Source organism: Bacillus sp. ISL-34, from assembly GCF_018613325.1.
Classification (GTDB): Bacteria; Bacillota; Bacilli; order Bacillales; family DSM-1321; genus Peribacillus.
Genome location: NZ_JAGGQJ010000011.1, coordinates 57,672 through 115,342, shown reverse-complemented (window position 1 = coordinate 115,342; position 57,671 = coordinate 57,672). Strand labels below are relative to the sequence as shown.

The 57,671-nt window shown below is 40.1% G+C and carries 57 protein-coding genes, 1 pseudogene, 1 riboswitch and 1 other annotated feature (2 of these 60 cut by a window edge); of the genes and pseudogenes, 14 read left to right on the top strand and 44 right to left on the bottom strand.

Annotation, left to right across the window (positions count from 1 at the left end; genetic code table 11):
• Both J7E52_RS10505 and J7E52_RS10500 read left to right on the top strand, forming a co-directional pair.
• A protein-coding gene (locus tag J7E52_RS10505) for a DMT family transporter (RefSeq protein ID WP_286197645.1) crosses the window boundary here: on the top strand, positions 1–160 show its final stretch. The gene continues 698 nt to the left of window position 1, outside the view; the window shows 160 of its 858 coding nt (coding positions 699–858); its start codon lies beyond the left edge, outside the window; it ends in the stop codon at positions 158–160.
• A 247-nt stretch (positions 161–407) separates the two neighbouring features.
• A complete protein-coding gene (locus J7E52_RS10500) occupies positions 408–542 on the top strand; it encodes a BA3454 family stress response protein (protein ID WP_095390432.1) in 135 nt (44 codons plus the stop codon).
• A 312-nt stretch (positions 543–854) separates the two neighbouring features.
• Here the strand turns inward: J7E52_RS10500 and J7E52_RS10495 are convergent, their stop codons facing one another.
• The 8 genes from J7E52_RS10495 to J7E52_RS10460 form a co-directional block, all read right to left on the bottom strand.
• The gene (locus J7E52_RS10495; RefSeq protein ID WP_214745720.1) at positions 855–1,304 is read right to left on the bottom strand and encodes a YfmQ family protein; all 450 of its coding nucleotides are present in this window, start codon (positions 1,302–1,304) and stop codon (positions 855–857) included.
• Positions 1,305–1,556: 252 nt separating this feature from the next.
• Positions 1,557–1,841, bottom strand: coding sequence for a cytochrome aa3 quinol oxidase subunit IV (qoxD, locus tag J7E52_RS10490; protein WP_048684982.1), 285 nt, complete (start codon positions 1,839–1,841; stop codon positions 1,557–1,559).
• Position 1,842: 1 nt separating this feature from the next.
• Positions 1,843–2,439 carry a cytochrome aa3 quinol oxidase subunit III gene (gene qoxC / locus J7E52_RS10485; RefSeq protein ID WP_214745717.1) on the bottom strand — a complete coding sequence of 199 codons (597 nt, stop codon included), beginning with the start codon at positions 2,437–2,439 and terminating at the stop codon, positions 1,843–1,845.
• Entirely contained in the window at positions 2,439–4,385 is a 1,947-nt protein-coding gene (gene qoxB / locus J7E52_RS10480) for a cytochrome aa3 quinol oxidase subunit I (protein ID WP_214745713.1), read from the bottom strand. The genes qoxC and qoxB overlap by 1 nt, the downstream gene beginning before the upstream one ends.
• 73 nt (positions 4,386–4,458) lie before the next feature.
• Entirely contained in the window at positions 4,459–5,388 is a 930-nt protein-coding gene (gene qoxA, locus J7E52_RS10475; protein WP_214745710.1) for a cytochrome aa3 quinol oxidase subunit II, read from the bottom strand.
• Positions 5,389–6,551: 1,163 nt separating this feature from the next.
• Positions 6,552–6,866: a hypothetical protein gene (locus tag J7E52_RS10470; RefSeq protein ID WP_214745707.1), complete on the bottom strand. Its 315-nt coding sequence runs from the start codon at positions 6,864–6,866 to the stop codon at positions 6,552–6,554.
• Between the two features lie 254 nt (positions 6,867–7,120).
• Positions 7,121–8,356: a S1C family serine protease gene (locus J7E52_RS10465; protein ID WP_214745704.1), complete on the bottom strand. Its 1,236-nt coding sequence runs from the start codon at positions 8,354–8,356 to the stop codon at positions 7,121–7,123.
• 176 nt (positions 8,357–8,532) lie between these two features.
• Positions 8,533–9,222: a hypothetical protein gene (locus J7E52_RS10460; RefSeq protein ID WP_214745701.1), complete on the bottom strand. Its 690-nt coding sequence runs from the start codon at positions 9,220–9,222 to the stop codon at positions 8,533–8,535.
• 189 nt (positions 9,223–9,411) lie between these two features.
• Between J7E52_RS10460 and J7E52_RS10455 the strand changes: the two genes are divergently transcribed.
• Positions 9,412–9,768 (top strand): hydrolase, encoded by a 357-nt coding sequence (locus J7E52_RS10455; protein WP_214745698.1) that lies wholly within the window; start codon positions 9,412–9,414, stop codon positions 9,766–9,768.
• A gap of 143 nt (positions 9,769–9,911) precedes the next feature.
• On the opposite strand, the gene J7E52_RS10450 is transcribed toward J7E52_RS10455, so the two are convergent.
• The 10 genes from J7E52_RS10450 to J7E52_RS10405 all read right to left on the bottom strand — a co-directional run bounded on the left by J7E52_RS10450 (position 9,912) and on the right by J7E52_RS10405 (position 18,534).
• Positions 9,912–10,364: a helix-turn-helix domain-containing protein gene (locus tag J7E52_RS10450; protein ID WP_214745695.1), complete on the bottom strand. Its 453-nt coding sequence runs from the start codon at positions 10,362–10,364 to the stop codon at positions 9,912–9,914.
• A gap of 677 nt (positions 10,365–11,041) precedes the next feature.
• The gene (locus J7E52_RS10445; RefSeq protein ID WP_214745693.1) at positions 11,042–11,296 is read right to left on the bottom strand and encodes a YciI family protein; all 255 of its coding nucleotides are present in this window, start codon (positions 11,294–11,296) and stop codon (positions 11,042–11,044) included.
• 13 nt (positions 11,297–11,309) lie between these two features.
• On the bottom strand, positions 11,310–12,752 hold the full coding sequence (locus J7E52_RS10440) for an aldehyde dehydrogenase family protein (protein ID WP_214745691.1): 1,443 nt from the start codon (positions 12,750–12,752) through the stop codon (positions 11,310–11,312).
• 37 nt (positions 12,753–12,789) lie between these two features.
• Positions 12,790–13,095 (bottom strand): hypothetical protein, encoded by a 306-nt coding sequence (locus J7E52_RS10435; RefSeq protein WP_214745688.1) that lies wholly within the window; start codon positions 13,093–13,095, stop codon positions 12,790–12,792.
• Between the two features lie 75 nt (positions 13,096–13,170).
• Positions 13,171–13,731 carry an NADPH-dependent FMN reductase gene (locus J7E52_RS10430; RefSeq protein ID WP_214745685.1) on the bottom strand — a complete coding sequence of 187 codons (561 nt, stop codon included), beginning with the start codon at positions 13,729–13,731 and terminating at the stop codon, positions 13,171–13,173.
• 59 nt (positions 13,732–13,790) lie between these two features.
• Positions 13,791–15,275, bottom strand: a complete 1,485-nt coding sequence (locus J7E52_RS10425) for an aldehyde dehydrogenase (RefSeq protein ID WP_309476879.1) — start codon at positions 15,273–15,275, stop codon at positions 13,791–13,793.
• Positions 15,276–15,281: 6 nt separating this feature from the next.
• On the bottom strand, positions 15,282–16,082 hold the full coding sequence (locus J7E52_RS10420) for an alpha/beta fold hydrolase (protein ID WP_214745682.1): 801 nt from the start codon (positions 16,080–16,082) through the stop codon (positions 15,282–15,284).
• Positions 16,082–16,660: an amino acid synthesis family protein gene (locus J7E52_RS10415; protein WP_214745680.1), complete on the bottom strand. Its 579-nt coding sequence runs from the start codon at positions 16,658–16,660 to the stop codon at positions 16,082–16,084. The genes J7E52_RS10420 and J7E52_RS10415 overlap by 1 nt, the downstream gene beginning before the upstream one ends.
• A complete protein-coding gene (locus J7E52_RS10410; RefSeq protein WP_214745677.1) occupies positions 16,661–17,806 on the bottom strand; it encodes an LLM class flavin-dependent oxidoreductase in 1,146 nt (381 codons plus the stop codon). It lies immediately after the preceding gene.
• A 20-nt stretch (positions 17,807–17,826) separates the two neighbouring features.
• Positions 17,827–18,534 carry a GntR family transcriptional regulator gene (locus J7E52_RS10405; protein ID WP_286197640.1) on the bottom strand — a complete coding sequence of 236 codons (708 nt, stop codon included), beginning with the start codon at positions 18,532–18,534 and terminating at the stop codon, positions 17,827–17,829.
• 326 nt (positions 18,535–18,860) lie between these two features.
• Here J7E52_RS10405 and J7E52_RS10400 point away from each other — a divergent pair, with 326 nt between their 5' ends.
• Entirely contained in the window at positions 18,861–20,273 is a 1,413-nt protein-coding gene (locus tag J7E52_RS10400) for a purine-cytosine permease family protein (RefSeq protein WP_214745671.1), read from the top strand.
• A gap of 243 nt (positions 20,274–20,516) precedes the next feature.
• Here the strand turns inward: J7E52_RS10400 and J7E52_RS10395 are convergent, their stop codons facing one another.
• Complete coding sequence (locus J7E52_RS10395) at positions 20,517–21,500, bottom strand: ketoacyl-ACP synthase III (RefSeq protein WP_214745668.1); 984 nt, start codon at positions 21,498–21,500, stop codon at positions 20,517–20,519.
• Positions 21,501–21,829: 329 nt separating this feature from the next.
• Positions 21,830–22,180 (bottom strand): winged helix-turn-helix transcriptional regulator, encoded by a 351-nt coding sequence (locus tag J7E52_RS10390; RefSeq protein ID WP_089362563.1) that lies wholly within the window; start codon positions 22,178–22,180, stop codon positions 21,830–21,832.
• Between the two features lie 125 nt (positions 22,181–22,305).
• Here J7E52_RS10390 and J7E52_RS10385 point away from each other — a divergent pair, with 125 nt between their 5' ends.
• Positions 22,306–22,929 carry a nitroreductase family protein gene (locus tag J7E52_RS10385; protein WP_214745665.1) on the top strand — a complete coding sequence of 208 codons (624 nt, stop codon included), beginning with the start codon at positions 22,306–22,308 and terminating at the stop codon, positions 22,927–22,929.
• 162 nt (positions 22,930–23,091) lie between these two features.
• Here the strand turns inward: J7E52_RS10385 and J7E52_RS10380 are convergent, their stop codons facing one another.
• The 5 genes from J7E52_RS10380 to J7E52_RS10360 all read right to left on the bottom strand — a co-directional run bounded on the left by J7E52_RS10380 (position 23,092) and on the right by J7E52_RS10360 (position 30,447).
• On the bottom strand, positions 23,092–24,093 hold the full coding sequence (locus J7E52_RS10380; protein ID WP_214745662.1) for an ABC transporter permease: 1,002 nt from the start codon (positions 24,091–24,093) through the stop codon (positions 23,092–23,094).
• Between the two features lies 1 nt (position 24,094).
• A complete protein-coding gene (locus tag J7E52_RS10375; RefSeq protein ID WP_214745659.1) occupies positions 24,095–25,597 on the bottom strand; it encodes a sugar ABC transporter ATP-binding protein in 1,503 nt (500 codons plus the stop codon).
• Between the two features lie 56 nt (positions 25,598–25,653).
• Complete coding sequence (locus J7E52_RS10370; RefSeq protein ID WP_214745656.1) at positions 25,654–26,766, bottom strand: sugar ABC transporter substrate-binding protein; 1,113 nt, start codon at positions 26,764–26,766, stop codon at positions 25,654–25,656.
• A 115-nt stretch (positions 26,767–26,881) separates the two neighbouring features.
• Positions 26,882–26,987: riboswitch (SAM riboswitch) on the bottom strand.
• A gap of 94 nt (positions 26,988–27,081) precedes the next feature.
• Positions 27,082–29,823: a GTPase domain-containing protein gene (locus J7E52_RS10365; RefSeq protein WP_286197638.1), complete on the bottom strand. Its 2,742-nt coding sequence runs from the start codon at positions 29,821–29,823 to the stop codon at positions 27,082–27,084.
• Between the two features lie 450 nt (positions 29,824–30,273).
• Positions 30,274–30,447, bottom strand: a complete 174-nt coding sequence (locus J7E52_RS10360) for a hypothetical protein (RefSeq protein WP_164468807.1) — start codon at positions 30,445–30,447, stop codon at positions 30,274–30,276.
• A 207-nt stretch (positions 30,448–30,654) separates the two neighbouring features.
• Positions 30,655–30,901 (top strand) — a binding site (T-box leader).
• Positions 30,902–30,998: 97 nt separating this feature from the next.
• Between J7E52_RS10360 and brnQ the strand changes: the two genes are divergently transcribed.
• The 4 genes from brnQ to rluF all read left to right on the top strand — a co-directional run bounded on the left by brnQ (position 30,999) and on the right by rluF (position 35,272).
• Positions 30,999–32,330: a branched-chain amino acid transport system II carrier protein gene (brnQ, locus tag J7E52_RS10355; protein WP_214745653.1), complete on the top strand. Its 1,332-nt coding sequence runs from the start codon at positions 30,999–31,001 to the stop codon at positions 32,328–32,330.
• A gap of 122 nt (positions 32,331–32,452) precedes the next feature.
• Positions 32,453–33,385 (top strand): aldo/keto reductase, encoded by a 933-nt coding sequence (locus tag J7E52_RS10350; protein WP_214745650.1) that lies wholly within the window; start codon positions 32,453–32,455, stop codon positions 33,383–33,385.
• A gap of 161 nt (positions 33,386–33,546) precedes the next feature.
• The gene (locus J7E52_RS10345; RefSeq protein WP_214745647.1) at positions 33,547–34,446 is read left to right on the top strand and encodes a DMT family transporter; all 900 of its coding nucleotides are present in this window, start codon (positions 33,547–33,549) and stop codon (positions 34,444–34,446) included.
• A gap of 115 nt (positions 34,447–34,561) precedes the next feature.
• Positions 34,562–35,272, top strand: coding sequence for a 23S rRNA pseudouridine(2604) synthase RluF (gene rluF, locus J7E52_RS10340; RefSeq protein WP_214745643.1), 711 nt, complete (start codon positions 34,562–34,564; stop codon positions 35,270–35,272).
• 228 nt (positions 35,273–35,500) lie between these two features.
• On the opposite strand, the gene J7E52_RS10335 is transcribed toward rluF, so the two are convergent.
• The 10 genes from J7E52_RS10335 to J7E52_RS10290 all read right to left on the bottom strand — a co-directional run bounded on the left by J7E52_RS10335 (position 35,501) and on the right by J7E52_RS10290 (position 45,301).
• Complete coding sequence (locus tag J7E52_RS10335; RefSeq protein ID WP_214745641.1) at positions 35,501–36,469, bottom strand: sugar phosphate isomerase/epimerase family protein; 969 nt, start codon at positions 36,467–36,469, stop codon at positions 35,501–35,503.
• Positions 36,470–36,490: 21 nt separating this feature from the next.
• Entirely contained in the window at positions 36,491–37,531 is a 1,041-nt protein-coding gene (locus tag J7E52_RS10330) for a Gfo/Idh/MocA family protein (RefSeq protein ID WP_034305944.1), read from the bottom strand.
• A 17-nt stretch (positions 37,532–37,548) separates the two neighbouring features.
• Complete coding sequence (locus J7E52_RS10325; RefSeq protein WP_214745638.1) at positions 37,549–38,571, bottom strand: Gfo/Idh/MocA family protein; 1,023 nt, start codon at positions 38,569–38,571, stop codon at positions 37,549–37,551.
• A 13-nt stretch (positions 38,572–38,584) separates the two neighbouring features.
• Positions 38,585–39,313, bottom strand: coding sequence for a ThuA domain-containing protein (locus J7E52_RS10320; RefSeq protein ID WP_214745635.1), 729 nt, complete (start codon positions 39,311–39,313; stop codon positions 38,585–38,587).
• 230 nt (positions 39,314–39,543) lie between these two features.
• Positions 39,544–40,578: a LacI family DNA-binding transcriptional regulator gene (locus J7E52_RS10315; protein WP_214745632.1), complete on the bottom strand. Its 1,035-nt coding sequence runs from the start codon at positions 40,576–40,578 to the stop codon at positions 39,544–39,546.
• A gap of 57 nt (positions 40,579–40,635) precedes the next feature.
• Positions 40,636–41,454, bottom strand: a complete 819-nt coding sequence (locus tag J7E52_RS10310) for a carbohydrate ABC transporter permease (protein WP_214745629.1) — start codon at positions 41,452–41,454, stop codon at positions 40,636–40,638.
• On the bottom strand, positions 41,454–42,314 hold the full coding sequence (locus tag J7E52_RS10305) for a carbohydrate ABC transporter permease (protein WP_214745626.1): 861 nt from the start codon (positions 42,312–42,314) through the stop codon (positions 41,454–41,456). Before J7E52_RS10305 ends, J7E52_RS10310 begins: the two co-directional genes overlap by 1 nt.
• A 161-nt stretch (positions 42,315–42,475) precedes the next feature.
• Positions 42,476–43,765: an ABC transporter substrate-binding protein gene (locus J7E52_RS10300; protein WP_214745623.1), complete on the bottom strand. Its 1,290-nt coding sequence runs from the start codon at positions 43,763–43,765 to the stop codon at positions 42,476–42,478.
• A 357-nt stretch (positions 43,766–44,122) separates the two neighbouring features.
• Complete coding sequence (locus J7E52_RS10295) at positions 44,123–44,308, bottom strand: hypothetical protein (RefSeq protein WP_034305959.1); 186 nt, start codon at positions 44,306–44,308, stop codon at positions 44,123–44,125.
• 153 nt (positions 44,309–44,461) lie between these two features.
• Positions 44,462–45,301, bottom strand: a complete 840-nt coding sequence (locus J7E52_RS10290) for a YitT family protein (RefSeq protein WP_214745620.1) — start codon at positions 45,299–45,301, stop codon at positions 44,462–44,464.
• 421 nt (positions 45,302–45,722) lie between these two features.
• Here J7E52_RS10290 and bioF point away from each other — a divergent pair, with 421 nt between their 5' ends.
• The 5 genes and pseudogenes from bioF (at position 45,723) to J7E52_RS10265 (ending at position 51,341) form a co-directional block, all read left to right on the top strand.
• The gene (bioF, locus tag J7E52_RS10285; protein WP_214745617.1) at positions 45,723–46,922 is read left to right on the top strand and encodes an 8-amino-7-oxononanoate synthase; all 1,200 of its coding nucleotides are present in this window, start codon (positions 45,723–45,725) and stop codon (positions 46,920–46,922) included.
• Positions 46,919–47,665 carry an alpha/beta fold hydrolase gene (locus J7E52_RS10280; protein ID WP_214745614.1) on the top strand — a complete coding sequence of 249 codons (747 nt, stop codon included), beginning with the start codon at positions 46,919–46,921 and terminating at the stop codon, positions 47,663–47,665. Before bioF ends, J7E52_RS10280 begins: the two co-directional genes overlap by 4 nt.
• Positions 47,658–48,485, top strand: coding sequence for a malonyl-ACP O-methyltransferase BioC (gene bioC, locus J7E52_RS10275; protein ID WP_214745611.1), 828 nt, complete (start codon positions 47,658–47,660; stop codon positions 48,483–48,485). Before J7E52_RS10280 ends, bioC begins: the two co-directional genes overlap by 8 nt.
• A gap of 395 nt (positions 48,486–48,880) precedes the next feature.
• A pseudogene (locus tag J7E52_RS10270) lies at positions 48,881–49,850 on the top strand (bile acid:sodium symporter family protein).
• A gap of 234 nt (positions 49,851–50,084) precedes the next feature.
• Positions 50,085–51,341 carry a DUF445 domain-containing protein gene (locus J7E52_RS10265; RefSeq protein ID WP_286197637.1) on the top strand — a complete coding sequence of 419 codons (1,257 nt, stop codon included), beginning with the start codon at positions 50,085–50,087 and terminating at the stop codon, positions 51,339–51,341.
• A gap of 135 nt (positions 51,342–51,476) precedes the next feature.
• On the opposite strand, the gene J7E52_RS10260 is transcribed toward J7E52_RS10265, so the two are convergent.
• The 9 genes from J7E52_RS10260 to J7E52_RS10220 all read right to left on the bottom strand — a co-directional run.
• Positions 51,477–51,863 carry a hypothetical protein gene (locus J7E52_RS10260; RefSeq protein ID WP_214745605.1) on the bottom strand — a complete coding sequence of 129 codons (387 nt, stop codon included), beginning with the start codon at positions 51,861–51,863 and terminating at the stop codon, positions 51,477–51,479.
• Positions 51,864–51,887: 24 nt separating this feature from the next.
• Positions 51,888–52,166: a hypothetical protein gene (locus J7E52_RS10255; RefSeq protein ID WP_214745602.1), complete on the bottom strand. Its 279-nt coding sequence runs from the start codon at positions 52,164–52,166 to the stop codon at positions 51,888–51,890.
• A gap of 118 nt (positions 52,167–52,284) precedes the next feature.
• Positions 52,285–52,653: a hypothetical protein gene (locus J7E52_RS10250; RefSeq protein ID WP_214745599.1), complete on the bottom strand. Its 369-nt coding sequence runs from the start codon at positions 52,651–52,653 to the stop codon at positions 52,285–52,287.
• A 107-nt stretch (positions 52,654–52,760) separates the two neighbouring features.
• A complete protein-coding gene (locus J7E52_RS10245; protein ID WP_214745596.1) occupies positions 52,761–53,783 on the bottom strand; it encodes an ADP-ribosylglycohydrolase family protein in 1,023 nt (340 codons plus the stop codon).
• Positions 53,784–54,105: 322 nt separating this feature from the next.
• Entirely contained in the window at positions 54,106–54,345 is a 240-nt protein-coding gene (locus J7E52_RS10240; protein ID WP_214745593.1) for a hypothetical protein, read from the bottom strand.
• 144 nt (positions 54,346–54,489) lie between these two features.
• On the bottom strand, positions 54,490–54,780 hold the full coding sequence (locus J7E52_RS10235; protein ID WP_214745591.1) for a hypothetical protein: 291 nt from the start codon (positions 54,778–54,780) through the stop codon (positions 54,490–54,492).
• Between the two features lie 504 nt (positions 54,781–55,284).
• Complete coding sequence (locus J7E52_RS10230; RefSeq protein WP_214745588.1) at positions 55,285–55,512, bottom strand: hypothetical protein; 228 nt, start codon at positions 55,510–55,512, stop codon at positions 55,285–55,287.
• A 1-nt stretch (position 55,513) separates the two neighbouring features.
• The gene (locus J7E52_RS10225; protein WP_214745585.1) at positions 55,514–57,535 is read right to left on the bottom strand and encodes a T7SS effector LXG polymorphic toxin; all 2,022 of its coding nucleotides are present in this window, start codon (positions 57,533–57,535) and stop codon (positions 55,514–55,516) included.
• On the bottom strand, positions 57,532–57,671 hold the 3' portion of the coding sequence (locus tag J7E52_RS10220; RefSeq protein WP_214745582.1) for a YwqI/YxiC family protein. It continues 148 nt past the right edge of the window; only the last 140 of its 288 coding nucleotides appear in the window; the start codon falls outside the window, past its right edge; the stop codon is at positions 57,532–57,534. Before J7E52_RS10220 ends, J7E52_RS10225 begins: the two co-directional genes overlap by 4 nt.

Sequence of the window (57,671 nt, the reverse complement as noted above, 5' to 3'; positions counted from 1 at the left end):
GTTGAACACCGGCATCGCAAGCATCATCTTCCCTGTAGTCAGCCTGAACTGTTTAGTTGTCGTATTCGCAGGATGTTATTTATTCAAGGAAAAACTAAAAACCTATCAAATTGCTGGCGTACTTGCAGCATTAATCGGCATTATCTTAACTAAAATATGAATATAGTCCATTTACAAAAACACCTGGCTGTCATGTGCACACAAGCCAGGTCATTTTTTTATTTAGCCGGGAAATAGGGTTGGTTCAAAAAAAGTGTTGACACTTCCCGAAAAATATCAGATAATTTTGAATATTAATTCTTTCGATTTTGCTGCTTTTGAAATGTTTGAATATTCCTCTGCCACGGGTATAAAAGAAGTAGTACAACCACCTCATTTAATTCTGAATTAGGAAGGAAAGATGCATAATGGTAAAAGTTACAGTAACAGTTGATTTCCAAGGAAAATCTTATCAAACTAACGTCCTAACTAAACCGGGTACAGATCATGAAGTAATTTTGCAACAAGCCCTTCATCAAGTTGAAAAACAATGGAAAGCGTAAAAAGGCAGGCATTGCAATAGATACCTGCTTTTTTATTACCATTTTAATAATTTCCAAAATACTTTTCATATGCACTATGCACTATTAAAGAACCTCTTGCAGCAATTCCCTCCCACTTAAAACGCTTTTAATTGTTTTTTCCTAAAGACACTAAAATCAAGACTTCAGTTTGTGTACGTAAACCTCTCAATCTGAATAACAAGTAATTTAGAATTTTATATAAAGAAAAAAGCACCTGAATGAAATGGAATTACACAATAAAAGACTTATAAAAAAAGACGGTCTTTTAAGGACCGTCTTTTTAATGTTCTTTTAAACTAAATTTCTTATTAATGGCATGGAACGTTCTTGGAGGCTATCGGAAAGCAGACTATAAGAAATGATTTTCTTCTTGTATTGTTTAACGACATCCACGTGGTCGTTGTAAATATATACAAATAACCTAACATCCTTTTTGCCTTTTTTAGTATCAATGACTAATGTAGTCCCACTGTTCTCTGGATGTAAAAACAATTGCTCGTTCCCTGGGAATATATGATTTTTTTTCAAAAATTTAGCGTTATTAAAATAATTGATAACCTGAATTTTTTCTTCACCTTCCAAACGTTTTCCGTCCAAGGTTACGATCGCATTCCCGTCACAAATTTCTGAGTGTATTTTAAATTTGCTGATAATCCAATTAACTGCATCGGTTGGAAGACAGGAAACCAATATTTTTATCAGACTTAATATAATTGTCAAAATCAAAACCGGCAATGTCAATTCATCATCTCCGCTATGTTTATAAATTAATTCTTATATGGCTTATTATATCAAAATGACTGACAGTTTTTTCTTAGAAGATGTGTCAGTTCTATTAATGTTTTACTTTGGAAAACATTGTAATTACACGCACAGGCACGCTTCGAAAGTGAAAATTTGCCCTTTATAAATATATTGTTCCTAAATGGTAATACTAAAAAATATGGTTAAAAAAACTGGGCGTCATCAAGACGCCCAGCTTTTCCGAATGGATTATTGATATCCCCAAATCATTGTTAGCATTGTACCGAAAATTGTAACCAATGCAACGAACAATCCGTAATAAACGTTTGTGTAAATCGATGCTTTATCTTCTGACTCTCCTGCGTGCATGAACATAACCAATTGCAGTGCAGCTTGCATGAAAGCTGTAACAAGCAGGATGATCATAGCCATTTTTAGTGAGAGATCAAACATAATAACTGATAGTGCGACCAAAGTCAGGACTAGCGAAAAGGCAAATCCCATAACTTGGCCCCGTGGGAATAATTCTTTCATATTACATCATTCCTTTCAGGTAGACGAAACTGAAGATGAAAATCCAGACAACGTCCAAGAAATGCCAGTAAAGTGAAAAGATGAAAGCCTTGTTTGTTGTTTCTGGAGTCATACCGCGCTTTTTAATCTGCATGATGATGAAGGTTCCCCAGAATAAACCAAGTGTAACGTGAGCTCCATGCGTACCTAGTAATGTGAACAAACTAGATAAGAAAGCACTTGTTTGAATGGTTGCTCCTTCATGTACATACTCCACGAATTCATAAATTTCGACTCCTAAGAAGCCTAAACCAAGAATAAGGGTGATAATGAAGAAACCAAGCGTTGCCTTCTGTCTTCCAAGTCTCATTGCATTGATTCCAAGACCTATGGTGAAACTACTAGTTAAAAGAAAGATTGTTTGAAACATCAGGGTTGGTAGTTTAAAAAGATGTTCCCCTGTTGGACCATTTCCAGTTCCATCAACTAGAACAAAATAAGTGGCGAACAGTGTAGCGAAAAGAGCTATTTCTGCTCCTAGGAAAATCCAGAATCCAAAAATCTTTAAGCGATTTTCTTCCGTGCTATATTCTAGTGGCAGCGAGTTATCTATTTTCATTACTTAGCACCTCGCAATTTATTTTCAGTTTCTTCGATCTCTTCAACAGAGATATAACGTCCGTGATCTTTTTCGAATGAACGGTGAATCATACAAGCAAAGATACCGATCGTTGCAATGATTGCAATGATCCACATGCTGAATACCAATGCAAAGCCCCAAACGAAGAAGATACAGCTCATGATAAACGGCACGCCACTGTTATTTGGCATATGAATCTTTTCTACTTTACCGCCAAATAATTTAAAGCCTTTTTTCTTTGAATCCCAGAATGCTTCTGTAGAATCAACTGTTGGTACAATTGCAAAGTTATATTCAGGGATTGGTGTATGTGTAGCCCACTCGAGAGAACGTGCATCCCATGGATCGTTCGAGATATTTCTTGACGCATAACGAGTGCTCCAATAGATATTGTACACGATAAGTGCAAAACCTATTGCCAAGCCAATCGCTCCAACGAAAGAGAGCATATTCAATGGACCATACCCTGTTGATTCAGAGTACGTATACATACGACGTGCCTGCCCATCTAAACCAGTGATGAACATCGGGAAGAATGTTACATTAAAGCCGATTGTAATGAACCAGAACGACCATTTCCCAATTTTTTCGCTCAACATGAAACCGAACATTTTTGGCCACCAGTACGTGAAACCAGCAAGTACGGCAAATACAGTACCAGGGATTAAAACGTAGTGGAAGTGAGCTACTAAGAACATTGTATTATGGTATTGGTAGTCAGCACTTGCCATGGCAAGCATTACCCCTGTTACCCCACCGAGCGTGAAAATCGGAATGAAAGCTAAAGAGTATAGCATTGGAACGGTAAATACGATTTTACCTTTCCAAAGTGTGAACAACCAGTTGAAAATCTTAACACCAGTCGGGACGGCAATTGCCATCGTGGTAATCGAGAAGATACCATTAACCATTGCACCGTGACCCATTGTATAGAAATGGTGAGCCCATACAATGAAAGATAGAGTAGAAATAGCTACCATGGAGATAACCATCGAATTATACCCGTACAGGTTACGACGTGCAAATGTCGAAATAATTTCACTGTAAATACCGAAAGCTGGAAGAATTACTATATAAACTTCAGGATGTCCCCAAACCCAGAACAAGTTCGCCCAAAGCATATCGCTACCGCCATTGGCCATCGTAAAGAATTGAGTTCCGAATAGACGATCCATTGTCATCAACGCAAGTGCCACTGTCAATACAGGGAAAGCGAAAACGATAATGAAGTTTGTGATCAAGATAGACCATGTGAACATTGGCATTTTCATTAAGTTCATGCCAGGTGCTCTCATTTTCAAGATGGTTACGATAAAGTTGATACCAGTCAGTAATGTACCGATACCAGCTATTTGAATGGCAATCGCGTAATAGTTCGAACCTACTGATTCACTGAAATCATTACTTGCCAGCGGGAAGTAAGATGTCCAACCCGCATCAGGAGAACCACCGACTACGAAAGAGATGTTAAATAGCATTGCCCCCATGAAGAATAACCAGAAGCTTACTGCGTTCAGACGTGGGAATGCTACGTCACGCGCTCCAATTTGTAATGGTGTAACAATGTTCATTAACCCAATGATAAATGGCATAGCCATGAAAAGGATCATGACGACCCCGTGTGTTGTAAATACCTCATTATAATGCTGTCCATCCAAAAGACCGTTATCTGGAATAGCCGTTTGAGCACGCATCATAAGTGCATCGACGCCACCACGGAAGAGCATAAGCAGTGCTGCCAAGATGTACATGATACCAATACGTTTATGGTCAACCGTTGTTAACCACTCACGCCATAAGTAACCCCATTTTTTAAAATAGGTAATTCCGGCAACAACCGCGATCATGGTTAAACCAATGGCAACCATGGATGCATAAATCGCAGGACTTGGATGAGGTACGGCAAATCGATCAAAGTAATCCATACTTTTGTGACTCCTTTCAGGAAAATATTCCTTATCTTGTAAACCTAGTTGTTTTATCGAACGAAATTAATTCTTAGTGATCATGATTCATGTTGCTGTGTTCTGAATGTTCCTCGTGTGAATCCTTGGAATCATTTTCTTCAGTATCAGAAGATCCGTGGTCATGACCAGCATTTTCCCCTTCAGGAGCTGGTGAAAACTCTAAGTGAGTTCCAGTGTAAGTGGATTGTCCCACATGACCAGGTTTTAATAATTCATTGAATTTTTCCTCAGTAATCGGTTTAGCAGTAGCTTTAATTTCATCTACCCACTTATCGTATTCTTCTGCAGACAGTGCATTAACGTTGAACGTTTGCTGAGCAAAACCTGAACCACTGAAGTTTGAATTTCGACCCATATACTCACCTGGTACATCAGCTGCTAAGTGCAACGTATTAACCATGTCCGACATCGCGTATTTTTGTCCTCCAAGTTGCGGAATCCAGAAACTTGAGATTGGACCGAATGAGTAAAGTTTAAATTCGATTGGTCGGTTAGTCGGTATAAACAGATAGTTGACTGTTTCGATATCTTCTTCCGGATAACTAAAATGCCACTTCCAGTTGGAAGATGAAGCGTAAATGACTAAAGGTTCTTGATCTCCGTACCCTTTAGGTGTTGCCTCAACTTCATTTGTTGTTTTAACAGTAACAACGGATAGGAAAGCGACGATTAAAATTGGGATCGCAACCCAAATTATTTCAAGAACCTTACTTCCTTCAATATGAGGCGGTTCATAATCATCACGCTGTTTGGAAGCACGATATTTCATTATCATGAAGATATACAGTACCATAACGACAAGGACGACAAAGGCCATTGTCCATATCGAAATCATAATAACATCTGCTTGTGTTGCAGCTACTGGCCCTTTAGGGTCCAAGACCATTAATGGGTTATCGCAACCGGTTAGCACAGTGGCAATTGTAAAAAGTATAGTTAATAGAGCCCATTTTATTTTCATAGTACTACCCCTTTCTTACATAATAAAATTCCAATTGGTAATTATTCGGACAAAGTGTTACCATGTTCACAAACCCCGACATACCAATATTAATCCCAAGTCTAAAAAAAGACAATACAAAGTGACATCTGTCACATAAAGTTCAATAAAGTGCAGTAAGAAGATGGTAAATGAACAGAAATATTCGAAAATCTTCAGCAAATGAAATATAATAAATGTTTAATAACTTGCCTATGGAAACTTCACTTATCAGTACAGGATTGCGGATAGTACCAATCCACTTTCCGTTTAATATTACTCTAATATAATGAAATAAAATTTTCACATTATATTCACCGCGTTTATTGCCTTAAGACTTATATAGATTATGCATTAAATTACCTATCCTGTTAATTAGGTATCTATCGATGGAAAACATGACTTAAAGCGGATTTTTTTCACTCGGCCATGAAAGTTGGTAAATGGCAGCCGCTTAGTGAACGATGTTGTAACCATGCTTCAACACCCTTATGATCCAACACAGGTCAATATTATATATATATAAGGAAACAACGAGTGTGAAATGTAATTGGGTTCCCTCTCCCCGAAATACTTATTGCCCTGTCAGCCATTCCTGAACAGCCGTTTAGCAGTAGTCGTGGGATGAAGTAATTCCAGGGTCAATCAACTTGTTGCAACTAGTCAAGTTTATCATTCAGTAGGACAGGACAAAAAAGTACATTTGGTGGTTAATCAACTCCATCTTTTGGAAACCCTCTACACATTACCCCCATATTGAAACGTGCTTCCCTTTTGTATCTTCAGGTAAAAGTACATAAAAAAAAAGCCACGAAAAAAGGACTTTTTAAAAGTGTCCTTTTCTCGTGGATATAGTTCAAGGTGAGAACTTCCAGGCGTTCAGGCTTTTGGTTTGAATGTCCAAGCACATCGTATGTAATCCGTTTAATACAAAGAGTTGCTTGAAATATTTTTTGTTACATAACGAGTGCATACTGTTTTGAAATAAAATTCATCAAATCCAAGCATTACAAGAAATGAGAGCGCATTCAATGATTGGAATTGAATTGGTTCAAATTCTGCAAGCAAACGAACAACTAATTTTGTTCATCCATGTTAGTGAATCTGATGATAGATAGCCGGTTCATTATGCTATATTCCTTGTTTTAATTACTGAATTCTGTACTTCTTTTTGTTGGAGCTTTAGCATTTGTTTTCATTTTTATGATTTTAGTCGTTTCCGTTTCAATTCTTTTGCCTTTATGTGTATTCATTACCATTTCTTCTGTCAGGACAAAAAATATACCAACTAGAAAAATGGCAGCTGCACTTAGTGTGATGGCGATTCCAACAGCGGTAAATATATAATCCTTATTGTAATCGCTTACAAAGAAACTTAAAGCAAAAATAATAATTCCGATTACACAACCTGTGCCCGATACCCATTTCACTGCATCTAACATCTTCTGATTAGCTTCCATAATTTCATCCCCTTTCTTTCTATTTTATGACATTTCACAAATTTGTCAAATCTTTTCTATTTTTTAACATATCCACGATGAAAACCTTGACAAATAGAAGACGCCACCATTCACTTTTAGGTATTCAAGACTATATGAACAAACTGCAAAACAGTGCAAATACACTATCTATTTTTCCGGTATTAATCTTTTGTATACTATTAAAAACTTATATTAAAAGACCCCTGATGAATGAACAGGGGCCATACCTCTTTCTATGGTTTTTGCAAGGTTAACGTTACCGTTTTCTCTTCAGTGCCCCGATATACTTTAACCTTTACTTTATCGCCGATTTTCTTATCTGTATATAAGTACTTCCTTAATGCAGCGGCAGTATTTATTTTCGTTCCATCAATCTCAACGATGATATCCTGTTGCTTAAGCCCTCCATTCGCCGCAGCCGATCCCGCTTCTATACTCGTCACCATTACGCCGGACTTTACGGCTTCTGGAACATTTTGAATGTAATATTGCGGCAGTTCTTCCATATTGGCCAAGCTGACTCCTAAATATGGGCGCGTGATTTTTCCATTTTCAATCAGCTCCGTAACAATCGGAATCACATCATTACTTGGTATGGCAAACCCTAAGCCTTCCACACCGTTTTCGGAAATCTTCAAACTGTTTATGCCGATCACTTCCCCAGCGGTGTTGATCAATGCACCCCCGCTATTGCCGGGGTTGATCGCTGCATCTGTTTGAAGGACATCAAGTTCCCACTCCCCGTCCGAGGTATCGACTGAAATGGAGCGTCCGGTCGCACTGACGATCCCTTGTGTAACCGATCGTGAAAAATCAAGTCCAAGTGGGTTGCCAATTGCCAATACTTCTTCACCTGGACGCATGCTATCGGAATTCCCGAATTTAATTCCATCCGGTGCTTTCGAGGCATCAATTGTCAAAACCGCTAAATCCGTCAAAGCATCAGCCCCGACAACCGCTGCAGTCGCCTTTTGTCCATCATACAATGAAATTTCGACTTCCTTGGCTCCTTCAATAACATGATTGTTCGTGATGATATAGGCTTTCCCACCAGCTTTTTTATAAATGACCCCTGAGCCAGTGCCGCTCTCAACCGTTTCGCTCACCGTGCTTTGCTGCTGGTACGGGTTCTGGTTTTGCATCTCCTGTAAATTGACGACCCCTACAATCGATTTGGATGCTGATTCGACCATCTCTGCCCTATCATTTGAATCCGTACTTGTCGATAATTTTTCCGCCGTGACACTTTTATCCTTTTCAACACTTTCCGTTTGCTGTACACCTGCCGTTTTGGTTGACTCATTCACTGAACTTTTCCCTTGATCTATAAAGTCCCCGCCAAATAGAAATACAGACGATGTCACCATAGAAGCAACCGTTCCGGAAACAAGGCTAGTTAGCCAAAGAGACTTACCCTTTTTCCGTTCTGCCTTCACTCTGACTTGCTCATCACCATTATAATTCTCCATCTTTATCCCTCCTATGATTGTCCTTTACTTGGCTCAATCATAAACATTAAATATTAAAAAATTCTTAAGAAATTAAGAATAGGGCGACGTTTTTACAAAAATTATAAAATTTTATCGAATCTTGTATTTTGCTGCGCGCAAAATAAAAAGGCCTCAACAGGGGGCCTTCAATTATCCTACATGACTTCATAAACTTCTTTAGTCTTCTTATTCACGCCATACCATCCCCAAGTGGTTTTGTGGCCACTTTTCTGACTAGGTTCATCCAACTCGAAAACATGAAAAATGTAATCTCCCTTTTCGGCATCATGATCATATTCAATATGCAATTCCGGAAAATTTTCCATGTCCACGTAATCCTTCACAAGCTTCTCCGCCTGAGATTTACTTAAAGCACTTACCGAATCCTTGCTCCCTTCTTCGCCTTTTGTATCCGTTGCCGCCTCATCTTGCACTTTGGATTCAATGGGTTCGTCCACAGTTGCTTCCTCCGCCGGTTCCACCTCGTCATTTCCCTCTACTGCTTCTATCGTGGCGGAGCCTGATACCGGTTGCATTTCCGCCGCCTTTGAAACCATTAGTTTACCTTCCCGGTATTTTGCTTTATATGCGGTTGCTTCTTCAAAATCTCTTTTGGCCGATTCAAAATCCTGTTCGTCGTATTTCTTCATACCACTCGCCAGAAAACCTGAAAGATCCATTAGCTCCCTTGCTTCCGGTGTTTTTGCTTCTTTATAAGCTAATTCAAATGCCTCGTGGGCTTCTAAATAATTTTCCTCATTCAACTGACTTTTCCCTAACTCCATATTGGAATCATAATTCCTTGTTACGCAGCCTGAAGCAATCAACACCAAAAAAATAACCATGATTGGCCTCTTCACTATATCACTCCTCGATTTTCCATATTATTCTGTAAATTCATCTTAAACCATTTGATAAGAAATCCGATACCTCTATTTCCTATCTTTTTCATTAAGGAAATGTTTACATTGATGATTAACTTTTTACAAATAGTGGTACAGAATAGATAAACGCTTGAAAGGATGATGCGCAGAATGATGCAGGAAAAACAGACCTATCATGTCGATTTGGTCAGCGGAGACGTACTCGGACAAAAACTTGAAGAGAATCCGAGCTTCACTGTACACGCAACTGATGAGGAACTGGCAGAATTGAAACACTGCTTGGAGGAACACCAGACAGATGATCTGGAGGCATATGCCCGTTCACATGTGCCCTACCTTCTCTATCATCATGACCGGGCAAATGATAAATACGATGCAGCCATGAAAAGGCTTTATGCCCTCATTTATAAATTGGGGGATGAAACGGCACGAAAACATATAGAAGAAATCGGCATATTGAATGATAACAAATTCGAGGGACAAGAAGAAGTGCAAAAGTTCAAATAGGAAATAGGAACAGAACTTGAAATTCAAAGGTTCTGTTCTTTTATGATTAAGCACAATTAAAAGGTATTCCTTCCCCCATATAAGGGAAATTGAAAAAGTATCCATTTTGTGACTCATTATACAGTTTTATCAGCAGAGATTTTTCAATCTACATATTTATCCTTCAAATAATCCGAACCAATACCGCCAATAACCATCAAAGCAAATGGTAAAAAGTTCGCTAAAACTGGCATGCTTTTTAAGATGGTAATATCTGTGCCGGCAAATTTGTTTAGACCTAAAATTATTAATTTAGACACTAACAAAAATGCTCCTATTAATAACAAGATATCAAAAAATATTTTCCTTTTTGGAAATGCTAACTGCTTACTTTCCCGTATTATCTTTTCCTTCAATTCCTCGTCACTCCTTAATAATTCATCTACCGTAATTTGAAATAAATCACTTAAATTAATGAGTACTTCAATACTTGGATAATTTTTTCCCGTTTCCCATTTGGACACAGATTGGCGACTCACATGAATCTTCTCTGCAAGATCATTTTGTGACCAATTTCTTTTTTCCCGTTCTTTTTTTAATCGTTCGCTAAAAATCATAATGAGTTCATCGCCTTTCCTACTCCTAGTATTGTGAGATGAATTATGCAAAGTAAAGATAGTAATAAGCGCATTACTATGCAACTTATGGGTGACAACCGAAGAAAACCTTGATATATCAAGGGAATCAGTTTAATTTACCGGAACTGCTGTAGAAAGTTCAAATTTAAATAAAATCCAGTTGATTTCAGAAATCCGCTCCCTTTCCGCCGACTGTCTGCCAAGCCTTATCAAAGCAAGCGCCTGTGGGGTCTCGGCTAGCCAGCTAAGCAGCTACTCAATTCTATAATTTTTCAGCTTAATAAGCCATCTTGCCATCACATGTATCAAGAATTAACCACTTGTCCTTAATTCAAAAAAAGCCTTGTGTATAGACAAGACTTTTAAACCTAAATATCGGTGTAATACCTGCCTGTTTAACTTCACGAAGCTTTTTTTATTTCGCTCTATGAACCTATTTGCACTAATACTTTCACAGTATAACAACTGGCAGTTATTAAAGGGTAGTAAGGTCTGGTTAATATCTTTACTCACTTATGGTATAACTTTGTCTTTTCGTTACCGAGTTGATTTGCACATAAAAAAGGTTGCCTCGGCAACCCTCCTTATTAATGAAGGAACTGTCTCCAGCTCCAGGTTTTATTCATTGCATTGACACGCACTTATAAAGTTCATTATTAAATGTTCCACTCTTTTAATTCCAGTCTCCGCACCTTATGTACAACGTGGGGATCATTTTCCGCTAATGAGAGTGCTTCTTCAAATGTGTCTGCAATATAGACAACCAAACCGCCCGAGCCATCCGCAAAAGGCCCTCTTGCAAAGACCTTCCCTTTACGATCAAGTTCGTTTAAATACTCGATATGATGTGGACGCACTTCTATATTTTTTTCAGCATCAATCATATGTAAAATTGCTGCATAATAAGCCATGCTTTTCCACTCCCTAATTTCGGTTCCAGACAACCAGCTTCATTTCTGTCATTTCTTCAACTGCATATTTTAATCCTTCACGGCCAGTTCCACTTTCCTTCACTCCACCGTACGGCATATTATCCACACGGAATGTCGGAATGTCGTTGATCATGACTCCACCAACTTGTAAATTTTCTGCTGCATCCAGTGCTGTACGTACATCGTTTGTATAAATCCCTGCTTGCAGGCCATAAATTGAATCATTCACCAAATCAATTGCTTGTTCTACAGATTGAATCTTGTTAATCAAAACGATTGGGGCAAACACTTCTTGACAGGATACCTTTGTATGGGTATCTGCATCTAATATGACTGTCGGATGAAGGATATTGCCTTCCGCCATTCCACCTGTTGCAATCTTGGCTCCACCTTGTTTCGCCTCCTCTATCCAATTGATGGTTCTTTCAACATCATTCGGGGAGATCAAAGCGGAAACATCCGTTTCTGGATCAAGCGGATCACCTAATTTTAATAGTTTCGTTGCTTCTATAAACTTTTCAACAAAGCGATCGTAGACTTCTTCATGGGCATAAACCCTTTGCAAAGAAATACATACTTGTCCTTGGTTGGAAAATGCTCCAGTCACACAACGAGAAATGATCTTATCAATATCTACACCCCGGTCAATGATGACAGCTGCATTGGATCCCAGCTCCAGCGTCACTCGTTTCAATCCGGCTTTATTGCGGATGCCAATTCCGACTCCTGGGCTGCCTGTAAAAGTAATCATACTTACTCTGGAATCAGTGACCAACTTGTCTCCAACCACTCTTCCTCCACCTGTGACCACATTTAATGCTCCTGCAGGCAATCCGGCTTCCTGTAATAGTTCTCCGATGAACAGGGAGGATAGAGGGGTTTGGCTTGCTGGCTTTAATACAATTGTATTTCCTGCGGCGATGGCAGGACCTACTTTATGAGCGACTAGATTCATGGGGAAATTGAAAGGTGTTATGGCCCCAATCACTCCAATCGGTTCACGTACAGTGTAACCGAGTCGGTTTTCGCCGCCTTGGGCGGCATCCAGCGAAAGCGTTTCTCCATGAATTCGTTTCGCTTCTTCAGCGGCAAACTTGTAGGTTTCAATTGTTCGCGCCACCTCGCCCTTCGCGGTTGTAACCGGCTTTGCTGATTCAATAGATATGATTTGGGCGGCTTCATCCGCGCGCTCCTCAAGAAGATGGGCCAATGTTTCCAGGATTTTCGCACGTTGATGGGCTGGCATTTTTGCCATCACCTTAGCAGCTTTTTGCGCCGCTTCAATAGCTTGGTCGGTTTCTTCGTCTGTGGCCAGGGGGATTTCAGCTATGACTTCCCCTGAATAAGGAGATCGAAGCGGACTATACTCCTTGGCCTCCACCCATTCCCCTTTAATTAGTAAATGTTTTTTTTCTACTTTATCTATGATTGTCATGTTCCCAGCCACCCTTCACTCTTTGTATGTGCTTCATTTAAAGATTAGAGGCAATTTTTACAAAAGTCGATTCCATTCTTGGAAAATAGTACTCTTCTAATTTTGTCGTTAAGCCACCGTGACCAAATTTACAGTGGTTATTTTCACTCCCGGAATTTCGCTTAATAAATTCAAGGAAATATAATATACTATTGCGCCTTTCTAGAATGTTACTAATTCCTTGCTTATAAAACCAAGCATCAATGGTATTATAAACCCCTCTATTAATCCCATACTGTTCATTACAAACTTTAATAAAGGATAAATCAGTTAAGTTTATTATCTCTTCTACATCTAATAGCAATTTGTCCCCTCCTTGCTACTTAGCTCTGCTAATTGAAATGCACTTCAGCTGGAGTGTTTTCATTTTGTAAATCTTTTAGCTTAATTGATGCTCTGGTTTAGTACTCTTCAATGCTTTTTGCATAAACACGACTTCTTCACTCAGCATTGAAATACGTTCCAACACTTCCTCATCAACCAGTTCATTTTGTGGATTGAAATGGTCATTATGAGCATAAACAGAGCCAGGTGCAACAAATGCGCGGAAATAACTGGCTATAGGTTTCAGCTGATTTTCAATGACTAAATAATGCTGGTAGGTTCCACCGGTAGCCACAAGACCCATTACTTTATTACGGAAATCCTTAGGGGGGATTAAATCAAATAAGTTTTTAAGAGCACCCGTAATTGACCCTTGGAATATTGGTGTTCCTATAATGTAAAAGTCTGCAGAGGTAACGATATCAATTACTTTTTTCGTATCTCCAGTGTATGTGGACGGATTACGGCCATCACAAAATTGAACATCATACTTTTTCAAATCAAGCAGTTCGACTTCGATATCAGGGTGGTTATTCTTAACTTCCTCTAAAACCTTTTCAATAACGACTTTCGTCTTTGTTCCTATTACCGTTCCTGAAATTCCCAGTAATTTCATTTCACTTTTCCTCCTTATTAAAACCCTTTGATAAAAAGCGCCTCCCCTTCAAATTTCCACTACCTCATTATGAAAGGGTCAGGAATCGGTTCAGATGATGTATTGATCCAAACCACTTTATCTTGCATATATTCATGAATCGCTTCATAACCGCCTTCTCTTCCATAACCGCTTAGGCCAGATCCGCCGATTGCAGCAATTGGTGAAATACTTCTATAGGTATTCACCCACACGATTCCAGCACGTATAGCTTTCGCGACCCGGTGAGCTTTAGCAATATCACTCACCCAAATTCCAGCTGCTAATCCGTAATCAGTACTGTTTGCTAATTGAATAACCTCTTCTTCATCTTTAAAAGGGATAACACTTAACACAGGACCAAATATTTCTTCTTTAGTAATGCGGGAATCGTTATCGTGATGCTCGAAGATCGTGGGCTCAAAATACCATCCTTTCTCTAAATATTCAGGCTTTTTACCTCCGCAAACAAGTTTTCCACCTTCATCCAACCCGATAGCTACGTATTTTTGGACACGCTCCAATTGGGCTTGCGTTGCCAGCGGTCCCATTTCCGTATCATCTTGAAAAGGATCACCGATCTTAATTTTCGATACACGGTCAACGAGTTTTTGCATCACTTCATCGTAAATATCCACATGTAAAAATGCACGAGAACCAGCCACACAACTTTGTCCTGAAGCACCAAATATACCAGCTATGATTCCCATCGCCGCATTATCCGGATTAGCATCCTCAAACACGATATTCGGTGATTTCCCTCCAAGTTCCAGTGAAACCTGTGCAAAATTTTGAGCCGAATTACGAACAATATGCCTTGCTGATTCTGAACCTCCCGTAAAGGCCACACGCCTTACAAGAGGATGTGAGGTGAGTGTATCGCCTACAGGCATTCCAAAGCCGGTGACTACATTGACAACACCAGGTGGAAAACCAGCTTCTTCAACCAGTTTCACCAGTTCCAATAGAGAGGCCGAAGTCATTTCCGAAGGTTTAATGACTATGGTATTTCCTGCTATAAGAGCAGGTGCAAGCTTCAAGGTTGTTAAATAAAGAGGGGAATTCCAAGGAGTAATGGCGGCTACTACCCCCAGCGGCTCTTTGGATGTAAAGGCGAACATATCTTTTTTATCAATCGGTAAGGTTTGCCCATGGATTTTATCTGCTAGTCCTGCATAGTAATAGAAAAATTCAGGTAAATATTTTACCTGACCGCGCATTTCGCGTATTAATTTCCCATTATCCAGTGATTCGACTTTCGCAAGCTCTTCAGAGTGAATAGCAATCAGCTCTCCAAGCTTTCTAACCAGACGCCCCCGCTCTGTGAATGTCATATTGGTCCATCCTGAATGCAAGAATGCATTATGCGCAGATTGAACGGCACGATTTACATCTTCAGCATTCCCTTTGGCGACTTGACACCAAGCTTCTTCGGTTGCAGGGTTATAACTATCGAAATATTCACCACTTGATGATTCTACCCATTCCCCGTTTATATACATCTGATATTTCTTCAGCTCTTTCACATCGAGTCACCCCTTTGTTTGTCTTTCAATAAACGACCTAATGGCTTCGTTCACTATTTTGGATCCTTCTATCGGTAGCATATGCCTCATATTAGGCACTATCATGAGTTCTGAATGCACAATCTTTTCATGCATTTGTCTCGCCATCTCGGGATTTGAACCTACATCATGCTCCCCTGTTATAATTTGGGTCGGTATATTGATCTGGTGGATCCGTGGCCACAACTCGTCATCCGCAGTTGCAAAAAGTGTATAGGCCGCTAAATAGGAAGCAGCATCGTTTGTCTGAAGTCTTTCCCGAATTTTACTGACGGTTTCTTCCTGTGAATTTAAGAATTCAAGATTAAACCAGCGTTTAATGGCTGGTTCAATTGTTGCAAAAGGTCCTGTTCTTTTCACTTCTTCAACCCTTTTTAAAACGGCATTCCTCTGTTCCTTCGTCCGATTGGCCACTGCGTTCATGATTGTTAGCGTTTTCACTTTATCCGGATATTTTAATGCAAATGCCTGAGCGACCATACCACCCATGGAGAAACCAATAATATGACTTTTCTCAATTTGTAAGTGATTCATGAGTTCTGCTAACTGCTCAACAAACTGTGAAAGGGAATAAGGACCCGGAGGATGCTCAGATCCTCCGTGCCCAACCATGTCATATGTGATAACACGGAAATGTTTCGACAAATCTTCAACTTGTTCTTCCCACATCGTAAGATCAAGACCAACACCATGAATAAAGATAAGCGATTCACCAATCCCTTTCTCTTCATAATGAAGCGAATCTTTTCCATGCAATGTAGTTGGCATTAAACCAGCCCCATTTCAACCATATCTTGATGCCTGTTTCCTGTTCTCGGATGAGGACGTCCTCCTGTAGAAACCCCAATAGCAACAACGATCTCATCAGCCCTCGGTGCATCAGGTATAGAAGCTTCAAATGTAATGAAATGAGAGCGTTCAGAATCATCTGTCTTATGTACCATCGGTATGAGCACCGCAGTTCCAGCGCCACCACGCTTATTAGTAAAGCTCAAGATGCTCGTTCCTTGCACGGCGTCCCGGAATTTGTTACCGAATTTCAAAGTATGGATAAATGCTGATGCATGTTCAACTTCCCCATCCACTCCCACGACAGCTGCCTTGCCGAAAGCCTCGACATCATCGGCTGAATCAATGTGCTTAAATAGTTCAGCAACTAATAGTTCGCCAATTTGCGGTGCATATTCGTCAATTTCCGGTTTTAAATTTTCAACATACCCTCTGCCAGCCCATGGGTTTTTGATAACAGCCATAGTTATTATCATCTTGATCGGATTCTCTACTTTTTTACCGCCCTCAATACGTGTTTCTTCAATAGCTGTATACACTTTACGAATATCTAACATTTACATTACCCCCATTTTAGTTTTTGTGAATTTTGGCATAACTTCTTCCGTGAACAATTTTAAACTTTTCATCATTTTTTCATGTGGCAAACCATTATGGTTAACCCAAAGCAGTAATGTTTCTAAATTCAGCTCTTCCTTCAATTCTTGAATTTTCTCTGCTACATAGTCAGGTGTACCAAACAATAAATTTCTAGGATGTAAGAATTCATAGTTCAATTCCTGTCCTTCTTTCACAGTTTCGCCTGGATCCATAAGGTTGCTTAGCCCCCTCCAGTGACAAATCCAGCGATAATTGTTCAATACTGCTTCTGCCGCATCTTGACGAGCCTGTTCCATCGTTTCCGCTACATATACATCACGCACTAAAGCAATACCCTGACCAAGTGGAACTTCATAGCCTTTGGCTTTGGAAGCCCTTTCACGGTACAGTTCAAAACGGCCTTTTAATTCTTTGACGGTCGGCATCCAAAACATTCCTTGTATATTGTTCTCCGCGGCCAATTCAATAGAACGCGGTGAATCAATTACTTGCCACAGCGGAAGTGATTGCTGGTAAGGTCTAGGCATAAGGGAAATTTTATCAATTTCGCCTTTTTCCATATCCATAAATTCCGAAGTTGATGGACTCATAGGGTGACTCCACTTTAAACCTTTAGGAGGAAATTGATAGATGTCACCTTGATGTGAAAAGAAACGGTTTGACCAAGCCTTTTTCAAAATTTCCAATGTTTCTTCAAACAGTGCACGGTTTTGTTCTTGATTTGCTGGATCTGCCAAAGTGTTTAAATTAGCCGCTTCCCGTCCGTATAATCCACGAGCCAGGCCAACTTCCACACGTCCTTTACTTAACTGATCAAGCATTGCTATGTCTTCCGCCAAACGCAGTGGATGCCAGAAAGTGGCGACATTGGCAGCCTGGCCAATTCGAATGTTCTTTGTCCGTGCAGCAATATCAGCACCCATTAAGATCGGGTTAGAAATCAGTTCATTTCCTTCATGACCAAAGTGGTGTTCTGTATACCAAATCGAATCATAACCATTTTCATCACAGTAAATAGCTTGCTCACGGGCTTCATCCAGCACTTTATAATACTCATCATGTCTTCCCTGTCCTGCAAGATTTGCAAAGATTCCAAATTTCATAAAACTCATTCCCCCTCATATCACTTTTTTTGACCAAGTTTTTTTGCTATGTCCATTTTAAGCTGCATTCCACTTGCTTTTACATGCTCTCGCATGGCCTTCTCCGCTTCCTCCCGATTGCCTTTTTCTATAGCTATCAAGACCGCCTGATGTTCCTTGAGTGATCTCTCACGGCGATTCGGATCTTCGATGGTTAAAAAGACATACTGTCTATAAGGTATTTGATTGAGCAGCAAATTTAGCATGTAACTTAATTTAGAGTTATTGGCACCTTCTTGGATGACTGAATGAAAAACTTCATTAGCCTCGACATATAGCTTTTTATCCGAGGTTTGCATAGCAATCTCCATGTCAGACACTGCTTGCTTAAGGTTATTAATGTCTTTTGCACTCCCGCTTTCTGCAAGCAAACCCGCTGCAAGCCCTTCCATTACTTCTTTTAAAGTAAATAACTCATCTAGTTCCTTTTCAGTTGGTTTTGTCACACATGTTCCAACCCTTGGAATGATCTCGACTAACCCTTCTCTTTCTAGCTGTTTAAATGCTTCCCTGATAGGGGTTCTACTAACTTTGTAATATTCAGATAAAACAGTTTCAGATAATTTTTGTCCTGGTTCATAATCTCCAGTTACTATGGATTCGCGTATAGCGTTAGTAACCTGAGCCGTAATCCCCAACGTTAAGATAGCTGTAATGTAAAGCCCCTCCTTTTTAAAAGTTTGTACCATGTACCATGCAAGCTCTTGATAAGTGCAATTATAGGTCATGGTAAATAGACTGTCAATTCAAAAAATATAAAATTTTATTTTTTATTCGAAGATAGGTTATTCCACAATTTTCAAACTGAAGTTTAATATTTTCAATCATTCAGTCCAATAATCAAGCTGATTTATTGAAATGCACTAGATGAATGAACGGATATTTTATGATAATTCCCTTAAAAATTATTTTTTCTGAAAATATTGACATCTGTATACGCTTACAATTATAGTGATTCTATAAAATAAGCTTGCATGGTACATGGTAGTATACCAATTTGATAGGGGGTAAATTGATGAAAGTTGAAACTCGCAGTATAGAATATATTCCGGCTGATGAACGCCATGGTAAGGCCCGTGATTTATTTCCAATTTGGTTTGGGGCAAATATGCATATTACCACCCTTGTAACCGGGGCATTGCCCATTACATTAGGTCTTAATTTATTTTGGAGTCTGGCAGCAATAATTGTCGGTACCTTATTAGGCGCCATTTTCATGGCCTCCCATTCAGCTCAAGGACCTCAACTCGGAATTCCGCAAATGATCCAAAGCCGGGCTCAATTTGGTGTAATCGGAGCCATCTTCCCCTTGTTTCTCGTAATGTTTGTCTATTTAGGCTTCTTTGCCAGCAGCGGTTTGCTTGCAGCACAAACCTTAAGCAGCTTAACAAAGATCGACCAAACATGGAGCATTATACTTTTAAATGTTCTTTGTTTCGTGGCCACCATTTATGGCTATAACTTAATTCATAAAATGCAAAAATTATTGTCCTGGGCGTCTCTCTGTATCTATATTGTAGCTACATATATAGTCTTCCAATTGCAAGTTCCGGCAGGCAGTTGGGCAATAGGAAATTTGGATTTACCGGTGTTTTTGCTGGCGGTGAGTATGGTTGCTACATGGCAATTGGCATATGCCCCCTACGTTGCAGACTACTCTCGATATCTACCGATAACCACACCCACGGCCCATACTTTTTGGTATAGTTACGCCGGCACAGTCATCGGGACTATATGGATGATGACATTAGGAGCAACCTTAACCATTGCGATTCCTAACTTCCTTGATCACTCTGGCGGTAACTTGGCCAGCCTGTTTGGAAATTTTGCTATAATCATGTTCTTTATAATCATCTTTGGACAGCTTGCTATAAATGTCTTTAACCTATATGGGGCATTCATGGCAACGATAACAACAATTGAACCGTTCATTAAATTAAAGGTCACACCGAAAGTAAGAATAGGAATGATATTCTGTGTAACAGTGGCAGGAACCGTTTTATGCTTACTAGGTCAGAGTAATTTCCTATCCTTTTTCTTGAATTTCATCTTTTTCATTAGTTATTTTTTAATTCCCTGGACATCCATCAACCTTGTTGATTATTATTTGCTGCGACATGGCCATTACAATGTAAAAGATATTTTTGATGTGAACGGTCAATATGGCAAAATAAATTGGATTACTTGTATGGCATTTCTTGTATCAATCTTGGCGGAAATCCCTTTTATAAACACTTCATTCTATGTAGGACCGATAGCCAAGGCATTTGAAGGGGCAGATATCGCTTGGATCATTGGGTTGGTTGTCCCAGCTGTCTTGTACTACTTCCCAATGAGAAAAAAGTTGAATAGGGCTGAAAATGCAATAAACAAACAAGAGATTGGTTCGTTAGAGAACACAAACGCTTCCAAGAAGAATGTTAAGTAAGATAATTGAGAACCGTAAAATGAACTGCACCCCAAATCGGAGGTGCAGTTTTTTGACTAAATATACGATAAAAAAGGCATGAGCCCGGTAGACTACGGGTTCATGCCCTCAAGAATTTAATGTGATCAAACGGTTCTTATAGAAGAAATATTCCTCATGTAATCACCACTAGTTTTACACCGCCATAATTTGTCTAAAAATCAAATAAAGGTCTTGTTGAATTATCCTTCCCAGAAAGTAGCGTTATAGGGTCCAATTGATAAGCAATCCTGCTTGTGCTAATCCACCGCCGAAACCATATAATAAAACCTTCTCACCACTACTGAGCTTCCCTTCTTTTATTCCTTTATCCAAAGATAATGGAATTGTTGCTGAAGAAGTATTTCCATACTCCACTAAGCTATATAAAGTACGCTCAATTGGAAAACCACTTCTATCACATATTGACTCAATCATTCTTAAATTTGCACTATGCGGAACAAACCAATCAACATCATTCAAATGAAAATCAGTATTTTTCATCACAGCTTGCATTCCTTTTGGAACGGTAGTAACAGCCCATTTATAAACCTCACGTCCATTTTGTACAAGGTTACCACTAATATTTAAGTCTTCACCATTTATACGTGTCGATAGGTTTGTACTATATAAATGTTTCCCGCCTTCTCCTTCCGAATATAAATGTGAAGAAATAAAACTTGGCTGTTTTTCATCATATTCTACAAGAACTGCACCTCCACCGTCTCCGAATAAAATACAAGTGGCTCGATCTTCATAGTCCATAATTTTAGATAAAGTATCAGCTCCAATAACAAGAATTTTCTTGTTTAAACCAGATGTTACTAATCCATTAGCTACATGCAACCCATAAGTAAACCCTGCACAAGCAGCATTTAAATCAATAGCTCCGGTATTCTTTATACCTAGCTTTGCTTGAACTAAAGAAGCTACACTTGGAGTGTTGAAGTCAGGTGTAAAGGTACAGACAATAATCATATCAACATCTTCGACAGATTTATCATACCGGTCCATTAAATCCTTTACAGCTCTATAACTTATATCACTAGTAAACTCTTCTTCATGTGCAATTCTTCGTTCTTTAATACCAGTACGTTTAACAATCCATTCATCATTGGTTTCAACCATATTTTCTAAGTCTTTATTTGTTAACCTTTTTTCTGGAACATACGAACCTATCGCAGTAATACGTGCTTTGGATTTGAACATGGAATAACCACCTCGTGTTATGAATTGCATCAATTTTATAACTTGATATTAATACCTGGTACTAATTATAAAGCAAAAAAAATCTTATGCAACTAACCGGTCACTTTAAACTCATACGAAAAAGAGCGGAGCAAAGCAACTACCTTAAAGTATAGCACCTGTTAGTTTAATACAATCTCTAGAAACTGCCAAAAAGTTCATCTTCAAGACCCAAATAACGTATTTCTTACACTGAAAGCTTTAATAAACCCTGCTTGCATCACTGATCTTGTCAAAAAAAAGCCATACTCTTAGTTGAAGTAAGCCAACACACATCATGCAGCTCTTACTTATTTATGATGACGACAGATTTGTTCTTGTCTTTCGAGGTTTTGTTCGACTGCATATGTATTGCCCCATTCACACATTGTATTTAATACAGGTACAAAGGATTGACCTAACTCAGTTAAACTGTATTCTACTTTTGGTGGTACTTCTTTATATACTTCTCTTCGGACAAGCCCATCTCTTTCCAACTGCTTTAATTGGTCGGTTAAGACTTTCTGGGTAATAGCCGGTATTAGAATATAAAACTCTTTCGTCCTCATTGGTTTTTGACTCAGAAAAAAGAGGATTAAACATTTCCACTTTCCTCCTACAGTATTCATAAAAATATTTATTCCAGTATTTAGACTCTTCATTATTCATTCCTCCTGAATAGGCACATAAAGGTGGCTATGCCACTTTATTGTGCGTTATTTTCTACTACATCATGGTCCATTATAATCGAATTATGAAGCAAATATAACATTTGGGAGTGAACACGATGAGTGTAAGAGAGATTATAGAAAAAAGACGTTCCGTACGGCAGTATGATCCCCATTATAAAATTAGTCCAGAAACGTTGGCGACATTTATTGAAGGAGCCAGTAAATCGCCTAACGGAAATAATATTCAAGCAACACGATACCTCGTTATAGATGAACCATATTTAAAGAATTTGTTACTGCCCATTGCTTTTAATCAGCAACAGGTAATTGAAGCATCAGTACTAATTGTTGTACTAGGTGATTATCAAGCATTTGAGAAAGAAAATATCATGATGATACATGAGGATGGATTTCAAAAGGGTTATTTTGACGCATCAGTAAGAGACCATTTAACCAACGCGGCAATCAATTATTATCTAAATAAATCAAAAGAGGATTTAAAGGTTGAATTAATAAGAGACGCAAGCTTGGCGTCAATGTCGTTACTTTTATTGGCGAACGAAGCAGGTCTTGAAACCATCACAATGTCCGGGTATGATTCTAAACAATTAAAGTCTGCCTTAAAAATTTCTGATAGGTATTTAGATGTTATGCTTATTGCCATGGGGAAAGGAATTAAAGAAGGTCACAAAACAGTAAGACACGATGTTAACAAAGTCATTTATAAAAACAAAATATAGTGGGTATAATTACTTTTTAAAAATTGGATATTGGAAATTAGAGTGGGAAGAGGGTTAAAAAGAAACCCTCTTCCTCTTTCGTAAAACTCACCGCGAGTTACCAGTCTCTTAAATTATCCACATACAGACAAATCACTTAGTCATAAACGTAACGGATTCATTTTAGTGTTTTTGTTTGTAATAGGTTACAGCGAGCGCAAGGGCCAGCACTGTTCCTTTGACGATATCCATCGCATAATACGGAACGGACATCATGATCAGTCCATTTTGAAGGATTCCGATCAGGACTGCTCCGACAAAGGTTCCAAAGGCATTCGGTTTTCCCGCTCCCAAAACGGAGGAACCAATGAAGGCTGCTGCGACGGCATCCATTAAATATGGGGACCCTGAATTGATTTCCGATGTCATGACCCTTGAAGCAAGGACAATCCCCCCGATTGCAGCAAATAGAGCTGAAAGCAGATAGGCAAGGATTTTGTATTTATTGACCGCTATCCCGGAAAGTCTCGCCGCTTCCTTATTTCCCCCAATAATGTACATATAACGACCGTGCTTCGTATAAGTCAAGAAGATATGTGTCGCTATCACAATGACTGCCATGATCAGGATTATCCAGGGTACCTGGCCAATTTTGGCGAAAAACGGGCTGATCAGTCCTTTCGCGAATGTTCCGTCAGGCATGACCATATTTTGCGAAACCGTGGCCCCTTTTGTATAGGTAAGGGCAATTCCCTGGATAATGAACATGGTAGCCAATGTCATCAGCATATCGGGAATTCTTAATTTAACGATCATGAATGAATTCAAGGCCCCTACGACAAGCGAGGCACCGATTGCAGCTAATATGGCTATTAATGTATCCTGCGAAAACCAGACAAACATTGAGATGACGATGGCATTGGCCAGTGATGCGACGGAGCCGACGGAAAGGTCGAAGCCATCCACGGTCAGGGATATCGTAATGCCGATCGCAATGATGGTCACGATTGAAATGGAACGCAGGATGTTGACCAGATTCGTAGTTTGAATGAAAGATGGATTGGACACGGCAAAAATACCAATCAAGATGATAATCGTCAATATTGTGCCGTATTTATAGAAAAAGTCGAATAGTTCCACTTTTTTCTTCGCTTTCGCTGTCTGTGTAACAGGAATGGTGCTCATTCTATTTTCCTCCTGTTGAATAGAATAGTAGTTCTTCTTCATTCGTTTTGCTCGTTTCTAATTCGATGACAGTGCTCCCGTCATATAACACATATGTCCGGTTGGTAATGCCAATGATTTCGGAAAGCTCGGATGATGCAAAAATGATCGCTTTCCCATTCCTTGCAAGCTTTGCAATCAATTCGAATATATCCTTCTTGGCTCCAACATCGACCCCTTTCGTTGGTTCATCGAATATGTATACATCCGCATCGGCCATAAGCCATTTTCCAATGGCAACTTTTTGCTGATTACCACCTGAAAGGTTTTCGACATTCACTTCCCCTGAAGGAGTTTTAATGCCGAGACTTGCGATCATTTCCTTTGACCTTTCCTTTTCCTCCTTGCGATTCACGAAGCTGAATGTCTTGGAGAATTTGCCAAGACTGGCTGCCGTCAAGTTCGCCGAGACTGATTCCTGAACAAGGACCCCTTCTTTCCTGCGTTCCTCAGGTACAAGTGCCAGACCGCTTTTTACTGCTTCGTGCGGTGATTTCAAGGAAAGCTTTCGACCATTCAGGATAACTTCACCCGCTGTGATCGAAGTATGACCGAAAAGGGCTTTACACAGCTCCGTTTTCCCAGCCCCGACCAACCCTGCCAAGCCGATGATCTCGCCTGCTTTAATATTCAAACTGACATTTTTAACTTTCTCTGCATCTGACAATCCATTCACTTCCAGAATAACGTCTCCAATCGAAGCATTCACTTCAGGAAACTGTTTATCCATGGTTTTCCCAAGCATATTCTCCACCACTTCGGTACGGGTTATGTCCTCCTTCTTTCGACAAGTGACACGCTCCCCATTCCTCATGATCGTAATTTCCTCACAGATTTCAAAAATCTCGGGCAGGCGATGTGAAATGAAAATGATTCCAACGCCTTTTTGCTTTAATTCATTTACAATTCGAAAAAGTTCTGTCGTCTCCGTATGACTTAACGGAGCAGTCGGCTCGTCGAGAATCAGGAATTTGCATTCTGTCGAAACGGCTCTTGCTATCAGGACCATCTGTTTTTCAGCCAAGGTAAGGTCTCTTACCAGCTTTTTCGAAGGGACACGAATTTTCATATCTTCAAGAATAGAAGCGGCCTGGTTGTGCAGCTCTTTCCATTGGACCATCTGTTTTTTTCCCATGTTTTGAACCATATCATTCAACATTACATTTTCCCCAACCGTTAAATAAGGGATGAGGGCGGTATCCACTTCCTGATAGACAATTTGAATGCCTTGATCCTGAGCCGCTTTTGGCGAGCGGATATCCCGCTTCATCCCATCAATAAAAATGTCACCTGAATAATGAACATGGGCTCCCGATAAAACTTTCATTAACGTCGATTTCCCTGCTCCGTTTGCACCGACCAATGCGTGGGCTGTCCCTGATTTTACGGAAAAATCAACATCACTCAGCGCCTTCACCCCCGGAAATTCAATCGAAATCTTCTTCATTTCTAGTTGCGTGCCCATGTCCATTCCCCCTTATTGAACAGACACTCCCTTCACTGGAAAGAGAGTGTCTCTTTTTACTTTTTATAATGATCTTTCAAAACTTTCATCCAATCTTCTTCAAATTCCGTCGATACACCCCAGCCATCGATAATACCAGACAGATTTGCCATGTTCACCGCTTCTTTTGAGGCTTGGATTTGCTTTTGTGAAATAAGTGAAGCCTCCAAGTCATAGGTTTGCGGCGTATCTTCGCCCGCTAATTTTTTAGCCAATATCCTCATATTCACTGCACCGATCAACTTGGGATCGACTGCTGCCGTATAGGACCATGAGCTACCAGCTGACTGTATTTCCTGGAGATCTGCGTTAGATACGTCAATACCATATATCTTCACTTCATCGCGGCCCGCTTCTTTAATCGCCCGGGCTGCACCGATAGCAAACGCATCCCATGTTGCGAAAATGGCATCCAATTTACCTTTAGGGTATTTATTCAGCATTGCGGCTACAGCATTTTGTGTCTGAACCGAAGTATCAGCGGATGCCACTCCGAATCTTTCGACTTCTTTAATCCCAGGATTTTCTTTTAATTTTTCCTGATAGACTGCATTTCTTCGTACCATTGGAGGAAATCCATCCACCCAAAGATATGCAATTGACGCTTCACCTTTCTGTTCTTTTATCAGTTTATCAAAAGCTAGTGTTGCCAACGCTTCATCATCCTGGGAAGTTAATGTCACGCCTTCTATTTTAGATAGATCGCTTATTGAATCGAATGTGACAACGCTTTTACCTGCATCAACCAACTTTTGAACGTCATTCACAGTTGCTGCATCATCACCATGGGAAATGATATAGCCGTCGTAATCTTCCTCCAAAGCCTGCGCTATCGCATCATGGAATTTAGCCGTATCACCATTGGCTGTATACGTATCCACTTGAAATCCAAGTGCTTCTCCTTCTTCCTTCGCCCCCGCCAGGTATTGGGCCGTATGATCATCACCGCCAATTTTACGAATCACTTTGATTCTGGCTCCATCCCCATCAGCAAATCTTTCCGGGACATTTTCAAATGATACTTTTTCTTCTTTCTTCGACTCTGTGGAGCTCTGCCCTGTAGAGCAACCCGTTAAAAGCAAAGCCGAAGCGATGGCTGAAATGAATATCCCTTTAATAGACCTTCTCATTTTGTTTCCCTCCATGTTTTCCTATTAGTCTTATCATTTAAGTTGGTGTAAATCCCAAAATAAAAACCTCTCTAATATAGAGAGGTTTAATCGGCTGTTTTGCAGACTTGTCCCTCTCTTATCTGTCAAAACATTTCTGTTTTGCAGGATTTAGCACCAATTCCTAATGGAACGGTTGCTGGGCATCTTAGGGCCAGTCCCTCCGCCACTCTTGATAAGAGATATATAGTGTTACGTTTTCGTAATTATCACTTTATAGGGATATAGTCGTAAAGTCAATAGATTTTTGAATATTTGAAAGTTTCTCGTTATTTTTTATTTTCTTTGAAGCTGGGCTAGACGCTTTTTCTCAACCTTCTCAATCCGCTCCAACTGCCTTAATTTCACTTCGAACAATGTGATTGGGTCACGGTAAACTTCCGGATTTTCCTTCATATGCTCCAATGCAGCCTGGTAGTCTTTTATTTCAGTCTGCGTTTGCTCTATCGTTTTTTGAAGTAAGGCAAATGAACCGCGATAGAAAAGGGAGATGTCCCGATCCAAAGATTTTTCAAACAATCCAAATTGGGTTAGGAAACGTTCCGTGATCATTTCCGCAACATCCAGGTAATCTTCACTTTCCAAGTATTTCTTATAACGATTGTACATATTGGCTTTATTTTGCGGTATCGCCCCAAACAGCTTCCCTGCCCCTTTAAGCAGTAATTGAGATGGAGTCCTGCGCAAAAGGATATTGACGTTTTCGATGCGGATACTGCTTGTCATCCGGTCTGCATCACGGCGCCAGTCATCCAATACCCTGAAGTCACCTGCCAGCGTGATCCGTTCTTCTTTGTACAATTCATTGAATCCGGCACTCATCTCATCCATAAACTGCTGGCTTTGTGAGAACTCCATTTGGGAACTGGCAATCCAGTCTTGAAGAGAACGGTAATATTGAGGCATGATCTTGTCAGAAATGAAGTTTTGAATCCGCTCATTCATTTCCTGGTTTAACTGTACATGGACCTGACTGAAATCACTGCTTTCCGTTAACGATTTTGAGCAATCCCTCAGTAATTCAGGAATTTTTGAATAAAGCTCATTTTTCACTTCGTCCTTAAGCTGACGATACGACCTTATGATATTTTCACTTTTTTCTTTTTCCAAATCAGCCAGTTGATTGACCGCCCCATTCAGCTTGACTTCCATCTGTTCATTCCAAGAGATGGAATGCTCGCATTTCCGCTCATTGGCTGCCCGTTTTTCTAACAGGTAAGATAAAGTTTTACGAATGAATGCCAGGATTTTTTCAGATCTTCTTTCCTTCCAATTATCATCTTGATAATTCGATTGAAGGAAGGCTGAAAGGTCCTTCAATTGCTGCCTGCTGTCATAATGTTTGGAGAAAGCGAATACTTTTGCATTCGGGAAATATGCATTCACTTTATCCCATGTTTCGTCTTCCATCCGGACTGCGACCTGATCACTGTAAATCGTATCCATTTTATTTAATAAGAAATGGATCGGCAGTTTCGGAGCCATCATTTGAATTTCCAATAACAGATCCCGTTCGCTGCCGGTGAAAGGCGCCCGGGCGTCAAGAACGAACATCAATCCATCACTGCCATGTAAATAGCCTTGGAAATCGGATTCCACGCTTTTTTCCCCATTGAACCCCGGTGTATCCAATAATCGCAGATGATTATTTCTTAAGTAGTCACTGATGATGGTCACATCGACAATAGTCCCGCGCTGGCGGCGTGTTTCATCCAAATCAGTTAGCTCCATGACAACTTTGCTATCTGTATCGGTAATTTCAAGGATTTCCAAATCATCCCCGTCTTTGACACTGACTAAGGACGAATGATCTTCAGCGGCAATGCTCTCGCCAACGATTGACTGAATAAAGGATGTCTTGCCATTTCCTGTACTTCCTGCAAGAAGAAGATTGAAATTTCGGGTATCCTTAAGCCCGTCCACCATCCATTTAAGCTTATTGCCAACCTTTAAATCATTATCTTCTGCCCACTGGATAATGGAATTGAACAGTTTCTCTCCCGCTTCCAGTCCTCCACCCAATTTAGGCGATTTCGCCAACAGGCTCTCTGCATCCTGAATGACCAGCGCATTGATCGTATCCGGGAAGATTTCATTCCAGGACAACGCAGATGCCGCCGCAAACAGTGAGAGCTCCCCGTCTGCGATTTTGAGCCAGTTTTCCAGCAACCTTGGCACGACAGGACTTAATTCTTTGATTAGGTGCGTTCCTTCTAACAGACCTGCATATGCATCCCTGTAATAGACGGAAAGCTCATCCCATACATCCGCATGGTTCAACTCGATGGTATCTATCAAGTTATTAATCACTCTTAGCCATTCGAAATAAGAATCCGTATATTTATAATTTTTCCAAAGGGCAACCGTCACCTTTTCAAAACGTTTCTGGTCGAGTGTGTATAGCGAACCAAGGACAGTTGAAAAATAATCCGGATCCATCGACTGGGCAACACCTTGCTGGATATACGTTTTCAGCACATCGAACCAGCCCATTGATTCTGTACGGATACTTTCATTCGCCGCTAATACCACCGCACTGTTCCAATCCTTTTGTTCTTCAAAAAAGGCGCGTGCAATTTCCGTGACATTCGGGTAGTCCGGTTGAAACTCGACTGCTTCTTTCACGACATTGGAAGCCAGGTCATTTCTCGATTCCACTATGTACAGGGAAAACAGTTGCAAAAGAACCTCTGTTTTCAGGACCGCTTCATTCGTATCGACGGATTTATAGATATCCTCTGCGGTTGAATACATTTCCAGTTCAAAATAAGCATCAGCGATGTTTTTCTTCGCCCATGAACCAAGTTCCCCTTCTATGTTTTCCCATTTAAAAATGGCCGCTTCATAGTCATGATGCTGAAAATATACTTCTCCTTGAGCAAATCGAATTGCGGTTAAATCCGCTCTTTCCTTTTTTTGTTCCACGAGAAACATTTCCCCCAAAGCTTGAATGGGGTGCTTCCTTGTATCCTCAATCATCGTTTCATAATATTTTTTTCCGATCAGCCGTTCGTCCATCTTTATTCCCCCGATATATTTCATATTTTCAATTAAAGGATAATCACTAATTCTATAAGCACTCTAGTAGACCTAACATTCAATCTATAGGTTCCTTTAGTTAAAAAATCATTTACAAAACCTTAAAATGTTATTTTAGCAAAACAATATGGTAACAACATGTCACCACTCTTACAATTTTAAAACAGAAACAAATGGAACTGTAATGTTTTTAATAAACCGATACAGAGATGTCATTTCCATATTCGAGAAAATATGTTTTTTCTAGAGGTGAGCAAACCATTCTTTATCCCTCTAAATGACCAGTTGCCCAGCCCTTCAACTTACCTATAAACGGTAAAAAGCAAGATCACCCTGCCTCATCCATATAAAAAAGCAGTACCCTCATTCATAAAAGGTAACTGCTCTCTGATAAGCTCCGAACAGTCGTTGTCCTTTGACAAATTAGGATTATACCCCTGTACGCTTACGTTGGTTATTCGGCTTTTTGGTCAACTGGCTTTTAAGCTGTTTCGTTTTCTTCACAACGCCTGTTTCCAGTTTATCTTTACTTGATCCTGCTTGCTTTTGAGCCAGTTTCTGTTTGACTGCATCCGCCAGGCTTAATTTTTTATTTTCAGACATACTGTTGTCTCCTTTAGTGTTCTGCCTTCTATTATAATATAGTTGCGATTAGAAAGATAATAGGGAGTTATAGCCTATTCTTCTTCAAAAAATCCTCTGGATAAAGGAAGTTTCGCCAACGAGGGACTAATTTCCTGCTCCTTTAAAAGGATTATTGATAAATTATGTTGACTTCATAATCAGAATTTGCTAAATTATCTTTATATTATAAAATCTATGAAGAGAAAGAGTAAGATGAGAACCCTGTTCCATAGAGAGTCGACATGTGGTGGAAGTCGATGTCCAAGGCCTATCCGAAAATCATCTCTGAGATGCAAAGCTGAAAGTGCAGTAGGCTTTGACGGGTTTCCGCCGTTACAATGGATCACGTATGAATTCGTACGTTGACTGAGTGCCGCAGCTTCTTTGAAGTGCGGAATATGGGTGGTAACGCGAGCACAAACTCGTCCCTGATTTTCAGGGGCGAGTTTTTTATTTGCACAAAACACTTTAATTAGCCTTTTTCAGGCCAGTCGGCGAGAGTTATCATTTTAAAAAAAGGAGAAATCACCATGAAAAAAACAGACACATTATTTATCGGCCTTATGCTTTTCTCAATGTTCTTCGGAGCGGGGAATCTCATATTCCCTCCATTTTTAGGCGCATCATCAGGAACTTCTTTCTGGCCAGCCATTGCCGGTTTTGTCGCCACCGGAGTCGGCCTGCCAATTTTGGTGCTTCTTGCAGTCTCACTTGTTAAAGGCGGGGCACAAACTATCGGTGCCCGTGTACATCCTCTATTCAGCACGTTGTTCATGGTGGTCATCTATTTAAGCATCGGGCCGTTTCTTGCCATTCCACGGAATGCGAATGTTGCCTATGAAATGGGCTTCAAGCCGTATCTTGGCGACTCAATGAATCAATCACTATTTCTATTCATGTTCACAACCATATTTTTCATCATCGTTTATGCCATTTCATTGAATCCAGAAAAAATGGAAACCTTCATGGGACGCTGGATTACACCCGTTCTTCTTTTGTCCATGGTCATTCTCTGTGTCGTTGGGTTCGTAAAGCTTGATGCTCCATTCCAAGCTCCAACCGAAGCATATGCTGCAGGAGCATTTTCGGAAGGGTTCATTGAAGGCTACAATACGATGGATGCTCTAGCTGCCCTGGCTTTTGGGATCGTCATCCTTACTTCAATCCAGCAAAGGGGGATTTCCGAACGAAAGCAATTGACGAGATATACAGTAAAAGCGGGTCTCATCGCTGGTGTTTTGCTTTCTTTAGTTTATATCTCCTTAGGTCTAATGGGAGCACGCATGGCAGCCGATGGTTCATTCGAAAACGGAACGGATATCCTCACTGTCGCATCGACCCTTTTACTTGGAACTGGCGGGAAGATCCTTCTCGGCATCATTTTCACTTTAGCATGCTTCACCACCGTCGTCGGATTGACGACTGCTTGCGGACAGTATTTCTCGAAGCTTTTCCCCAAGCTGAACTATAAAACCGTCATTCTGATCGTAACAATGGTCGGTTTCATCCTTTCAAATATGGGGCTGAACCAAATTCTGAAAGTATCGGTACCATTCCTTGTGATGGCTTATCCGTTAACGATCGTCCTGATCGTCCTGACATTCTTCAGCCGTCATTTCAAAAACCCGAAGAAGGTTTATCGCAGTGCAATGACTTTCACAGGAGTTTTCGCCTTGATAGATGGACTGAATGCTTTTGGCTTACAATTAGGACCCGTGCAAACCTTGAGTGATGTCCTTCCCCTTTCCGCCTACGGCATGGAGTGGATCATCCCTGCTCTCGTCGGTACAGCCCTTGGCCTTCTGCTCAGCCAAATCGGACAAAAGGCTCCAGCTGAGGAGTTGGAAATCGAAACACTATAATAATGAAGTAAGCAGGTGATTTTATGGATCACCTGCTTATTTTGTACATGTCTGCATTGCTTTATTTTGGAAATCGACATCCACTTTTTGTTATGATGGGGTCAAAGGAGATGATAAGTAATATGTCTAAGCAAACCCGTATTGGTAAAACAGATCTGTATGTAAATCCGATTGGCCTTGGCACGAATGCAATTGGCGGACATAACCTTTTCCCTAATCTAAGCGAGGATACAGGAAGGGATGTTTTGAGGACGGCATTGGAAGAGGGAATCAACTTTTGGGATACAGCATACATTTACGGTCCTGAGCGTTCAGAAGAACTTATCGGTGAAATCCTTAAAGAGAGTCGCAAACGCGAGGACATAGTCCTTGCCACTAAAGGGGCACATAAATTTGTCGATGGCAACATCGTCTTTGATAACTCTCCGGCTTTTCTAAAAAATGCCGTGGACTCGAGTCTAAAAAGGCTCCAAACAGACTACATCGACTTATTTTATATCCATTTCCCTGATGGTGATACCCCTAAAGATGAAGCAGTAGGTGCCTTAAAGGAATTAAAGGATGCAGGCAAAATCAAGTCAATCGGCGTCTCGAACTTTTCGTTCGAACAATTGAAGGAAGCGAATAAAGACGGCTATGTCGATGTCCTGCAATCCGAGTACAATCTATTTAAACGGGAGGCAGAACAAGACCTGCTGCCATATACAGCCGAAAATGATATTTCCTTCATTCCTTATTTCCCCCTTGCTTCCGGTCTGCTCGGCGGCAAATATAATCAGGAATCAACATTCGAGGACGGCCGGGCAAAAAGTCCGCTTTTCCAAGGACAAGCCTTTGTAAGCAACCTGCAAAAAGTGGAAGAAGTGCGGGCGATCGCCAACAGGAAGCAAACCGATGTCGCCGATGTCGTACTAGCTTGGTATTTAACTCGGCACTCGATAGATGTACTGATTCCCGGAGCGAAAAAGCCAGAACAGGTCACACGCAACTTACAAGCATTGGATGTCGATCTAACCATGGATGAAATCGCCGAAATCAGTGCCATTTTCGCTTAATATAGATGTGAAAAGGCTGTTCAGCTCAAGCTGAACGGCCTTTTTATCCTGCTCTGTGGTTCATCCTTGTACAAAAATTGACTAGGCTCTCTATATTGCTTAGGTGCCTGCACTTTGTTATATTTAGTGAATATTCCATAAATTAAGGAAGAGGCAGTCTGATGAAAAAATCTATTGTTATTTTATTTCTTATCTTGGCAAATTTGTTCTGGGCCGGTAATTACATATTCGGAAAGTACGTTGTGACCGAACTTTCCCCGATCCAGCTAACATTCATGCGATGGCTAATTGCCGTTTTCTTATTGTTTCCTCTAGCCCAATGGATTGAAAAGCCAGACTGGAAGAGTGTATGGAAAGCCTGGAAATTACTATTAGTCTTGGGTGTGCTCGGAATCATCAGTTATAATTTTTTCCTTTATTGGGCTTTGACCTATACAACCTCCATGAATGCCGCTCTTGTCAATTCCATGAACCCGGCCTTAATTGTTCTTTTTTCCGCTTTGCTGTTAAAGGAGAAAATTTCATCCCTCCATGCACTCGGACTTTTCATATCTTTATTCGGCGTTTTATTGGTCCTGACAAAAGGGCACCTTCTGGATATTTTCCAGCTCACTTACAATAAAGGCGACCTATTGATGTTCCTGGCGATTCTCGTTTGGACCTTCTATTCAATAATCGGTAAAAAACTGAAAAGCATTCCGATCATCTCAGCCACTGCCGTTTCCGTATTTCTTGGGTTGATTCTCGTCGCTCCATTTGCCATTGGCTCGGGAATGAACCTTGATTTAAGCAGTAAAGCCATCACGGGTCTCTTATATATTGGGATCTTCCCGTCTGTCGGCTCATTTATTTTCTGGAATATTTCCCTTCGTCATATCAATGCCGGCCAGGCTGGAATTTATCTGAATCTGATTGCTGTATTTACCGCCATTCTTAGTCTGGTTTTGGGTCATGCGATCACTATCATCCAAATCCTCGGTGGCCTCCTTGTCTTCATTGGCGTCTACCTGACAAGCAAAAAGAAAAAGGCATATCCGTCAGCTGTCACGAAGAACATGTAAAGAACATCCAGTAATTCTCATCAACGAGCGCTTTCTTGGCTTTTCCCCTTGTCTATGCACCATGATTTACGTTATCCTTTAAAGAAGAAAATCTGAATGTAAAGGTGTGCTTTAGTTGAGGATCAATAAATTTATCAGTGAATCCGGAATTACCTCGCGACGAGGCGCAGACAAATGGATAGCCGAGGGCCGTGTTACGATTAATGGCACTGTAGCTGAGCTCGGCAGTCAAGCTGAACCCGGCGATGATGTCCGTGTAGACGGCAAGCCGATAAAAGTCGAACAGCAAAATGTCTATATTGCACTGAATAAACCAATAGGGATTACAAGTACGACGGAAAAACACATTAAAGGGAATATCGTTGATTTTGTAAATCATCCGCTTCGCATTTTTCATATCGGACGGCTGGACAAAGACTCAAGCGGTCTGATCCTTCTTACTAATGACGGAGACATCGTAAATGAAATCCTTCGTGCAGAAAACAAGCATGAAAAAGAATACATCGTAACCGTCGATAAGCCACTTACCGCTTCCTTCATTAAAGATATGTCATCCGGAGTGGAGATTTTGGATACGAAAACACTTCCTTGTAAAGTTGAGCAGTTGACCAAATTTACATTCAACATCACTTTGATGCAAGGACTGAACAGACAAATCCGCCGGATGTGCTCCGCACTGGGTTATGAAGTCCGTGATTTACATCGAATCCGGATCATGAACATCCATCTGGACGGACTGGCGATCGGACAATGGCGTGACCTAACCGAGGATGAATTGACGGAACTGTTTAAGGAATTGGATTACACCCCAAGGCAAAGATCATAATGAAGATGCCCCCAGAATTTCGGGGGCATCTCTTTTTTAATTTCATATAAATTTTTGCTTTTTTATTCGTAGTTTTGCGGATTTACTCGTGAGTTTCGCTGTTTTACTCGTGAGTTTCACGCTTTTACTCGTGAATTCCACAACTTTACTCGTGAATTCCACTTTTTCACGAGTAAGGGCCAAAAATAAAAAGCAACCTGGAGTAGGCTGCTCGTTATCGGCTCTAAATTATACCCACCATAAATCAGTTGGGCTTTCGTTGATGAGTACAGTTTTCAGATTGGTTACGGCCCGTTGGAATCCTTCTTCAACTGACATCAGCGGGTCTTCGTGTTCGATGCTGACGACGTAATCGTAACCGTATGTGCGAAGGGCGCTCATGATGTCGGACCACTCTTGCAGGCTGTGGCCGCATCCTACAGAGCGAAAGTTCCAGGCACGGCTCTGGATATTTCCATATGGCTGCATGTCGGTTAATCCATACATATTGATGTTATCCTGATCCAGGTATGTGTCTTTTGCGTGGAAGTGGTAGATTGCTCCCGCTTTCCCTAGGATTTTGATGGCCTCGACTGGTTCGATGCCCTGCCACCAAAGATGGCTTGGATCAAGGTTGGCGCCTATTGCATCAGATGTAGCTTCCCGAAGTTTTAACAAGGTGTAGGGTGTGTGCACGAGAAAGCCCCCATGCAGTTCAAGGCCAATTTTTATATTGTGTTCATCGGCGATGGCGGCCACTTTCTTCCAATAGGGGATCAATTTTTCTTCCCATTGCCATTTCAGCACATCTGTATACTCATTCGGCCAAGGGGCGACGGGCCAGTTTGGATATTTAGCTCCTTCGTGATCACCCGCTGTACCAGAAAAGGTATTGACGACCGGGACGTTCAGTAAGGATGCAAGCTTGATTGTTTTAATCAGTGTTTCATCACTTTCTTTAGCGAATGCTTCATCTGGAGAGATTGGATTGCCGTGGCAGCTGAATGCACTGATCGTTAGCCCTCTAGTTTGAACGGCTTCGAGGTATTTTTGGCGCTTTTCTTCACTTTCCAGCAGTTCATCGAGTGGACAATGGATATTTCCTGGATACCCGCCTGTACCGATTTCTACTGTTTTTAATCCGGAATTCGCGACATAATCAAGCATATCCTCGAATGATTTTTGAGCAAATAGCACTGTAAAGATCCCTAATTTCACATGCCCCACCTCACCTTTTCATTAATTTATGCTCATGACCTTCCCACTTGCCGAGCTTTGATAAATGGCTTCGATTATTTTTGAAACTTTCATGGCTTCCGATGGTTTTACCAATGGTTCTGCCAACCCCAGGCAGCTATTAATAAAGTTCTCTGCCTGTTGCAGGTCTGGTGTATCCTCCCCTGGCATCCATACTGCCTCACTATTTAAAAGCATGCCGTGCTTAGCCTGATTCAAGACTAAAGGAAACACATCAAGTCCGCCCTGCGTTCCGGATAAACTCAAAACAGTTGCTTCTTCACGGATATTCGCGGCCCAAGATGTTTCGAATAATAAAGATGCTCCGTTGGCAAATTTAATATATGCCGTGGCATGGTCATCCACTTCAAATACCGAGGCATCAAAATTCCCCCATAAATTGACCTGATCGACACCCTTACTGACATAATTATATGTCGAACCTACGATTTCAATCGGTTCTGGGTCATCCATCAGCCATAATGCCAAATCAAGCAAATGGCAGCCGTAATCAATCACGCTTCCCCCGCCTTGCAATTCCTTGCTTGTAAAAACTCCCCAGCCAGGGACTTTGCGCCGTCTGATTGCCTGTACACGCGCTACATACGGTTCACCTATTTCACCGGCCTGAATCATTTTCTTTGCAGCCTGGGCTTCCTTCATGAAGCGGTAATGATAAGCAGTCGATAACACTTTACCCGATATGTTTGCGGCCTCGGTTATTGCTAAACATTCCTCAGTTGTAATGGCCATCGGCTTTTCGCATAACACATGTACACCAGCTTGCAGAGCAGCAATGGAAATCTCCGCATGGAACTTGTTTGGCGTTGCAATCGTAACAGCATCCACTTCGGCAAACATTTCTTCATAGTTGGTGAAAACCTTTTCGATATGAAATTCACGCGCCACTTCTCGCGCCTTCATTTCATCTATATCCTGAATGGCGTATAAAACCACTTTATCTTGAAATTTTTGAAAAGCTGGGATATGCCTTTTTTGGGCAATTCCGCCAGCACCGATAATACCCATTTTTAATTTGTACATGATAACTTTTAACCCCTTTATAAGCGGATGATTTTTCGGGATGCATTTGATTCCATCGCGCCAAGAATGACTTTTAATGATTTTAATCCTTCAACTCCTGAGACAAGTGGCTCCTCATTGTCCACCACACATTTTACAAAGTGGCTGATCACTTCGGAATCATGCTGTCCTTCTGAGTCATTAGTCTGGATGCTTCCTAATTGGATGGTTTCTGTCTTTCCATTATCATGATGGATGATCAGTGAGTAATTCGGATCGTCTTCAAGGCGCAATACCGCTTTTTCCGCATAAATGACCGTAGCATTGTCTTCTTTTGCATAAGACCAGCTGGCGGTAAGAGTTCCGATGATACCGCTCTCCGTCCGGAGGATACAGGCCGCACTGTCATCAACGTCTGTATTTTTCTTGGCAGTCGTTTCCACAAAGGCTCCCACTTCAACAAATTCTTCTCCAAGGATATACCGTAATAAATCAGCTTTATGAACGCCTAAATCTCCCATTGCACCAATGACTGCCTGATCCTTCTTAAAAAACCAGCTTTCCAGTCCGTCCACGCTCCAGGTTTCCGGCCCGGAATGTCCAAAAGCCGTCCGGAAGCTATAGACCTTCCCTAGCTCCCCGCTCTCAATAAGCTGTTTCGCTTTTTGATGAGAGGGAACAAAACGCTGATTATGACCAATCATTAGTATTTTGCCGCTTTTCGCTGCTGCTGCATTCATTTTTTCAGCGTCCTCCAAAGAAGTAGCCATTGGTTTCTCACAAAGGACATGCTTACCAGCTTCCAACGCCGCAACCGTGATGCGTGCATGCAGGTAATTCGGTGTACATACACTGATCGCTTCAATCTCCTCATTCTTCAAAAGTTCTATATAATCAGTATATGCTTGTGCGCCATACCTTTGTGCTGCTGCATTCGCCCGGTCCTGCACAATATCGCAAACGGCAATGATCTCCGTTTCCTGATGTGCATCATACTCCGGAAAATGCCTATTTTTTGCGATACTCCCGCATCCAATGACTCCTACCTTCACTTTGCCCATTTTGTTCTCTCCTTCACTTCATCTCTTTACCTGAGATGGATTCCAACGGTTCGGCTTTCCCATAGTTCGTTACGATTCCAAATTCCGGCTTGACCCAATCAACGGCATTCTTAATCACTCGTTGAATCTCCGGATTATGGAAGGTAGGATATGTTTCATGACCTGGACGGAAATAGAAAATCCTCCCTTTTCCCCGCTGATACGTGCAACCGCTTCTGAATATCTCCCCGCCTTCAAACCAACTGACGAATATTAATTGATCAGGTGCAGGAATATCAAAATGTTCCCCGTACATCTCTTCCTTCTCAAGCTCTATATATTCTCCGATTCCATCAACGATAGGATGACTGGGATCGACAACCCAGAGCCGTTCCCTTTCATCCGCCACCCGCCATTTCAAATCGCAAGTCGTGCCCATAAGTCGTTTGAAGATCTTTGAAAAATGACCAGAATGGAGGACGATGAGACCCATGCCCTCGAGTACTCGCTTGTGAACCCTTGCAATGATTTCATCCTGAACTTCATCATGTGCAACATGCCCCCACCAAAGAAGCACATCGGTTCGTTTCAATGCTTCTTCGGTTAATCCATGCTCTTCTTCATCAAGAGTGGCGGTCCTCACCTCGACCTGTTCACTTTGTAAAAAGCCTGCAATTGCACCATGGATACCATCCGGATATACTTTTGCTACTTCAGGCTTTGTTTTCTCGTGGCGAAACTCATTCCAAACCAAGACTCTCATGAACAACCCTCCTCCATTCCAGATTCATTTCACGGCAACTTGCTTTGCATGGTTAACTATTACCTATTTATTCATAACGCAAACGTTTGCGTTTAGGCAGAATCAAAAATATAAAAACATACTTATTGACTTCAGAAAGTATGAATTTTCAAAAATAATAGTGATAATCTATATTGTAAATTTATGTTATCAAAAATCAAGCTTTAATTGGTAAAACATTTCTACATTTTTCATTTAATTTCCTTTTCGGCAACAAAATGCGACTCTCGCTTTATGATTTTGGTAGGAATGCTGATACTCTTTTCCATCATTTCCGGATTTGCAATTAGATCAAACACGCATTTTGCCGCCTCATACCCTAACTGATACGTATGGATATCAACAGTCGTCAGCGGCGTACTTAAAAATTCTATGAATTCTGAGTGGTTAAAACAGACGACGCTTATTTGCTGTGGCACTTTCAAGTTCTTTTCAGCTAACACTCCAAGCAAAAGAACACCCAATAAAAGATCCATCACCAAAAAAGCGGTTGGTGCCTCTTTCAATTCCAGCAATTCGTCAATCGCCTTTATTCCATCCGTTCGATTTAAAGGAATCAATTTGATATATTCCTGTCGCACCTCCAACCCGGCCTGTTCCATCGCTTGTTGAAAGCCTGTCAAGCGGTCCTGGATCACCTCAAACTCGGGACTGCCCCCTAAAAAGGCAATTCGCTCATGTCCAAGACTGATTACAAACTCCGATACTTCCCTGGCCGCTTGAACATTATCGTTATCAATGAATGTGATACCGCTCAAGTTCGTACTTGGCTTCCCGATCAAAACGAACGGGAAGCCCTGCTTTAATAAATACGGCACCACTTTATCGTCCTTTTTAGAGTACAAAACAATCATGCCATCCACTCTTCTGCCCTGAACCATTTTCACGACATCCTCAAAGATGGCATCCTCCGTCTCGCCGGTTGTCAGAGAAAGACTGTACCCTTCTTTATTACAGAAATCCCCGATGCCTCGGATCACTTCCGGAAAAAAGGGATTATAAAGTGATTCCCTTGCCGAACTTTTCATGACAATCCCAATAGCCTTAGTTGACTTCGTGACCAAATTCCGGGCATTTTCATTCATATGATAGCCCATTTCCTTTAATACCTTGCGTACCTTACGCTTTGTCTTTTCACTGATTGTCGGGCTGTTATGGATTACACGCGATACCGTTGATGGAGCGACATTCGCTTTTTTGGCAACGTCTTTTATAGTAACAGACAAATTCATCAACACTCCCCGTTCACCGCACATGGTTTAATATTCCCTATATTTAAATAGTTATTTAACGGCTCCATCTGCAATTCCTTTGATAATTTGCCTCTGAGCAAAAAAGTACGCAATGATGACTGGAATGATGGATAAAGTAAGGCCAGCCAAGGCAAGATGCCATTGCTTCGTATATTGACCGAAAAAGAAGAATAATTTAAGTGGAATGGTCTCCGATCCTGCGCCGCCAATAACAAGGGATGGCAACAAGTAGTCATTCCATATCCAAATGACATTTAAGATCCCAACTGTAATGGACATCGGTTTTAATAACGGAAATATGATATACCAAAATATTTGAAAGCGGTTTGCACCATCAATCTTTGCTGCCTCATCAAGTGAGATGGGAATCCCTTTTAAAGTACCATGATATAGGAATATGGAGAGACTGCAGCCAAAACCTAAATACATGAAAATCAGTCCGGCCTTGTTCAACATCCCCAGCTGTCCGAATTGGGCAACGAGCGGTATCATCACAGACTGAAACGGGATCAGCATGGCTGCTACAAATATGAAGAAAAGCAGGGAACTTATTTTACTTTTGTTTCGGGAAAGAGCGTACGCAGCCATCGCAGAAAAGATGATGATGATGACTACACTGACGCCCGATATCAATAAAGAATTGAATAATGTCCGGAGGAAATCCAATTGCTCGAAAGCTTGAATGAAGTTTTCGAATGTCCAGGTTTCAGGCAGTCCCAGTGTATCGGCAAATATATCCCGTTTCATTTTAAAAGCATTGACAAGCATTAAATAAAACGGAGTGAGCCATAATATGGCCAAAATGAATCCGATGAATCCAATCAGCCACAATTTCCATTTTCCTCTCATTACAGCTCAACCTCCCGTTTTTTATTGAAATAGACTTGTGTCAGTGAAACGACCGCCACGATTACGAAAAAGATAACGGCTTTTGCCTGTGCATACGCCATATCGTTTTCGGTGAAGGCGGATTTTACAATGTTCATCGCAACCATTTCAGTTGAATTATAGGGAGCTCCATTCGTCAAAGAAAGATTTTGATCATAGATCTTGAACGAGTGGGAAAGCGTCAAAAACAAACTGACGGTAAAAGCAGGTGCCACTAGCGGAAAAGTTATATGACGAAAACGCTGGAAGCTGTTCGCTCCGTCAATTTTTGCCGCTTCGATCAGGTCTTCAGGAACAGCCTGCAGATAGGCAATATAAATGATCATGATATATCCGGCCATCTGCCAAGACGTTAAAATGATCAATCCCCAAAAACCTGTATCTGTCGTTGATAACCATCCATTAAATGCTTCGATTCCAGTCAAATCACCAATCGCACCGAAAACCTTAATAAAAATGAACTGCCAGATAAAACCGAGAATCAAGCCGCCAATTAAATTGGGCATAAAGAAAACTGTCCGCAGTATGTTGCTTGATTTAATTTTTGAAGTCACGATGAGAGCCAAACTTAATCCAATGACATTGATTACCACAATTGCGGCTACGGAAAATTTAATGGTGAACCAAAATGTATCAAGGAACCCTTTATCCGTAAACAAGTCTATATAATTCTTAAGACCGATGAAATCCGGCTTCCCTAAACCGTTCCAATTCGTAAAGGAATAATAAAATCCGTAGATGAGTGGCACGATCACAACCAAAATGAGTGCAGCAAGAACAGGTGTCAAAAACAGCCAATATGCGGCATCCCGATTCCTCAACGAAACCGACCTCCTTGAAATGATTTAATAGTTAATTGGTTTTAGACCATGGTTATTTGCTGAATCCCTTGCTGAGGCAATTTCCCTAAGCGACTTTTCTATAACAAGGATACCAATCGACACACTTTTCATGCCGATTGGTCACTTGCATTTCCCAACACTTATTTCTTATGAATCTTCTCCCAATTTTCAATGTTCTGTTGGACAAGTTCATCCCAAGTCAATTTACCAGTTACGTATTTTTGGACACTTGCACCAAGATCATCATTCCAACCGACCGGATATCCATTAAACACCCACCCAACCGTGTTTCCTTCTTGGGAATATTTATAAATTTCTTTTGAAATTGGATCGGCAATTTTTTCTACATCATATCCCTCATAAGCAGGAATGAATTTAAAATCTTCCAAAACGGCTTTTTTCCCTTCTTCGGATGTATACATCCAGTCAAGGAACTTCTTCGCTGCTTCCTGTACCTTTTCATCCGATTTCTTGTTCACTGCCCAATAGTTCGGTACGCCGACCGGCATGCCTGCAGAGTCACCATTTGGAATCGGGATGATGCCAATTCCCTTTTCAGCTAACTCAGGGTCCATATCATACACTGTGTTATACACCCAGTTGCCTTGCTGAATGATTGCAACCTTTTCAAGTGAGAACAGCTCTTCCACTTGTTGGGAGTAATCGAGGCTTGCTGTCGGCTGGACGGAATATTCATTTTGGATATCGACCAGTTGTTTAAACTTGTCACCATCCGTGAATTTGACCGTTGGAGCCTTACTTGCTTCTAACACATTCCCATCAAACTCCGGAGATAAGAATACATTGGATAAATGGTTTCCTGTCACCCACTTCTCTTTGACCGGATAGGCGAAAACTGCATCGATTTTCAATTTATCTTTCTGTGAATCCATTTTTTTAACTGCCGCCTCTAGGGCTTCATAATTTGTAATTTCATCAGGGTTAATTCCGGCTTCTTTAAATATCCGTTTGTTATAAATCAAGCCGTATCCTTCCTGGTTAAATGGAAGTCCAAGGACTTGCCCGTCCTCTTCCACGCCATCCAAAGTACCGTCAAGTGCTGCAGCAGCAGCCTTCGTGTCCTTTAAATCTGTTAATCTATCTTTATATTGTTCGACATCTACCGGTCCGCCAATGTTAAAAACAGCTGGCTCCTCACCTGAAGCGAACTTTGCCGTAATGGCTGATTTATAATCATTTCCGCCGCCGACTGTCGATACCTTGATCTTCACATCTGGATTTTCTTTTTCATATTGTTTTGCCAATGTCTCGAATTGCGACTTGAATTCTACCTTGAATTGGAATATATCCAGCGTCACGACATCCTTTGAGTCGCTGTTTCCGCCAGTTGAAGAAGAGCATCCAGCCAAAATCACACTAAAAATTAATAAAACAGTAAGAATTCCCCCGTACCATTTTTTACGCCTCATGCCTACCCACTCTCCCTTTTTCTCATAATATTCATGCAATTTTTAAGAAAACGTTTGCATAAAATAGCAAAATAAAAGCCATTCATTCTATAAAATTAATAGTCTATCGCTCTTCTTTTACATCACCTCCTCACAAAAATCGTTGCAAACGTTTACATTTATGCGCTTTATATTACCACCAAATTCCATACTTTACAATAAAATTGTAGTATATTGTAAAAAAAGGATGTTAAGAACTCTCTTAACCTAATTATATGATTCAGAAACCTTTGATTATTCCTTTATCCGATTATTTATCGTACGGGCCATTTTCATTCCTGGCATTATACGAAAAAAGGGAAACCCGTCGGTCCCCCTTCACTTCAATATCATCTTCACATTGGAAGGACCGTATTCATCCTTCAATTCATAATATTTATCACTTGCTTGTCCAAATTCTTTAAACACACCGCTAATGATCAATTCATTCGTTTCCTTATCAACGACACTGTACTTGATATTGCTTTTCCCAAACTTTCTGTCATCCACTTTTAAAAGGATCATCTTGGACACCTCCACATTTAATGGCTGCACTCCTCAGGGTGTGTGGTTTCTTACTTACATAATATAACAAATTATTCAGAATTAACAGATTTTTTGCAGTGCAAAATAAAAAAGCCTATTAGGCCTTTTCATTTCGCATATACCATATCCGCATCAGGACTTCGAGATATCCAGGAATCCTTCACCAAATACGTCCCGAACGTCATGTATGGCTATAAAAGCATTGCTATCCGTCGACTGCACTATTCTCTTTAACTTTAGTACTTCTTGCTTACTTATAACGATATATAATATATCCTTGGATGCTTTTGTATAGTATCCATGACCACTAAAAACAGTGACCCCCCGGTCCATCAATTCGGTTACTTGTTTTGCAATCTGGTCCGCTTCTTTTGAAATGATGGTAATCGCTTTTTTCGGGTTCAATCCCTCGATGATGAATTCCATCGTTTTTGTTCCAATATAAAGCATAAGGATAGTGAGCATCAGACCTTCTGCACCTATGATGAAATAAGATGAGAACGCAACGATTAAATCGAAAAACAGAAGTCCATAGCTTAAGCTCCATCCCAAATACTTATTCGTAATTCGGGCCAGGATCGTCGTACCCGCAGTAGTGCCTCCAACACGAATGATTATGCCAATTCCTGCACCGGCAAAAACCCCGCCAAATATCGCATTGATGACCAATTCATCTGAAGATATCGTCCAATTTTCGGTTAAATGAAGGAAAAGTGAATTAAATGCAACGGCTATGATTGTATATACCGTTGTTAATTTCGACAAATATTTATAACCGACAATGAGCAGGAAAGCGTTAATGATCAAACTTAACAGCCCTGGTGACCATTCAAAAAGATAAAACAAAATGATGGTTATCCCCGTGACTCCCCCCTCACCAAGTTCATTGGGAATGACGAAAAGATTTATTGCCAAAGCGAAAATAAAAGCTCCTATTAATATAAAGAAAACATCCAAAGAAATCTTTTTCATATTTATACCCTTCCTTTATGTAATGGTTAATGTGAATTCGGTTAATTTCACTGCTCTATAGTAACATGGAATTCCAGTTAATCCTTCAAAGATTTGAAGGTTTAACAAAAAGACTACCTTGGAAGTTAGATTATCTTCAATGAACGAGCTTAATACACACAAAGGCACTAATTTTCATTAAGCTCTTTTATAATTAGCTTAACAAAGCCTCTGCCCGGTTCTCCTTAAACTTATTTTAATGGGTAGATACATGTTCCTGGCCACCAGCTTTTTTCGACCCTTGATTTCTCCGAGATTAATGGATTATTAATTTATTCTCATGCTCCTTTTCTAAGCTTGACAGTTTCATTGAGTCAGAATTAGAATGTTTTATATGTTAACCTATTTTTATTTTAGTTAACAATTAAAAAGGAGACTGGCCATGCACAGTGAAAAACAATTACCTTGTTGGGAAGAAAAAATAAAAAAAGAACTGGCTTATTTAGATGAGATTTCGCAAAAGCGTGAACTCGTATCAACGGTATGCGCCGAGCAGCCATGGCTTATGATCAACGGATGCAGGATGCTAAATCTAGCTTCTAATAACTATTTAGGATATGCAGGGGATGAGCGGCTGAAAAAGGCTATGGTAGATGCAGTACATACATATGGTGCAGGAGCAACGGCATCACGTTTAATTGTTGGCAATCATCCTCTTTACGGGCAAGCGGAACAAGCTCTTGTCAATTGGAAGAAAGCCGAAGCAGGACTCATCATCAACAGTGGATATAACGCGAACCTTGGAATCATCTCCACCCTGCTTTCCCGTAACGATATTATTTATAGCGATAAATTGAATCATGCAAGCATTGTCGATGGAGCCCTTTTAAGCCGTGCAAAGCATATACGCTATCGTCATAATGATTTAGATCATTTAGAAGCATTTTTGAAAAAATCACCGATTGAAGCACGTAAATTAATCGTGACGGATACGGTCTTCAGCATGGACGGTGACTTTGCTTATCTTGAAGACCTTGTTCGGTTAAAGGAACGTTATACCGCAATATTAATGACTGATGAAGCACACGGAAGCGGAGTCTACGGTAAAAATGGTGAAGGCTATGCCGGTCATCTCCATCTTCAAAATAAAATAGATATCCAAATGGGAACTTTCAGTAAAGCGCTCGGTTCATTCGGGGCCTATGTTGTCGGGAAAAAATGGCTTATCGACTATTTAAAAAATCGCATGCGCGGATTCATATATTCAACCGCACTCCCACCGGCCATACTCGGTGCCATAAAAGCAGCGATTGAACTTGTACAGCAAGAACCTGAACGCCGCTCACTGCTCCAAGCACATTCAGAACACTTTAGAGAAGAACTCACATATTACGGGTTTAATATTTGCGGAAGTCAATCACAAATTGTTCCTATCGTCATCGGGGAAAACGAAAAAGCGATGGAATTTGCCGCACGTTTGCAAAAGGAAGGAATTGCGGCTATTGCTGTCAGGCCGCCGACCGTTCCTGAAAATGAGGCGAGAATCCGGTTTACCATAACAACTCTCCACGATAAAAAAGATCTTGATTGGGCAGTTGAAAAGGTTTCGATCATTGGAAAAGAAATGGGTGTTATTGAATGAAACAGCCGAATTTAATCATGCTTCCTGGCTGGGGAATGGAAAAAGAGGCGTTTGAACCGTTAATCAAACCGCTGTCAGAAGTATTTCACCTTTCATTTATAGAATGGAGAGATATGAAAGCATTAAATGACTTTGAAGAAAGAGCCATAGACACAATCGCTTCCATCGATGGTCCTGTTTATTTACTGAGCTGGTCATTAGGATCACTAGTATCACTTGAAATTGCAAGTTCGTATCGAGAAAAAATAAAAGGTTTTATCCTTTTTGGCGCTACAAGTCGGTTTACCACAGGAGAAAATTATTCATTTGGCTGGGATCCACGAATGGTCGAGCGCATGAAGAAACAACTGCAGCGCAATAAAGAGAAGACTTTGACTTCTTTCTATGAAGCGATGTTTTCCGAAGCTGAAAAAGAAGCAGGCTTTTATCATCAATTCATCACGAAAATTCAAAGCAAGTTTCATGGAGATGATGTGTTTTCGCTTCTTATTGGCTTGGATTATCTACTTCAGAAAGATGCTAGAGCAAAACTCGACCGGATTGAAGCCCCCGTTATATTGCTTCATGGGAAGGAAGACAACATTTGTCCAATCGAGGCCTCCTCTTTCATTAAAGAAAATCTGGGTGGGAAAGCCGAGTTTCATATTATCGAAGGCGCTGGTCATATTCCATTTTTCACAAAACCACAGGAAAGTGTGCAGCATATAAAAACATTTATTCAAAAGGAGTACATTGATGATTGATAAACGATTGTTAAGCAAGCGGTTCAGTGAACACGCGAAAACATATGATGCGTACGCCAATGTCCAAAAAAACATGGCAAAGCAATTAGTGGATTTGCTTCCTCAAAAAAGCACCAATCATAAAATCAGTATTCTTGAAATTGGCTGCGGCACTGGTTACTTAACCAGGTTACTCGTCAAAACATTCCCTAATGCCGCTGTTACGGCTGTTGATTTGGCACCAGGAATGGTCGAAGTGGCGAAAGGAATGACAGATGAAGACCGTGTTACATTTTTATGTACGGATATCGAAGAAATGGTGCTTAATGAAAATTACGACTTGATTATTTCCAATGCAACGTTTCAATGGCTGAACGATCTTCCTGCAACCCTTGAAAAACTGTGTACACGATTAACGGCCGAAGGAAGCCTGATATTTTCAACGTTCGGAGTCGATACCTTTAAAGAGCTTCATAGGTCATATGAACATGCGAAAGAAAAACTTCAACTTTCCATTGATAGTTCACCAGGCCAAATGTTTTACACTCTAGAAGAACTATCCAAAGTTTGTGTAGAAGCAATCCCCTTTTCATCAGCAGTTCCAATCGAGATAACAAAAAACGAAAAGCTTGAAATAGAGTACTTTCAGACAGTACGTGAATTTTTCACTTCAATTAAAAAGATTGGTGCTGCTAACAGCAACAAAGAAAACTACTGCCAGCGCCCTTCCTTTTTTCGAGAGTTAATCAACATATACGAAACACAATACCGAAATGAATCAGGTGTGAAAGCAACCTATCACTGTTTGTTCTTTAAGATAGAAAAACATGATGAATCCTAAGATAACCGAATGGGATACAAGCAAAGTATTATACATAATTGCAGGCCGTTTATAAAAAGTACCGACTAGTAATTCATCTGCTTACTGTCGATTAACTAGGTTCCAATTCAAGCGATTTCTGCCGCCGCCTCTCCTAATTCCTTTGGAGAGGCGGCGGCCTATTTTAGTTGCTTTCGTCTCATTTTGCCATGTCCGTTCAACATATAGATAATCTTCATATTCATACAATATCAGCGCTAGAGAATTTACCGTTCAAAAAATCACTTTTTTCAATATGACTGTCCATAGAAAATACCCAAAAAGCTGTTTAGAAATGTCTTGATTTTTTAAAAACTTTAAAACATTCTGAGTATAAACTATAATTGTTTTATTTTAAAACATCTAGGAGGGTCACTATGGGAGTAGTAGAGAAAATCAGCGGATTTGCTGGTAAAACGTTTACCTTATGGGTCATTATATTTGCAGTTATTGCGTATACCTAATCAATTTATAAGGATTGGAGACTATATTGTTCCATTATTAGGAATTGTCATGTTTGGCACGAGACTTACATTATCAACATCGGATTTTAAATAAGTTTTCCGACGTCCGAAAGAAGTGGCACTAGGAGTAGCAGGACATTTTATCATTATGCCATTGGCATTTGTATTAGCAATAGGCTTCGATTTTCCCAAAGAAATGGCTGTTGGCGTTATTTGGGTAGGATGTTGCCCTAGTGGAACAACTTCAAATGTCATGGTGTTTTTAGCGAGAGGAAATGTTGCGCTTGCAGTTGCCATTGCTTCTGTTTCCACTATTCTAGCGCCTGCCGTAACTCCACTTCTTATTCTGCTCTTGGCAAGTAAATGGGTCAATATCAGTATTGGGTCATTATTCATTTCCATCATTCAAGTGGTGATTATCCCACTGATGCTTGGATTCATCGTTAAAAAGTTTTTCGGTAAACAGGCAGAGGCCCGTGCAAGGGCTTTACCTCTAGTATCTTGCATTTCCATCGTTCTGATCGTATTCTGCCGTAGTAGCTGGCAGCCAAGCACAGCTGGCTAAAACAGGTTTACTGATTTTTGCAGTCGTCGTTCTTCATAATGTTCTTGGTTTTCTTCTCGGCTTTTTCTTTGCTCGTTTATGCGGGATGGATTTAGCTAAACAGAAAGCCGTTGCAATGGAAGTTGGTATGCAGAACTCTGGTTTAGGTGTAGCGATAGCAACAGCCATTTCTCGCCTTTGCCCGCTGTACCTAGTGCCATCTTCAGTGTTTGGCATAATCTATCAGGCTCCGTTCTGGCCTATATCTTCAGTCATATGAAAGATAAGAAAAATGTAGGGACCGTTAAAAATAATTCGATAAAAACAGACGCATCATAATATGTTGGAGATTCATTAAATGAATAAAACATCCGCATCTTTAACATTCAAAGGAAAATATTAATAATTATGGTCTTAATAATTGATTTCCCCATTCCCCAATAGATGAACTTACTGCCCGTGTTGGGAGTATTTTTTTGAACTACCTGCTATACTACTAGATAAAAGTAAGTTATAAAATTTGCTAATGATTCGTGTATAGTAATTGAATTTCATTTAAGGATGAGGAATATAATGTCATCAAAAATAAAATCATCAAGAAAAATTGCCAGGTATTCACTAATTATCATGGGGGCGGGTTATATTGCAACCACTCCATTTCTAGGTTCATTGCCGCTAGATTTATTACATGGAGGGTTTGAGGCTGGTTTAGTTGGCGGATTGGCAGATTGGTTTGCAGTCACTGCACTATTCCGGCATCCGCTTGGATTACCAATCCCCCATACAGCACTTTTGCCTAATAATCGTAAAAGAATGACAAATGCACTTGTTTCGATGTTAAAAAACGATTGGCTTTCTAAGGAAAGTATTCAGGACAAAGTAAAACATATTTCTTTTACAGAAAAATTGATCCCCATTTTAGTAAAAGAGATACAAAGTGATACTTTTAGAAAAGTCCTGATTAAACTGATCAAGCAAATGATTGGTTATATAGATATAGAAAAGATTACACCTTTCGTTGCAAAAAAAATTGAAGCATCACTTTCTAATATAGACATGAGTAAGATTCTACATATAGTAAGTTCACAGTTACTTAACGAAGAGTTTGATAAGAAGGCTTTGGATCATGTTTTGAAAAAAGCGGAAGATTGGTTAAGAAAAAAACAAACCAGCCACCGACTTGGCACTGTTTCCATGGATGTACTCAGCAAGATTGAACTGGAAGGTATGCTTCAGTTTGCCGTTAAATCCATTCAAAGTTTGCTTAACGAAGAGAAACTTGGGAATATCATACAAAACCTTTTATTAAGTGTCGTAAATAATTTACAAAACGAGGACGAACCAAATAGAGAGGCTTTAATCTTATATATCAGGAAAGAGATACAAGGCATTAACCATAACCGGGAACTGTTAGAAGGAGTTGAAAAATGGAAAAAACAACTTCTGACAAAATGGGAGCCTGAGGCGACAATAAAGGGAAGTCTACAACAAATTCAACAAGAAGCATTGGATTTCGTCGAAGATGAGCATTTCATGGATAATTACCTTACTCCAATGATTCATCACTTACTGGACAACATAAAAGAAAACAGCACCCACATCGATCATTGGATACAGAAACAAATTACTGTCCTCATTGAAAATAATCATACGCAGATCGGCAATCTTGTACAGGAAAATTTAGATAAGCTAGACAATGAAACACTGATTGATATGATGGAAAATGGCGTAGGAAAAGACTTACAATGGATTCGTGTGAACGGGGCGGTCTGTGGTTTTATAATAGGGCTTATCCTAACAGGTGCACAGGCTTTACTTAGGCTATTATAATCCAGGCACCCTTCGGCCGATTTGGTAACGGCAGGATACTGTCGCTACCAAATCAACTGGTGCTGATTCGTTGCCTTTAGATTGACACCCCTCATAAAAAAGGCCCCTATCCTTAAGGGCTTTTTAACGGGGTAATTAATCTAATGTATAGGGTTTCCTCTCCTCGATTATCTCCACTTCATCCCATTCCACAGATTTGGAGTACATATATTTATCTGTTCGTTCAAACCCCATCTTTTTGGCAATTTCAGTGTTGGTTGTATCCAACAATACTTTTCCGGTTTTTCTTTCTTCAGATGCTGTAAACAACTCTCCCTTATATATTGCCTTCGAATTTATCTTAAATAAATTTTCTACCTCTTCTACAGAAACATTTTTTATATAAATATTTTCATCTAAATGTTTGAAACCTTGAGATAGATCAGCATGTTTATTACTTATTATCCTTATAGACTTATCTTCCAGTAGACTAAAACTATACTCGCTACCATTATATATTGCATACTTTCCTTTTCTTATCATAGATTCCTCCATTTTCAAACTTTATCAAGCATTCAATAATTCTTTATGTAATTTTTCAGCTTTATGTAATTCTTTTAATAATGGATTTTGATAGTCACTATAACTATCCATATATGCCCTTATGCCACCAATTATATTTAATTCTCTTATATCTTTATTATTCTCCAATGCTTTCAATGCATTCTTATATCTTATATATATAAGTTGTAAAACGCCGCTAGTAATTTCATTATAATAATCATTTTCAAGATTATTTATTACAACTTTTATTTGATCGATTAACTGCTTTTTCTTACAATCCATTTTAACCTCCCATATAGTGCAATAAAATAAATCGCATTTCAAACGAGAAAATTTAATCTATTGAATAGGGCTTCCTCTTCTCGATTATCTCCACTTCATCCCATTCCACAGATTTGGATTACATATATTTATCTGTACGTTCAAAACCCATCTGTTTAGCAAGTTCAGTGTTTGTTGTAACCAACAATACTTTACCAGTTGTTCTTTCTTCTGATGCTGGAAACATCTCTCCCTTATATACAGCATAGGGATTAATAGAATATAATTCTTTAACTTCATTTACGCGTAATATTTTCGTGTAAATATTATTTTTATAATAAGTAAAGCCATTGCCCATATCTTTTTTATCATTGGTTATTAATTCAATAGCTCCCACTGTATCCGATTCTATGAATCTATACTCTTTCCCATTATAGATAGTATACTCACCTTTTCTAATCATTTTTCCACTCACTCCATTATTTAATTCTCCATCACCTAAATTCAAACTGCTTCGCTTCCCGTTTAACATAGCATAAACTGGACTCTGGACATAAAAAACCCCTATAAAGGACTTTTATAGGGGTTTTTTTATGTTCATATGAGGGATTTACATCAATCCCCATACTCTTCTTTAATTGCTTTATCTGCACAAAAACTATGGAATTGCTTGATTAATTCATCGATATCTTCTTTTCTTGTGATTTTCTCAAGCCATTCTTTAGGAATGTCGTCCATTTTATAGTACATACCTGCCATTGTTCCTGTAATGGCACCTACTGTATCCGTATCATCCCCTAGATTCACTGCCTTTAAAACGGCTTCGCTAAATGAATCTGAATTTCCTAAGCACCAAATGGCTGCTTCTAACGTATGAACCACATAACCATCTGACTGAATTTCTTCTTGTGGTAATGAAAAGAAATCTTCCTCAAAAATTCTTGAATAGGATTGCAGCTCTTTTTGGTATATATGATCTTTATCAAAATTCTCATCAAAAAGTTCTTTTATTTCCCTTTTTGAAACTTCTGGAGAATTATTATAATAAAGTCTAAGTAAAAACTCGACATAAATAATGGAACCTACCACAGAACGCGGATGTGCATGGGTAACTTCCGTATATTTTTTAATGGTTTGGGTTTTTTCAATGAAATTAAAGCTATTAAAAAGGATAAATGCCACTGGAGCGATCCTCATCAACGCCCCATTCCCATTATCAAACATTGCATCTCCGCCACATTCTTTTGCTGGCGTTCCACTTTTAAACTTGGTTATGGCTTCACTGGTCGTTCTGCCAATATCAAACATTTCATGATGTGGTGTCCAATAGCCAGATTCCATATACCGAACGAATTTTTGCATTAGCTCCGCGGAATCGCTTTTTTCAATTAAGTTTTCAATTAAACATAAAGTTAGTGAAGTATCATCCGACCAAGTGCCTGGCGGCTGATTATAGGTTCCATATCCCGTTATATCATTAATAGTGAAAGTCCCTCTTTTTTTAAATTCAACCGGGACACCAAGCATGTCTCCAATAATACCGCCATACAGACTTGGTAACATTCTTTGTTTTAGATTAAATCTCAAAAAATTTTTACTATCGTCTTCCCATCTGTCTACCATTCTTCTGCCTGTCATTCCTTACACCTACTTTTTGTTTAAGTACTATTTCTTCCCCTTCATTCTCCTTGCTTAATTAAATGTCCTTCTATACTACAACCACTATAATATTTTTCCATTTAATCACAAAGGAAAAATCATTCAGTATTTCCAAATTACTGCTTATCATCATATTTTTCATACAAAAATTTATACAATTTCATTAAAAAAACTTGAATGGCTTTAGCCACTCAAGGTTTCATTTTCGATAATCTTAACTATGTTACCACGGCATGCAATGGATTTGGTGCTTTGGAAGAGTAGTCAGGTTTTCAAATCAATTTGGCTATCGCCTATAATTCTACTTACCTATTTTCCCCATCGTTATCATATATAAAAATTTGAAAACTCGATCCTCATTACCCTTTTCGATGATTGATAAATTTTGTCTTTCATCCACATCATACAATATCCAACTTCCATCTTCAAAATAACAACCTGTTGAAAATGGTACATTAGTTTTTCTTCCAATAACGATATTGAGTTCTTGTAAATCTATACCTAACTCTTTTATCTTATTTTCATATTCATTTCGTGTCATTTTACCAACTTCCTATATTTTGTAATATCCTAATATCCTCGGCTTTCACGTTAATTGGAGTATTATTTCAATTCATTAAAAAACCTCGAATGGCTTTGGCCACTCAAGGTTTACTTTTATTCTGGCAAGATTGAGTTTTCTGTGTCATTTTTTATAACTGATCCAGATCTCTCCTTGTCCACTTTTCTTATCTTCAAATGATGTGACTTCTCCCCAAGTTCTATTATAAATTAATGAATCTCCTTTTTTTATATCTGGTTTTCCTAATATCTCTTCTACCCATTTATCATGTATCTCTTTCTTTTTTTTAGCTCTATAATTAGACCAATTATTGTAAGTATTTTTCAAATTTTCATCAGCATTCTCGAGTTCAATACGAGAAACTCTATCGTTTTGAAAGTTAACCACAACCCAAGAATAAATTCCTTCTAACATAATTGCGTCCTTAAAAACAAACATATTATTCGATATATCGTTTGATAGTAGTTCATTTTGAAAATTTATACAAAAATCCTATTTATTTGTATTTCCATTAAGTATATTTCCTTTCACTAAAATATCACCTATTAATCCATTCAAATTAAAAACCTCATTTTTTATTTAATAGAATTTATTATTTTACTATATTCTTCAAAGGAGATTTCAGAATTATAGTTTTACCTTTAGATGAGAAAGCTTCTTTTTTCTTTTGCAGTTTAAAAAGGGTACGGGGTTCAAGCTCACAATATTAATATAGAGCGGATAGGTGAATAAATGTTCCAACCCGAATCTATCTATGATTAGCCAGGTTTTAAAGTCACGACTCTGAATCGCCATAATTTTATTTACTACAGATCCTTAGTATTTTTGAATAGACGAAAGGTGAGCCTACAATACTGTAAGCCCACCTTATCTAATTTTTCTTTTTCATTTAATTTTCTATTTTAATGCTAAATCCTATTAATTCAGAAGTTCCAAAATTGTTTTATAAAAATAATCACATGCCTCATCTTCTGAGTCAAATTTCTTTAATTGTGATTTCACACCACGTTCACTATAATAAACTTCCCAAATATTATCTTCTTTATTTAAGCAAAATGACTCATTAGGTAATCCCCCATTTAAGTTATATAAATCTTTTGGAACATTAGCATTAATTAACATTTGTTGTAATTCTTCTTTTTTCACACTACTTTCCTACCCTTCCAATTATTCCTTGATCTATAAAATTTTTTACTGATTGGTTGAGTTCATACTGAACACCCATACCTGGTTCATCAAACCATGGAGCAATTTTCCCGGCCTGCACTTCTATAGGTTTCTTCACAACATAGAGTTTATAAGGTTTTAAATATGTTTCAGGAGCTAATGCACGCATTTCATAGGGAACACCATACGGTGAAACAAAAGTTCCACCCTCATAACCAAATCTATCAATAATTGTGCCAGGCTTTAATATCATGGGTTTGGGTTCACCTAATACGCCACGGTTAGGGGGCCAAATAATTTCACCCTCGGGAGTATAATATTCGGGTTTAGATTTGACAAGCTCATAATTTCCACCATTAATAATTGGTTTTGGATAATTAACCTCTATACGTCTCTCTCTATCCAGCGCCTTCCACTCTTCCCTTGACATTGTTCTTTCACCAGGTTCTGGTCTGTAACCTCTAGTTTCAAGACCTTTATCTGTACCCTTAGAAATACTCTCCCCTGAAACACCCTCTACTTTGCTATCCTTCACCGTAAATTTCTGATAGGCTTCCTTAATTGTCTGCTTTTCCATCATAACTTGGCGAAGGGTTGGTCCTCCTGCGAGGGATACTTGTTCCATACTTATCCGTTTAGGGATTTCTTTTTTACCGATTGCTTCACCTATATTTTTTAACGTGGTTTTTCCTGATCTCGCTATGTCTGTTATTGTAGCTTGAACCTTCTGAACCTGATTTTGTGCAAATTCCTTGCTGTAAGGGACGAACTTTGTACCACTCGCTACTTTATCAGCGACCTTCGCCGCACCAGCCACACCGCCGATTCCGAGTGCCATCAACAGCCCGTTCTGGCGCTGTTCCTCGGTAAGCTGATTGCCGAACATATCTTTGCCTGTGGCCGCTTCGCCGAGGCCGTTGGCGGCGAGGAGGCCGTATATTCCGTATTCGGTTTTCTGGAGGAGGCTAAAGCCTTTTGTCGTTTTATAGGCATCGAGCGCGTGGTTCGCTGCGTTGAGTCCTTTGGCCGTTTTGTAGATGGCGCTGCCGCCTTTGATGGCCCGGCCGGCCCAGCCGACGACGGGGATGAATCCAGCGGCTGCCATGGCGCCGGCGGCGATTCGTTCGGCATCGGACAGCTTGCGGCCGGTTACTGGATCGACTCCTGTCGAGGCCCTGATTGAATCATAATATCCCGTGAATTCCCCTGTAAAGGTTTTTGTCGTATCCCAGGCCTTTTCATACCATGGACGATTTTCGAGTTCTTCCATTTCTCGTTCGATTTTCCGGGCTTCTGCTTGTTCCTTTTTGAAGGTCTGATAGTCTTTCATCTGACCGGCGACTTCATCCTTCACTTGATAGACGTCACTATTTTTGAATGCCGATTGGTTGAAGGTCATCGGCGAAACGTGGCCGTCCTGCTTGGTGGCATCAAGCAAGGCGCGGAAGAGGCCAACGGCCACGTTTTCCTGCCCGATGGACACATCATATTCCTCGACCAATTGCCGGTCGACATTCTCGACCTTTGTCACGGTGTCATCCAGCCTGTGCCCGGCCAGCGTGATTTTTTCATTAAAGTCCTTTTGGTCGAACTTATCAAGAGGCAGGATATCGTCAATGCTGTTCAGGATCCTTTGAAGATCGTTCGCTTGTTGATCGACAAGCGACTTCGCTTGATTGATGCCGTTTGAGACTTCGCCATCTAAAAAGGGGACCTCGACCACCGTATTTCCGGAGAGGTCCGCCTCTTCCAGACTGGCCGGTATGCCTTCCAAAAAACTGATCTGGGTCGTGAATAGTTCCATCCAGGCGTCCGCCACCTCGATTTGTGCTTCATAGAAGCTTTTGATGGCGGTAGCACCTGCTCCCTGGAACTCGTTATCCAGGCCGACGATGCCCTGAAATTCCTTTTTCAGGGCTGTGACTTCCTTCTTTAGTTCTTCATATTGCTTGGCGCGCGACTTGGTTGCGGCCGTCAATGTCTCGGCTTCATATATCTTCATCGCTGATACCCATGTGAAGACGCATGGGCGATGGCTTCATCCTGTTCTTTTAATAAGTCAATGTTGGCACGGGTATCTTCCACATTTTTCTGGACGATTTTGATATATTGCTCGAAGACCTTCTCCAGGTTCGTTT

What these genes read in the sequence shown, in the direction of transcription:
- J7E52_RS10280 (WP_214745614.1), top strand. Translation starts at nt 46,919, where the DNA reads ATGAAACAGCCGAATTTAATCATGCTTCCTGGCTGGGGAATGGAAAAA.
- J7E52_RS10450 (WP_214745695.1), bottom strand. Translation starts at nt 10,364, where the DNA reads ATGATTTTTAGCGAACGATTAAAAAAAGAACGGGAAAAAAGAAATTGG.
- J7E52_RS10240 (WP_214745593.1), bottom strand. Translation starts at nt 54,345, where the DNA reads ATGACACGAAATGAATATGAAAATAAGATAAAAGAGTTAGGTATAGAT.
- J7E52_RS10260 (WP_214745605.1), bottom strand. Translation starts at nt 51,863, where the DNA reads ATGATAAGAAAAGGAAAGTATGCAATATATAATGGTAGCGAGTATAGT.
- J7E52_RS10415 (WP_214745680.1), bottom strand. Translation starts at nt 16,660, where the DNA reads ATGTTAGATATTCGTAAAGTGTATACAGCTATTGAAGAAACACGTATT.
- J7E52_RS10380 (WP_214745662.1), bottom strand. Translation starts at nt 24,093, where the DNA reads ATGAGCACCATTCCTGTTACACAGACAGCGAAAGCGAAGAAAAAAGTG.
- J7E52_RS10430 (WP_214745685.1), bottom strand. Translation starts at nt 13,731, where the DNA reads ATGAAATTACTGGGAATTTCAGGAACGGTAATAGGAACAAAGACGAAA.
- J7E52_RS10265 (WP_286197637.1), top strand. Translation starts at nt 50,085, where the DNA reads ATGTCATCAAAAATAAAATCATCAAGAAAAATTGCCAGGTATTCACTA.
- J7E52_RS10295 (WP_034305959.1), bottom strand. Translation starts at nt 44,308, where the DNA reads ATGATCCTTTTAAAAGTGGATGACAGAAAGTTTGGGAAAAGCAATATC.
- J7E52_RS10370 (WP_214745656.1), bottom strand. Translation starts at nt 26,766, where the DNA reads ATGAGAAGGTCTATTAAAGGGATATTCATTTCAGCCATCGCTTCGGCT.
- J7E52_RS10325 (WP_214745638.1), bottom strand. Translation starts at nt 38,571, where the DNA reads ATGGGCAAAGTGAAGGTAGGAGTCATTGGATGCGGGAGTATCGCAAAA.
- J7E52_RS10290 (WP_214745620.1), bottom strand. Translation starts at nt 45,301, where the DNA reads ATGAAAAAGATTTCTTTGGATGTTTTCTTTATATTAATAGGAGCTTTT.
- J7E52_RS10390 (WP_089362563.1), bottom strand. Translation starts at nt 22,180, where the DNA reads ATGAAGAGTCTAAATACTGGAATAAATATTTTTATGAATACTGTAGGA.
- J7E52_RS10255 (WP_214745602.1), bottom strand. Translation starts at nt 52,166, where the DNA reads ATGGATTGTAAGAAAAAGCAGTTAATCGATCAAATAAAAGTTGTAATA.
- J7E52_RS10245 (WP_214745596.1), bottom strand. Translation starts at nt 53,783, where the DNA reads ATGACAGGCAGAAGAATGGTAGACAGATGGGAAGACGATAGTAAAAAT.
- J7E52_RS10235 (WP_214745591.1), bottom strand. Translation starts at nt 54,780, where the DNA reads ATGTTAGAAGGAATTTATTCTTGGGTTGTGGTTAACTTTCAAAACGAT.
- J7E52_RS10320 (WP_214745635.1), bottom strand. Translation starts at nt 39,313, where the DNA reads ATGAGAGTCTTGGTTTGGAATGAGTTTCGCCACGAGAAAACAAAGCCT.
- qoxB (WP_214745713.1), bottom strand. Translation starts at nt 4,385, where the DNA reads ATGGATTACTTTGATCGATTTGCCGTACCTCATCCAAGTCCTGCGATT.
- J7E52_RS10375 (WP_214745659.1), bottom strand. Translation starts at nt 25,597, where the DNA reads ATGGGCACGCAACTAGAAATGAAGAAGATTTCGATTGAATTTCCGGGG.
- J7E52_RS10455 (WP_214745698.1), top strand. Translation starts at nt 9,412, where the DNA reads ATGATGCAGGAAAAACAGACCTATCATGTCGATTTGGTCAGCGGAGAC.
- J7E52_RS10440 (WP_214745691.1), bottom strand. Translation starts at nt 12,752, where the DNA reads ATGACAATCATAGATAAAGTAGAAAAAAAACATTTACTAATTAAAGGG.
- J7E52_RS10465 (WP_214745704.1), bottom strand. Translation starts at nt 8,356, where the DNA reads ATGGAGAATTATAATGGTGATGAGCAAGTCAGAGTGAAGGCAGAACGG.
- J7E52_RS10350 (WP_214745650.1), top strand. Translation starts at nt 32,453, where the DNA reads ATGTCTAAGCAAACCCGTATTGGTAAAACAGATCTGTATGTAAATCCG.
- J7E52_RS10365 (WP_286197638.1), bottom strand. Translation starts at nt 29,823, where the DNA reads ATGGACGAACGGCTGATCGGAAAAAAATATTATGAAACGATGATTGAG.
- J7E52_RS10500 (WP_095390432.1), top strand. Translation starts at nt 408, where the DNA reads ATGGTAAAAGTTACAGTAACAGTTGATTTCCAAGGAAAATCTTATCAA.
- J7E52_RS10400 (WP_214745671.1), top strand. Translation starts at nt 18,861, where the DNA reads ATGAAAGTTGAAACTCGCAGTATAGAATATATTCCGGCTGATGAACGC.
- J7E52_RS10360 (WP_164468807.1), bottom strand. Translation starts at nt 30,447, where the DNA reads ATGTCTGAAAATAAAAAATTAAGCCTGGCGGATGCAGTCAAACAGAAA.
- J7E52_RS10470 (WP_214745707.1), bottom strand. Translation starts at nt 6,866, where the DNA reads ATGGAAGCTAATCAGAAGATGTTAGATGCAGTGAAATGGGTATCGGGC.
- J7E52_RS10300 (WP_214745623.1), bottom strand. Translation starts at nt 43,765, where the DNA reads ATGAGGCGTAAAAAATGGTACGGGGGAATTCTTACTGTTTTATTAATT.
- qoxD (WP_048684982.1), bottom strand. Translation starts at nt 1,841, where the DNA reads ATGAAAGAATTATTCCCACGGGGCCAAGTTATGGGATTTGCCTTTTCG.
- J7E52_RS10225 (WP_214745585.1), bottom strand. Translation starts at nt 57,535, where the DNA reads ATGAAGATATATGAAGCCGAGACATTGACGGCCGCAACCAAGTCGCGC.
- J7E52_RS10420 (WP_214745682.1), bottom strand. Translation starts at nt 16,082, where the DNA reads ATGCCAACTACATTGCATGGAAAAGATTCGCTTCATTATGAAGAGAAA.
- J7E52_RS10445 (WP_214745693.1), bottom strand. Translation starts at nt 11,296, where the DNA reads ATGGCTTATTATGCAGCAATTTTACATATGATTGATGCTGAAAAAAAT.
- J7E52_RS10460 (WP_214745701.1), bottom strand. Translation starts at nt 9,222, where the DNA reads ATGGTTATTTTTTTGGTGTTGATTGCTTCAGGCTGCGTAACAAGGAAT.
- qoxC (WP_214745717.1), bottom strand. Translation starts at nt 2,439, where the DNA reads ATGAAAATAGATAACTCGCTGCCACTAGAATATAGCACGGAAGAAAAT.
- qoxA (WP_214745710.1), bottom strand. Translation starts at nt 5,388, where the DNA reads ATGAAAATAAAATGGGCTCTATTAACTATACTTTTTACAATTGCCACT.
- J7E52_RS10410 (WP_214745677.1), bottom strand. Translation starts at nt 17,806, where the DNA reads ATGAAATTTGGAATCTTTGCAAATCTTGCAGGACAGGGAAGACATGAT.
- J7E52_RS10345 (WP_214745647.1), top strand. Translation starts at nt 33,547, where the DNA reads ATGAAAAAATCTATTGTTATTTTATTTCTTATCTTGGCAAATTTGTTC.
- J7E52_RS10330 (WP_034305944.1), bottom strand. Translation starts at nt 37,531, where the DNA reads ATGTACAAATTAAAAATGGGTATTATCGGTGCTGGCGGAATTGCCCAA.
- J7E52_RS10385 (WP_214745665.1), top strand. Translation starts at nt 22,306, where the DNA reads ATGAGTGTAAGAGAGATTATAGAAAAAAGACGTTCCGTACGGCAGTAT.
- J7E52_RS10310 (WP_214745629.1), bottom strand. Translation starts at nt 41,454, where the DNA reads ATGAGAGGAAAATGGAAATTGTGGCTGATTGGATTCATCGGATTCATT.
- brnQ (WP_214745653.1), top strand. Translation starts at nt 30,999, where the DNA reads ATGAAAAAAACAGACACATTATTTATCGGCCTTATGCTTTTCTCAATG.
- bioF (WP_214745617.1), top strand. Translation starts at nt 45,723, where the DNA reads ATGCACAGTGAAAAACAATTACCTTGTTGGGAAGAAAAAATAAAAAAA.
- J7E52_RS10395 (WP_214745668.1), bottom strand. Translation starts at nt 21,500, where the DNA reads ATGTTCAAATCCAAAGCACGTATTACTGCGATAGGTTCGTATGTTCCA.
- J7E52_RS10405 (WP_286197640.1), bottom strand. Translation starts at nt 18,534, where the DNA reads ATGGTACAAACTTTTAAAAAGGAGGGGCTTTACATTACAGCTATCTTA.
- bioC (WP_214745611.1), top strand. Translation starts at nt 47,658, where the DNA reads ATGATTGATAAACGATTGTTAAGCAAGCGGTTCAGTGAACACGCGAAA.